The sequence below is a fragment of the Bartonella sp. ML70XJBT genome (genome assembly GCF_028618425.1).
In the GTDB taxonomy this organism is placed as follows: domain Bacteria; phylum Pseudomonadota; class Alphaproteobacteria; order Rhizobiales; family Rhizobiaceae; genus Bartonella.
On the sequence record NZ_JAQISX010000003.1, the window covers coordinates 115343 to 173013 of the forward strand.

At 36.1% G+C, this 57671-nt stretch carries 45 protein-coding genes and 3 tRNA genes (1 of these 48 cut by a window edge); 33 read left to right on the plus strand and 15 right to left on the minus strand.

What is annotated here, in order from left to right; all coding sequences use genetic code 11:
* Positions 1–618: 618 nt before the first annotated feature.
* The 5 genes from PVV65_RS02325 to lpxK all read left to right on the plus strand — a co-directional run bounded on the left by PVV65_RS02325 (position 619) and on the right by lpxK (position 6606).
* The gene (locus PVV65_RS02325; protein WP_273789059.1) at positions 619–1950 is read left to right on the plus strand and encodes a TldD/PmbA family protein; all 1332 of its coding nucleotides are present in this window, start codon (positions 619–621) and stop codon (positions 1948–1950) included.
* The gene (locus tag PVV65_RS02330; RefSeq protein WP_273789060.1) at positions 1937–2740 is read left to right on the plus strand and encodes a 3'(2'),5'-bisphosphate nucleotidase CysQ; all 804 of its coding nucleotides are present in this window, start codon (positions 1937–1939) and stop codon (positions 2738–2740) included. The genes PVV65_RS02325 and PVV65_RS02330 overlap by 14 nt, the downstream gene beginning before the upstream one ends.
* A 46-nt stretch (positions 2741–2786) precedes the next feature.
* Positions 2787–3032, plus strand: coding sequence for a DUF4170 domain-containing protein (locus PVV65_RS02335; protein WP_273789061.1), 246 nt, complete (start codon positions 2787–2789; stop codon positions 3030–3032).
* A gap of 1221 nt (positions 3033–4253) precedes the next feature.
* Entirely contained in the window at positions 4254–5576 is a 1323-nt protein-coding gene (waaA, locus tag PVV65_RS02340; protein WP_273789062.1) for a lipid IV(A) 3-deoxy-D-manno-octulosonic acid transferase, read from the plus strand.
* Positions 5566–6606: a tetraacyldisaccharide 4'-kinase gene (gene lpxK, locus PVV65_RS02345; protein WP_273789063.1), complete on the plus strand. Its 1041-nt coding sequence runs from the start codon at positions 5566–5568 to the stop codon at positions 6604–6606. The genes waaA and lpxK overlap by 11 nt, the downstream gene beginning before the upstream one ends.
* A 19-nt stretch (positions 6607–6625) precedes the next feature.
* On the opposite strand, the gene PVV65_RS02350 is transcribed toward lpxK, so the two are convergent.
* Together PVV65_RS02350 and mutL are read right to left on the minus strand one after the other, a co-directional pair.
* Entirely contained in the window at positions 6626–6862 is a 237-nt protein-coding gene (locus PVV65_RS02350; protein WP_273754681.1) for a DUF2093 domain-containing protein, read from the minus strand.
* 107 nt (positions 6863–6969) lie between these two features.
* Positions 6970–8820 carry a DNA mismatch repair endonuclease MutL gene (gene mutL / locus PVV65_RS02355; protein WP_273789064.1) on the minus strand — a complete coding sequence of 617 codons (1851 nt, stop codon included), beginning with the start codon at positions 8818–8820 and terminating at the stop codon, positions 6970–6972.
* Positions 8821–9093: 273 nt separating this feature from the next.
* Between mutL and PVV65_RS02360 the strand changes: the two genes are divergently transcribed.
* Together PVV65_RS02360 and lldD are read left to right on the plus strand one after the other, a co-directional pair.
* A complete protein-coding gene (locus PVV65_RS02360; RefSeq protein WP_273789065.1) occupies positions 9094–10182 on the plus strand; it encodes a 2'-deoxycytidine 5'-triphosphate deaminase in 1089 nt (362 codons plus the stop codon).
* A gap of 1083 nt (positions 10183–11265) precedes the next feature.
* Entirely contained in the window at positions 11266–12417 is a 1152-nt protein-coding gene (lldD, locus tag PVV65_RS02365; protein ID WP_273789066.1) for an FMN-dependent L-lactate dehydrogenase LldD, read from the plus strand.
* Positions 12418–13039: 622 nt separating this feature from the next.
* On the opposite strand, the gene PVV65_RS02370 is transcribed toward lldD, so the two are convergent.
* Positions 13040–13183, minus strand: coding sequence for a hypothetical protein (locus tag PVV65_RS02370; RefSeq protein ID WP_273789067.1), 144 nt, complete (start codon positions 13181–13183; stop codon positions 13040–13042).
* Between the two features lie 76 nt (positions 13184–13259).
* A complete protein-coding gene (locus PVV65_RS09995; protein ID WP_404978389.1) occupies positions 13260–13487 on the minus strand; it encodes a transketolase C-terminal domain-containing protein in 228 nt (75 codons plus the stop codon).
* Between the two features lie 705 nt (positions 13488–14192).
* On the opposite strand from PVV65_RS09995, the gene PVV65_RS02375 reads away from it, so the two are divergent.
* Positions 14193–14468, plus strand: a complete 276-nt coding sequence (locus PVV65_RS02375) for a hypothetical protein (RefSeq protein WP_273789068.1) — start codon at positions 14193–14195, stop codon at positions 14466–14468.
* A gap of 1580 nt (positions 14469–16048) precedes the next feature.
* Here the strand turns inward: PVV65_RS02375 and PVV65_RS02385 are convergent.
* From PVV65_RS02385 to PVV65_RS02400, 3 genes are all read right to left on the minus strand, one after another.
* Positions 16049–16276, minus strand: a complete 228-nt coding sequence (locus PVV65_RS02385) for a hypothetical protein (RefSeq protein ID WP_273719079.1) — start codon at positions 16274–16276, stop codon at positions 16049–16051.
* Positions 16273–16935 carry a lysozyme gene (locus PVV65_RS02390; RefSeq protein WP_273789070.1) on the minus strand — a complete coding sequence of 221 codons (663 nt, stop codon included), beginning with the start codon at positions 16933–16935 and terminating at the stop codon, positions 16273–16275. The genes PVV65_RS02385 and PVV65_RS02390 overlap by 4 nt, the downstream gene beginning before the upstream one ends.
* 1355 nt (positions 16936–18290) lie before the next feature.
* Positions 18291–18363: transfer RNA gene (locus tag PVV65_RS02400), tRNA-Thr, on the minus strand.
* 437 nt (positions 18364–18800) lie between these two features.
* Here PVV65_RS02400 and PVV65_RS02405 point away from each other — a divergent pair.
* Positions 18801–19004: a SlyX family protein gene (locus PVV65_RS02405; protein WP_273754692.1), complete on the plus strand. Its 204-nt coding sequence runs from the start codon at positions 18801–18803 to the stop codon at positions 19002–19004.
* Between the two features lie 766 nt (positions 19005–19770).
* Here PVV65_RS02405 and PVV65_RS02410 read toward each other — a convergent pair.
* A complete protein-coding gene (locus PVV65_RS02410) occupies positions 19771–20109 on the minus strand; it encodes a hypothetical protein (protein WP_273789071.1) in 339 nt (112 codons plus the stop codon).
* 182 nt (positions 20110–20291) lie between these two features.
* Here PVV65_RS02410 and PVV65_RS02415 point away from each other — a divergent pair, with 182 nt between their 5' ends.
* The 5 genes from PVV65_RS02415 (at position 20292) to PVV65_RS02435 (ending at position 24443) form a co-directional block, all read left to right on the plus strand.
* Complete coding sequence (locus tag PVV65_RS02415) at positions 20292–21719, plus strand: amino acid permease (RefSeq protein ID WP_273789072.1); 1428 nt, start codon at positions 20292–20294, stop codon at positions 21717–21719.
* 41 nt (positions 21720–21760) lie between these two features.
* Positions 21761–22441 carry an energy-coupling factor ABC transporter ATP-binding protein gene (locus PVV65_RS02420; protein ID WP_273789073.1) on the plus strand — a complete coding sequence of 227 codons (681 nt, stop codon included), beginning with the start codon at positions 21761–21763 and terminating at the stop codon, positions 22439–22441.
* On the plus strand, positions 22438–23076 hold the full coding sequence (locus tag PVV65_RS02425) for an energy-coupling factor transporter transmembrane protein EcfT (RefSeq protein WP_273789074.1): 639 nt from the start codon (positions 22438–22440) through the stop codon (positions 23074–23076). The genes PVV65_RS02420 and PVV65_RS02425 overlap by 4 nt, the downstream gene beginning before the upstream one ends.
* Positions 23077–23090: 14 nt before the next feature.
* Positions 23091–23645, plus strand: a complete 555-nt coding sequence (locus PVV65_RS02430) for a biotin transporter BioY (protein WP_273789075.1) — start codon at positions 23091–23093, stop codon at positions 23643–23645.
* A gap of 243 nt (positions 23646–23888) precedes the next feature.
* A complete protein-coding gene (locus tag PVV65_RS02435) occupies positions 23889–24443 on the plus strand; it encodes a biotin transporter BioY (protein WP_273789076.1) in 555 nt (184 codons plus the stop codon).
* A gap of 1946 nt (positions 24444–26389) precedes the next feature.
* Here the strand turns inward: PVV65_RS02435 and PVV65_RS02440 are convergent.
* A tRNA-Phe gene (locus PVV65_RS02440) sits at positions 26390–26465 on the minus strand.
* Between the two features lie 403 nt (positions 26466–26868).
* Here PVV65_RS02440 and PVV65_RS02445 point away from each other — a divergent pair.
* The 3 genes from PVV65_RS02445 to PVV65_RS02455 all read left to right on the plus strand — a co-directional run bounded on the left by PVV65_RS02445 (position 26869) and on the right by PVV65_RS02455 (position 31360).
* Positions 26869–28032 (plus strand): phosphoserine transaminase, encoded by a 1164-nt coding sequence (locus PVV65_RS02445; RefSeq protein ID WP_273789077.1) that lies wholly within the window; start codon positions 26869–26871, stop codon positions 28030–28032.
* Between the two features lie 379 nt (positions 28033–28411).
* Entirely contained in the window at positions 28412–29701 is a 1290-nt protein-coding gene (locus PVV65_RS02450) for an adenylosuccinate synthase (protein ID WP_273789078.1), read from the plus strand.
* A 237-nt stretch (positions 29702–29938) separates the two neighbouring features.
* Entirely contained in the window at positions 29939–31360 is a 1422-nt protein-coding gene (locus PVV65_RS02455; protein WP_273789079.1) for a hypothetical protein, read from the plus strand.
* 191 nt (positions 31361–31551) lie between these two features.
* Here PVV65_RS02455 and rpoH read toward each other — a convergent pair whose 3' ends face one another.
* The 3 genes from rpoH to PVV65_RS02470 form a co-directional block, all read right to left on the minus strand.
* Positions 31552–32436, minus strand: a complete 885-nt coding sequence (gene rpoH, locus PVV65_RS02460) for an RNA polymerase sigma factor RpoH (protein ID WP_273754873.1) — start codon at positions 32434–32436, stop codon at positions 31552–31554.
* A 148-nt stretch (positions 32437–32584) separates the two neighbouring features.
* A complete protein-coding gene (locus tag PVV65_RS02465) occupies positions 32585–33589 on the minus strand; it encodes an RluA family pseudouridine synthase (protein WP_273789080.1) in 1005 nt (334 codons plus the stop codon).
* 30 nt (positions 33590–33619) lie between these two features.
* Positions 33620–35050: an aldehyde dehydrogenase family protein gene (locus tag PVV65_RS02470; protein ID WP_273789081.1), complete on the minus strand. Its 1431-nt coding sequence runs from the start codon at positions 35048–35050 to the stop codon at positions 33620–33622.
* A gap of 465 nt (positions 35051–35515) precedes the next feature.
* On the opposite strand from PVV65_RS02470, the gene PVV65_RS02475 reads away from it, so the two are divergent.
* Complete coding sequence (locus tag PVV65_RS02475) at positions 35516–38101, plus strand: DNA translocase FtsK (protein ID WP_273789082.1); 2586 nt, start codon at positions 35516–35518, stop codon at positions 38099–38101.
* Positions 38102–39010: 909 nt separating this feature from the next.
* Positions 39011–40711, plus strand: coding sequence for a PAS domain-containing sensor histidine kinase (locus PVV65_RS02480; RefSeq protein WP_273789083.1), 1701 nt, complete (start codon positions 39011–39013; stop codon positions 40709–40711).
* A 34-nt stretch (positions 40712–40745) separates the two neighbouring features.
* Here the strand turns inward: PVV65_RS02480 and mscL are convergent, their stop codons facing one another.
* Entirely contained in the window at positions 40746–41156 is a 411-nt protein-coding gene (mscL, locus tag PVV65_RS02485) for a large conductance mechanosensitive channel protein MscL (protein ID WP_273789084.1), read from the minus strand.
* A gap of 1591 nt (positions 41157–42747) precedes the next feature.
* Between mscL and PVV65_RS02490 the strand changes: the two genes are divergently transcribed.
* The 11 genes from PVV65_RS02490 to PVV65_RS02540 all read left to right on the plus strand — a co-directional run bounded on the left by PVV65_RS02490 (position 42748) and on the right by PVV65_RS02540 (position 51720).
* Positions 42748–43830 carry a quinone-dependent dihydroorotate dehydrogenase gene (locus PVV65_RS02490; protein ID WP_273789085.1) on the plus strand — a complete coding sequence of 361 codons (1083 nt, stop codon included), beginning with the start codon at positions 42748–42750 and terminating at the stop codon, positions 43828–43830.
* A gap of 152 nt (positions 43831–43982) precedes the next feature.
* Positions 43983–44059 (plus strand) — tRNA-His (locus PVV65_RS02495).
* A 544-nt stretch (positions 44060–44603) separates the two neighbouring features.
* A complete protein-coding gene (locus PVV65_RS02500; protein ID WP_273789086.1) occupies positions 44604–44906 on the plus strand; it encodes a hypothetical protein in 303 nt (100 codons plus the stop codon).
* Between the two features lie 110 nt (positions 44907–45016).
* The gene (locus PVV65_RS02505) at positions 45017–45904 is read left to right on the plus strand and encodes a hypothetical protein (RefSeq protein ID WP_273789087.1); all 888 of its coding nucleotides are present in this window, start codon (positions 45017–45019) and stop codon (positions 45902–45904) included.
* Between the two features lie 289 nt (positions 45905–46193).
* On the plus strand, positions 46194–47027 hold the full coding sequence (locus PVV65_RS02510; RefSeq protein WP_273789088.1) for a hypothetical protein: 834 nt from the start codon (positions 46194–46196) through the stop codon (positions 47025–47027).
* Complete coding sequence (locus PVV65_RS02515) at positions 47020–47907, plus strand: hypothetical protein (protein WP_273789089.1); 888 nt, start codon at positions 47020–47022, stop codon at positions 47905–47907. The genes PVV65_RS02510 and PVV65_RS02515 overlap by 8 nt, the downstream gene beginning before the upstream one ends.
* Before the next feature lie 2 nt (positions 47908–47909).
* Positions 47910–48824, plus strand: coding sequence for a hypothetical protein (locus PVV65_RS02520; protein ID WP_273789090.1), 915 nt, complete (start codon positions 47910–47912; stop codon positions 48822–48824).
* 455 nt (positions 48825–49279) lie between these two features.
* Positions 49280–49678, plus strand: coding sequence for a hypothetical protein (locus tag PVV65_RS02525; RefSeq protein ID WP_273789091.1), 399 nt, complete (start codon positions 49280–49282; stop codon positions 49676–49678).
* Between the two features lie 17 nt (positions 49679–49695).
* The gene (locus PVV65_RS02530; RefSeq protein WP_273789092.1) at positions 49696–50199 is read left to right on the plus strand and encodes a DUF6622 family protein; all 504 of its coding nucleotides are present in this window, start codon (positions 49696–49698) and stop codon (positions 50197–50199) included.
* A 330-nt stretch (positions 50200–50529) separates the two neighbouring features.
* A complete protein-coding gene (locus PVV65_RS02535) occupies positions 50530–50667 on the plus strand; it encodes a hypothetical protein (protein WP_273789093.1) in 138 nt (45 codons plus the stop codon).
* An 801-nt stretch (positions 50668–51468) separates the two neighbouring features.
* Positions 51469–51720, plus strand: a complete 252-nt coding sequence (locus tag PVV65_RS02540) for a hypothetical protein (protein WP_273789094.1) — start codon at positions 51469–51471, stop codon at positions 51718–51720.
* 329 nt (positions 51721–52049) lie between these two features.
* Here the strand turns inward: PVV65_RS02540 and PVV65_RS02545 are convergent, their stop codons facing one another.
* Positions 52050–53270, minus strand: a complete 1221-nt coding sequence (locus PVV65_RS02545; RefSeq protein ID WP_273789095.1) for an MFS transporter — start codon at positions 53268–53270, stop codon at positions 52050–52052.
* The gene (locus PVV65_RS02550) at positions 53248–54702 is read right to left on the minus strand and encodes a coproporphyrinogen-III oxidase family protein (RefSeq protein WP_273789096.1); all 1455 of its coding nucleotides are present in this window, start codon (positions 54700–54702) and stop codon (positions 53248–53250) included. The genes PVV65_RS02545 and PVV65_RS02550 overlap by 23 nt, the downstream gene beginning before the upstream one ends.
* Before the next feature lie 822 nt (positions 54703–55524).
* On the opposite strand from PVV65_RS02550, the gene PVV65_RS02555 reads away from it, so the two are divergent.
* The 3 genes from PVV65_RS02555 to PVV65_RS02565 form a co-directional block, all read left to right on the plus strand.
* Positions 55525–55971, plus strand: coding sequence for a hypothetical protein (locus PVV65_RS02555; protein WP_273789097.1), 447 nt, complete (start codon positions 55525–55527; stop codon positions 55969–55971).
* Positions 55972–56904: 933 nt separating this feature from the next.
* Positions 56905–57129, plus strand: coding sequence for a hypothetical protein (locus PVV65_RS02560; RefSeq protein WP_273789098.1), 225 nt, complete (start codon positions 56905–56907; stop codon positions 57127–57129).
* Between the two features lie 14 nt (positions 57130–57143).
* Positions 57144–57671, plus strand: partial view of an MFS transporter gene (locus tag PVV65_RS02565; RefSeq protein WP_273754840.1) — the 5' portion only. It continues 609 nt past the right edge of the window; 528 of the gene's 1137 nt are visible here — the first part of the coding sequence; the start codon lies at positions 57144–57146; its stop codon lies off the right edge, out of view.

The following is a 57671-nucleotide window of genomic DNA, read 5'->3' on the forward strand; positions in this document are numbered from 1 at the left end:
AAAGACGTTTTTTATGACATTACTTATCATAGATAAAGAAGTTTTTGACGGCTCATTTTGTTGAAATAATTTAATGAAAAGACCGTATTTTTTAGGCTGTTGATATTTTATTTCATTGACAAGATTACTATTTTTTTATGAGAGAGCTTATAAAAGTAAGAGAATATCCAAAAAGATAAGTCATTTTCTTGATTTTTGCTTGAGAATTAAAGAAAGTTATAGGAATGAGGAAAGTTATTTGACACTCTAGAGGACAAAAGGTGTGTGATTTAGGTTGTTTTATGCTTTTTGAATTTTTGAAGATTTTGGCTTAAATAAAAGAGTTATTGCTAAGTCTTCTATTGATTTACGAAGTTTTCTATTGATCTGATTGTGAGTTGCAGATTGGGCATTTAAAATGATAAGGGCCCATAAGAAATCTTGAAACTAAAGAGATTTTACGACATATTACCTCTTTTCATAAAGAAGCTAAAAGGAAATGATTTAATGCATTAAAAAAAGAATGCATAAGACGAGCATAATTTTATGAATGAACAAACAAAAACTCTATTCTGATGTGTATGAATTTGTCAGAGTGCTTATCAATGTAAATAATAAAATATTTTAGGGAGTCTATGAATGACTGACAAGAACCAGATTGAGAAAGCGGTTTCATTGGTTGAAGCGGCAAGGCGTTCTGGGGCGGATGCTGCTGATGCTGTTATTATTCATGCACATTCCACCAGTGTATCTGTTCGTTTTGGGAAAGTCGAATCGACAGAAGCAGCCGAGAGCAATGATTTTACTCTAAGGATTTTTGTTGGAAAAAAAGTAGCAAGTGTTTCTGCTAATTTAGCCTCTTATCCGCAAGAACTCGCAGAACGTGCTGTTGCAATGGCTAAAGCTTCTCCCGATAGTTTATTTGAAGGTTTGGCAGATAAAGAATGTTTAGTTAAGAATCCTAAAGATCTTGATCTTTTTGATGATTTTGTACCCAATAGTCATTTTTTAACAGAAGATGCTTTAAAAACAGAAGCGGCAGCTCTTGATGTGAAAGGCGTAAGCAATTCTGGTGGCGCTACAACAGCGTATGGCCGTAGTGGGTTTACTCTTGTAACCAGCGATGGTTTTTGTGGCACCTATCGCTCCAGTTACTTCTCGCGTTCTTGCAGTGCTCTTGCGGGGGAAGGGATACAGATGGAGCGGGATTATGATTACACAACAGCCTTACATTTTTCTGATTTAGAGGACGCAGAAATTGTGGGAAAAAATGCAGGGCTTGGTGCTGTTCAGCGTGTGGGGGCCGTTCGTGCAGCAACAAGAGGCGTTGATGTTATTTTTAATCCACGTACAGCTCGCGGAATTGCAGGGCATATCGCATCTATGGTCAATGGAGCTTCTGTGGCTCGTAAAACGAGTCTTTTACAGAACTTCTTAGGCAAGCCAGTGATGAAGTCTAATGTTAATGTAACCGATCAACCTTTGCGATTACGCGGAAATGCTTCTCATCCTTTTGATGGAGAAGGAGTAGAGGGGCAAACACTCAATATTATTGAAAATGGTATTTTAAAAAACTGGCTTCTTTCATCATCCACAGCACGTGAATTGGGACTTCAAACAAATGGACACGGTGTGCGTTCGGGGTCATTAGTGCAGCCGACAAGTACAAATTTTGCTATTGAACCGGGTTTAGTATCACCTTACGATATGATAAAAGACTTAGGAAATGGATTTTATGTGACAGAATTATTCGGCCATGGCATTGATTTTGTTACCGGTCAGTATAGTCGGGGTGCTTCTGGTTTTTGGATTGAAAATGGTGAAATTGCTTATCCGGTGAGTGAAGTAACGCTGGGTTCTGATTTGCTCCATATGTTAGCACATTTAACACCTGCCAATGATATTGATCGGCGTTATGCGACAGCGGCTCCAACATTGTTAATTGAAGGGATGACACTTGCAGGAAAATAACACGCATCATTCTTCTGATTTAAATCTTTTGCGTGAGGTTTGTCGAGAGGCAGGAGATTTAGCAATGCGGTATTTTGGATGCACGTTGGATGTTTGGATGAAAGAGGGTAATTCACCGGTCAGTGAGGCAGATTTTGCTGTTGATCATTTTTTGAAAGAGAAGCTTCTTGGGGCACGTCCAAATTATGGATGGATTTCAGAAGAAACAAAAGATAATAGAAAACAACAAAGTTATGAGCGTTCCTTTGTGGTTGATCCTATTGATGGAACACGAGGTTTTCTTTCTGGAAGCCCTTATTGGTGTATTTCAGTTGCTATTATCGAGAATGGTCGTCCTATTGTGGGCGTTCTACAATGTCCGGCTCAAGGAGATGTTTATGCAGCTGTCACGGGGGGAGGAGCAACATTAAATGAGATAAAACTTCCTCGTTTAGCCTTTCAGGCTCATCGAAAATATAAAATTTCTCTTGATAAATCGCTCGCACAAAAATTACCCGATGATTTTCGCAACCGAGTCAGTCTTTACCGGTATCTTCCCTCTCTTGCTTATCGTATTGTTCTTGTTGCTCAAGATGAGATCGATATCGTATTAGTTCGTCCGAATTGTCATGAATGGGATATTGCCGCGGCTGATCTTATTTTGCAGGAGTGTGGGGGGCGTTTTTTATCGCTTGATGCCCCTTTATTATTTTATGGAGTTGAACCTTATCAATATGGACTTTTAATTGCTGGTAAAAATAATTGCTGTCAGGATATGATAGATGTTGTTCATCAAGCAAAGTTAGTTTAATCACATAAAAGCACGCTAAAATTATCTGAATGATATGGAGGCACATATGACTAAAACCAATGAAAAAAAACAATATTTACACCTTGTATTTGGTGGTGAATTAAAAAATCTTAAGAGTAATCAATTTAAGAATCCTGATGATTTAGATGTGGTTGGTATTTTTTCAAGTTATCAATCCGCTCAAGAAGCATGGCAGGCAAAAGCGCAAAGAAGTGTAGATAATGCATTACAACGTTATTACATCGTGGATTTGCATCAGCTTTTTGATACTGAAACAGGCGATGCAGAATAAAGTTTGAATATTTGGTCATTATATCCGCTATCTTATACTCATTTATCATGCTCTCTCAGAGGTATGTCATTTAAGAAAAATAGAATACCATAGAAGAAAATGCTATTATTGTTGTAACTTATATGATTTCCTAAGGAAATATTTCTCAAGGCGTCAAATCTATTTCATAATGGTATTCGCGCAAGGGATAAGTCCATATATATCACTATCTTTTACGCTTAAAATATGAACAAAAATGCAAGTTTTCACCTTTGTACATTTTGTTAAAATATTAGAATAGACTTTCGCACTTGAGATAGGGCATAAGAGAGAGGCATAGTTATTCCTTTTTTCAGTATTTTTTATCTATATTTCCTCTACCTGTGGTGCGTAAGCAAAAGGTTTTGATTGCTTCAACATAAGGTGGCTGTAAATAATTGAGGGCAAGTTACGCAATGGTAAATCATTATACATCAATATACTACCTAATTATACGAACATCGTGTGATTAAGTTTCTGGATTCAATGTTAGAGTGCGTAAAAGAATTCAAAAAAGAGGCGGTACGTTTAAGTGCCTTTGGTAAAATATAGCATTTACAGATGACAAGATGGTTTGCACAGGTTTTTATTGTGAAAGCAATAAGGTATATTCCTTTATTTATAAGATAGATTTAGATGACAATTGCAAAGGCACAAAGGCGCGTGTTACTCATTTGTTATCGTTTTTTACATAAGCAGTATTGTCTCGGAATTTTTTTTGTTCTCAAGTTGAGAAATTTTTTCTCTATTTTTTCTTGATTGTGCAAAGATAAATATAGAATTTACAAAACAGTGTAAGTGTAACATGATTGTGATTGGAATAGAAAGTGTACAGCATATCATGTTTATGAAAAATATTAACGTGTGAAATGCCTTTAAATCTGAGAAAAAATATAGCTATGAATGTGGATATTCCATATGAAAGAATGAAGAAAGCTGGGAAAAAGACATTGTATAGTCAATGATCTGTTCATTCTATTGTATTTTGTGTATATGTTATCCTTATAGGAAAATTTTTGAAAAAGGGGATAAAATTATGTTCCTTTTCTCTTGGTATCGTTAATTTTTTTTATGGGAGAAATGTTTTTTTATCCAAGATACGGTTAGTCTTAAAAAACATGGATGTAAACCAATAGTGTTGATGAATTTTTTAATAAAATAAGCCTATAGATATCTCAAAACAGCAGGATGAGGTGATGGTAAATGGTAGAATTAAAAGCACATGTGGCTCTTTTAACCTATCGGATGATTGGCTTTTGCTTATATCCTGTTATCCCTTTTTATTTGTTTTTTCGTGCTATTCGTGGAAAAGAAGAGTGGTATCGCAAGAAAGAGCGTTTAGGTAAAAGCTCTCTTCTACGTCCTCAGGGTTCATTAGTTTGGTTGCATGCAGCAAGTGTGGGAGAAACATTTGCGCTTTTCCCACTTATTAATCATATTTTATCATTAAAAATCAATATACTATTGACAACGGGGAGTGTGACATCTTCCTTTCTTGTGAAAAAACATTTTGGGAATCGGTTGATTCATCAATATGCGCCTTTGGACTTAGATTTTGTCGTGCGACGTTTTATTCGTCATTGGAAGCCTGATCTCGTTTTGGTTTGTGAATCAGAAATTTGGCCTCTGCGTATTAAAGAACTAGCCAAAATGCGTATTCCGCAGATTCTGGTTAATGCCCATATGTCTGAACGTTCTTTTAAAGCGTGGCAAAAGCGCGCCGTTTTTGCCAAACATATTTTTGAGGATATTGATTTGGCGATTAGTCAGAACGAAAGAGATGTCGTTTATTACCATACACTTGGCGTAAAATCTGTTACGTTTTCTGGTAATCTCAAGGCTGATGTTTTTTTGGTTGAAGATCAAGCATTGCTTGCACGTTACCGTAATGCTATCGGTAACCGTCCAGTTTGGGCCGCTATTTCAACACATGAAGGGGAAGAAGAGATAGCTTTTGAGGTTCATAAGATTGTTAAAAATTATTTGCCAGATTTATTGACAATTATTGTACCTCGTCATCCTGAACGTGTAGAAGATCTTATCAAAAAATGTAACAATCAGAGTTTATGTTTTATTCGGAGAAGCAGAAATGCTATTCCAGATATGAATACCGACATTTTATGGGGAGATACGATTGGAGAAATGGGGCTTTTTCTTCGTTTATCGAAAGTTTCTTTTGTTGGTAAGTCGTTATGTGAAAAGGGGGGACATAATCCATTGGAATTGGCTTTACTGGATTCCGCTATTTTAACGGGACCTCATGTTTCAAATTTTCAAGAGATGTTCGAACGATTTTTAACGTGTGATGCAGCATATATGGTTCAAGATACAAAACAGCTTGCGATTCAGGTGTATAAGCTTTTAATAAATGAAACATTGCGACAAGAAATGGTTGATAAGGCTCATGAAGTGGCAACAGGTATGGCAGGTGCACTTGAGCGTACATTAAAGATTTTAGATCCATTTTTACAACCCCTTGTCATACAAACAGGTTTACGTCAGCGTCAGGGTGGATATGCATATTAACGCCCCTCATTTTTGGTGGAAAAATAAAAGCTTTTTGCGTTTTTTATTAGCTCCAATTTCATGGGGATATGGTTATTTTGCACATCGTTTTATGGCAAGACAGCCTCCCGCAATTGATCTTCCGGTTTTATGTATTGGAAATTTTACATGCGGTGGTACGGGTAAAACGCCAGTTGTTATTGCTTTTGCCAAAGTGGCTAAAGAACTTGGTTTTGTTCCTGGTGTTGTATCACGTGGTTATGGTGGAGATGTTAAAGGAGTGCATCTTGTAAATGAGAAAGATGACACTGCCCGCGATGTTGGAGATGAAGCCCTTTTACTGGCACAGCATGCTTTTGTCGCTGTATCGGTTAATCGTTATGCTGCAGCACAACGGCTGAAAAAAGAGGGATGTAATCTTATTTTAATGGATGACGGTTTTCAAAGCCGCCGTCTTTATATGGATTATGCGTTACTTGTTGTTGATGCGATGCGTGGTTTGGGTAATGGAGCTGTCTTTCCAGCAGGACCTTTACGTGTTCCATTAAAAACGCAATTTTCTTTTATGGATAGCGTTTTATTAATTGGTCATCCAGATGGGAGTGATAATGTTGCTTTTCTTGTTGCCCAGACTGGAAAGCCTTTGCATCGAGCTCATCTTAAGGCAAGTGCTTCTGATGAGGTTTCAGGAAAATCATTTTTAGCATTTGCAGGAATTGGCAATCCAGATAAATTTTTTCAATCCATTAAAGAATTGTCTGGTCATGTGGCACAAACTTATACCTATCCAGATCACTATTTTTTCACTCATAAAAATTTAACAAGCCTTGTACAAAAAGCTCAAATGCACAATTTATGGCTAGCAACAACGGCTAAAGATTATATCCGTATACAGACAATTCATACGCAAAAAGATTTGAAAAATCTTATTGTTTTTGATGTAGAAGTCGATTTTTTTCAAAAAGATTTCTGTCGTATGCTCATTGAGAAGGTTATAACTCGCTTTAGAAAACGTTCCTGTGAATTTTCTTATCAGAAAGGCAAAGGCTAAATTTATAGCTTTTAAGGGGCTATTCTTTTTGTATTTTTAACAATTGCTTGAGATGTGGGTTGCATTCAAGTTCACGGCGATAGGAAATTTCACAACTAGCATATGCCTCTTGACGGTGATGATTCCAATATTTTAAGTCATCTATAGGGATTTTTTGCCCACTAACGGCACAAATGGTATAGGTTCCATATTCCACAATGTCATATCCATTATTAGAATAACGGACTTTTGCTTCGCGTTCACCATTGGAAAACATTTTAGTTCCTTTTTATTTGACAGTATTATTCAAAAAAGTGCCATAAGATATATTATAAAGTCGAGAGTTAATTTAAAAATATTTTTCTTGTCAAAATGGTTAAGCGTTTATTTTCTGCCAAAAAGCCGTTCTATATCTGCTAATTTAAGTTCAATATAAGTAGGGCGTCCATGATTACATGTACTTGTATTGGGTGTTGCCTCCATTTGTCGTAACAATGTGTTCATTTCTTCGGGACGTAAAAGGCGCCCTGACCGTATTGAGCCGTGACAAGCCATCGTTGCTGCAACATAATCAAGCATTGCTTTTAAATTGTTTGTTGTATCATACTCAGCGGCTTCATCTGCGAGATCTTTAATAAGGGCTTGCACGTTGATCTCTCCTAACATAGAAGGTGTTTCGCGTACAAGAATTGCACCAGGTCCAAATGGTTCTATTCCTAATCCAAATTTTTGCAAAGCATCTTTGTGCGTTAAGAGGCATGTTGCATCCTCTTCAGAGAGTTCTACAATTTCAGGAATCAGTAATAATTGTGAAGGAAGTGGTTTGGTATAAAGGGCATTTTTAAGTGCTTCATAAACCAATCGTTCGTGTGCAGCATGTTGATCGACAATGATCAAACTATCTTGAGTTTGAGCGATAATATAGTTTTTATGGATTTGTGCTCTGGCTGCACCTAGAGGATAAGATAACTCTTCTGATGAAGGTATAGTGCTTGGGTAGGTAGCAGCACTTGGTGTATTTAAGGACTCCATAATAGGCGTGGCATCTTCTTTTAAACCAAAAGAGCTGGTATTCTCCAATGGTTTGTGAACCATTGAGGCGGCGGCAAAATGATGAGACTGCGGACTATAAGAAGAGGATTGGTGAGCGTTTTTTAAATTGCTCAGTGATTGTTGTATCAACGGCTTTTGTGTTTGAAAAGCTGTAAGCATTGCTTCAGAACGAGTTGAAGTCGGGCGAATACCAGATTGCTGCAATGCTTCACGAATGGCTCCAACAATTAAACCACGAATTAATCCTGGGTCACGGAATCTCACATCAGCTTTGGCTGGATGAACATTAACATCGACCTCAGTAGGAGGAAGATCAATAAAAAGAATAGCGACAGGATAACGATCCCGTGTCATGACATCAGCGTAAGCACCTCTAATTGCTCCCCATAAAAATTTATCACGCACCGGACGTCCATTAACATAAGCAAATTGATGAAGGCTATTATTTCGGTTGAAAGATGGCAAACAAGCAAACCCCGTTAGGCGCACGGATTCGCGTTCAGCATTCAGTGCAATACTGTTAGGGGCAAATTCTTTTCCCATAATTTGGGTAATACGTTGTAATTGTCCTTGAGTATTATTTTCTGTCGCGAACAGTTCCATAGATGTTCTGTCTGTTCCTGAAAGAGAAAAACGGATATGTGGGAATGCGATAGCAATTCGCTTAATCATATCACTAATAGCATTTGTTTCAGCTCGATCAGTTTTCATAAATTTTAACCGTGCAGGTGTGACAAAGAAAAGGTCTCGAACTTCAACAATTGTTCCCAGATTTGCAGCAGCTGGTTTGGGTCCTATAATTTTTCCTGCAGTCACGGAAATTTCAGCAGCATTCTCGGCCTCTTTTGTCCGTGAAATGAGTTTGAGCTTAGCAACAGAACCAATAGAAGGGAGGGCTTCTCCTCTAAACCCAAGGAAACAGATATTGTGTACGTCATCGGTAATCTTTGAGGTACAATGGCGAGAAACGGCTAAAGTTAACTGATCAGCAGAAATCCCACAACCATTATCACTTACCTTTATAAAATTTTTTCCACCATTTGCTGTAATAATTTCAATGCGTGTTGCACCGGCATCAATAGCATTTTCAACAAGTTCTTTGACAACATTTGCCGGTCGTTCAATAACTTCACCAGCGGCGATTTGGTTAATAATATTTTCGCTAAGATGGCGTATAATCATATAAATTCTAACAGGACTCTTAAGGAGGTTATAGAAATTTATGATAACATCATTTGTGTAACATTCAAGAATGAGAAAATATAAGATGTATTATTTCTACATGCTTCTTATTTTTTCGATAGCGTATTATACTAAATGTTTTTCATTGTTCGAAATATCAACAAATTACTTGGAAAAAATAGAAAAAATAATTTTTTATCATCCTAAAATAACTTGCACCAATTTATCATCTAAGTCAAAAAAGAAACAGTGTAAAAAGGGAAGGGAACATATATGGTGCGTCTAAGCGGTATTTTAGCAGATAGAGATATACAAGCTTTGATTGATAATAACTTTCTGAAAGCGTACAGTCCGTTTGATAGATCTCAAATACAACCAGCAAGCCTTGATCTTCGTTTAGGGGAGAAAGCTTATCGTATACGTGCTTCCTTTATGCCGGGCCTTGAGGCAAAGGTTTTGGATAAGCTTGAACGGTTAAAGTTGCATGAGTTTGATTTACGAGATGGCGCTGTTTTGGAAACTGGGTGTGTTTATATTGTTCCGCTTTTGGAAAGTTTGGCTTTACCAGAATTTTTATCTGCTATTGCTAATCCCAAAAGCTCTACGGGACGATTAGATATTTTTACACGGGTCATCACGGATAATGCTCAAGAGTTTGATAAAATTTGTGCTGGTTATCATGGTCCGCTTTATCTGGAAATTAGCCCACGAACATTTCCGATTTTGGTGCGTACAGGCTCGCATTTATCACAGCTTCGATTTAGAAAAGGACAAAGTTATTTAAATGAAACTGAGCTGTATGCTTTGCAAAGGCAAGAAACGCTGATATCGGATGATCTTCCTAATATTAGTGCTGGAGGTATTGGACTTTCTATTAATTTAAAAGGAGACAAAAACGGGCTTATAGGCTATCGTGGTAAACATCATACAAGTGTTATTGATATTGATAAACGTGCTGCTGCCCACATTTTAGATTTTTGGGAGCCTCTTTTTGATCGTGGTCAAAGGGAGCTGGTTCTTGATCCTGATGAGTTTTATATTTTAGTTTCACGAGAGTTTGTTCATGTGCCTCCGCTTTATGCCGCAGAAATGACCCCTTTTGATCCCTTAGTGGGTGAGTTTAGGGTGCATTATGCAGGCTTTTTTGATCCAGGGTTTGGGCATATGGAAGCGGGCGGTAAAGGAGCAAGAGCGGTTTTAGAAGTGCGGAGCCATGAAGTTCCTTTTATCTTAGAGCATGGTCAAATTATTGGTCGTTTGGTCTATGAGCATATGCTTAATCGACCATCAGCTCTTTATGGGCATGATGTTGGGTCACATTATCAAGCACAGGGTTTAAAGTTGTCTAAGCATTTTAAATGAGTTTAAAGTAGAGAATTTTGATAAAATATATGCAGGAAATGTATTTTAAGTAAGAAAATATCGTTTTTCATAAAACCGGTACTAAGCATTCTATTTTCAGTTTTAAAAGTTATAATAATTGCTCTTTCGTTTTAGAGGATATCAGAAGCACTTTTACTTCTTTTTTAACGTTTTTTATCCATGAGAGCTTCGTTTATGATGAACAAAAGAATAAGTTTTAATTCTTACTCAATATGTCATGCATATATATTATGATAATAAATCGACCAGTTAATAAAATTCGATATAATAATAATGTATTCTGCTTTTAAAACAGATATGAAAAAATTAGATGCTTCTATTAATTTAATTTTTCTAAAGCTTACATATTTTATTCCGTATAAAACTGATCATTAAGAGCTAATAAATAATTTTTACTACAATTCAGTAATGTTTTTTAATGAAGAATGTTCTAAATTTAGGAATTCATTTATAGTTATTGTCAGGGAGTTATTAGAGAGGAGGATCTTTTATTCCTATGAAGCTTAAATTCTTTATATTCTATATGAATGAGACACTGTTAAAATTTTATGAACAAGTAACAGGTCTGATTTTTAAATATTGATATGAGGAATTTTTTTGATGTACGTTACAGCTTTCTTTTAAAGTATTCATAAATATTTTTTTAGCTTTTTGGGGGAGAAAATTATAGCTTATACTTAATGAGTATAGATTTCATCTTCTTATAAAAGACACTATAAACAATCTTTGGAGGGAGAAACAAATTCAAATCATACCAAATCAACGGGAGAAGCAATCATTTTCGAAGAGATACTTATTTACAGGAAATATAGCACTTCAATTGCACATGAACAATGCATGAATGAGTATATTATTGATCCTATTCCATACTGTGAGGTTTAAAATTTGGGATAGAGAAAGAAAGACGTTGTTTTTATCAATGAGTTTTTTTAGAAAGTTGCAATCTTTTTCACCTCTATCTATTCAATAGAGCGTTTTAGGAAGATATCAAATAGGAGATACTGGGGCTCTTATATTTTTTAGGATGTCTTTTCTTTTCATTTAGGAACAATGGTGCCGTCAATGATTATTTCTTCAACATTTGATTATCGCAAAGCTGCAAAGCGTCGTCTTCCTCCCTTTCTTTTTCACTATATTGATGGTGGAGCTTATGCTGAAGAAACGATGCGACATAATTGTACAGATCTTCAAGCACTTGCACTACGTCAAAGGATTCTAAGGCAAGTTGGTACTGTTGATCTTTCAGTCAGACTTTTTGATCAGACACTCAATTTACCGGTTGTTCTTGCTCCTGTTGGGCTAACGGGCATGTATGCACGCCGTGGTGAGGTACAAGCTGCGCGTGCAGCCGTTGCAAAAGGGATTCCTTTTACTCTATCTTCTGTTTCAGTTTGCCCTATTGCAGAGGTGCAGGAAGCCGTTGGAGATGCATTTTGGTTTCAACTTTATGTTCTCAAAGACCGTGGATTCATGCGTGATGCATTAGAGCGCGCTTGGGCATCTGGTGTTCGCACATTGGTTTTTACAGTTGATATGCCAGTTCCAGGGGCACGTTACCGTGATGCACATTCAGGGATGTCTGGTCCTTATGCTGGATTACGTCGTTTTTTACAAGCTTTTACACATCCACATTGGGCTTGGAACGTTGGTATTATGGGGCGCCCCCATGATCTTGGAAATATTTCCACTTATCTCAAAAAGAAAATTGCATTAGATGATTATGTTGGTTGGATTGGTGCAAATTTTGATTCATCAATTAGCTGGCATGATCTACAATGGATTCGCGACTTTTGGAAAGGAAAAATGATTTTAAAAGGTATTCTTGATCCAGAAGATGCGCGGGAAGCAGTACAATCTGGTGCTGATGGAATTGTTGTTTCCAATCATGGTGGACGCCAACTCGATGGTGTCTTATCAACGGCACGAGTATTGCCCGCAATTGCGGATGCTGTAAAGAGTGATTTAGTTATTTTAGTGGATTCTGGTGTGCGCTCTGGTCTTGATGTTGTACGCATGATCGCACAAGGTGCAGATGCTGTTATGATTGGTCGTGCTTTTGTTTATGCACTTGCAGCAGCAGGTGAGAAAGGTGTCACTCATCTGCTTGATCTTTTTTCCAATGAAATGCGGGTAGCTATGACATTAACAGGTGCTCAGACAATCAAAGAGATTACGCACAAAAGTTTAGTGAATACAGATGTTTTTAAGCAATGAAAGTTATGTTTTTATACTGCTTTTAGAAAAAGAAAATTTTTTATAAAAGAGCATCATTATATATTTAAAGATATATTGATAGTTAACGTTAAAGAAAAAGGTCAAAAATCTCTTCTATAAAATGACAAGAAATACCCAATGACTATAATAATAGTAAAAAAGTACAAATAACACTTCATAAAACTGTTATTCACTTTGTTAAAACACATTCTAAGGATAAAAAGGAACAAGCGCTGCGAGCAAAGGGATAACAACTGTTGATATAGAGAAAATAGATATAAATAATGCTGTGAGCATTTTTCCTCTCCTATTTATAAAAAACATAATACACTATATTTATTTAATATAAAATTAAGAACATATAGTTTATAACTAACTTTAATTAAAAATCAAAGTGTATTATTTAACAATATATAAATTATCGTAAAAAATAAAGATATATTCTATAATATCTATATTATTTATGCTGATATTAATGAATAATATATTATATAGACATGGTGTTGTTTTTATAAAATATATTTTTAAATAATAAAAATGTAATATAGTCTCTTAAAAAAAACCATTCACTAGCAAGCAAGAAAATGCAATTTAATGTGCTTATCAGTCTCTTTTTTGTATCTTATGTCATTGCTAACATAGTTTTCATTATACCTTCTTGACTTATTTTATAACTTGCCAAAACAATCCCCCATTGGCTTTCATTATAGATTGGTTCATCCGGTATTCCTAACGATACAAATTTGCATGCAATGCTATATTTCATAAGTAATCTCGTAATTGCTTCTCCAAGTTCCCTATGAATGCTATGCTCTTCATAAACAATGATAGGTTTGTGAGGTTTACAGAGTTCTAATATAAATGCAATCATCTAAAGATTGGATTGTTGTTACACTTACAACTGTTGGTATAATTTCATATTTTTTGATTTCTGCGATAGCATCAAAACAAATCTGAACAGCTCTACCATTTGCAAATAAGAGAATATCTTTTCCTTTTTTGATAACAGAATCTTTGCTAATATCGATTTTTGTAGCATTACTTAAAGCATTATTATGAATATTTTTAATAGTGTGCTTGCTGACCTATATAAATGGGAGCGGGATTACTAAGAGTAGAAAGAATTGCGATTTTCATTTGATCGAATGATGACGACGTAAGTAATTGGATAATAGTTAATTTATCATTAAATAAAAAAGAAAAGTTTTTCTCTCTTTTAAATAGAGAGTGGGTTATCACCTAGTAACAGAGGTAGTTTGTAAGCAACTTTTTCGATGTAAGACAATTTAACATCGCGGCTATTTTATTATCATTTTAAGTCGTGAAAAGATGGTTACGATAGATAAAAAAATATAAAAAATGATTGGATATATTTTACAATAAAAAACTACACTTCTGTTAGTTGCATACCAGCTGCTGATATTGGTGACAAAAAACTGATATTGGTGACAAAAAAATTGACAAAAACAATCATCAAAATTTATTTGAGGATGTTTTTCATAGCATATACATAAAACCTCGGAGTATTTTCTTTAGACAGAAATTTATTCTATTCGCTGAAATCGGTAAAAATCTCTCAAGTAATGCCGTAAACTTTTGGGAGGATATTACAATGTTATGATTGTCCTTTTATGAAAACGGTTAGCGTTTCAAATGAGCTGCTGTGAATTGTTTCAACGCTTAATAAAGTAAGATCCAGAAGTTTTTACGGATTTAGAAGGGTACAAAAGGTTTTATCGTTACAAGCGTATGAGTGAGAAGATAACCAATCTCATATGATGAGAATTGAAATCCGTTGTCGCGCTCGGTTTAATTTTTTCCAATTTGAAGGTATACTAAAACTTATTGACGCCCCTTTAGCAAGTGTTCACATTGAACATTTAAGTTGGTCTGTTTCTATTGTACGTTTTAGACGTCAGAATACCTTGTTTTATGGCTCACCTTATTGTGGTATTGAAGGTTATTATGGAAAGGATTTGTGTCAGCTGAAGAATTATCAGATTATGGCATGGCTTTTTCATAAAGAAAAGGAACGTACCTTTTGTCTTTAAATAATATGCTAGAAGTTTTAAAAACTTTTAGTTAACTTCATAAAAGAGATTATACCACCTATATAGATTGCTCTTAAAATAATACAATTACTATTAACGAATGGGGCATTACCAATTTTGATTTCTATAACAAAGAAACAATATGCATTAAAGTTTTTTAATTTCGAGGGTCTGTTGTGAATTCTTTCAGAATCTTTTGAAAAAAGTAAACTGATAGAAGGTTTTGTATCAAAATAGAGAAATTTTTCTAGCAAGCTACGAATAACTTTAAAAAATATATATTAAATATAAAAAATGCTACAGTGTATTAACGGAGAGAGCTTTAGAAATGAGAATCAAAGTGAATAAAGAGGTACAAGTATACATTTCTACTTATCTTTTATAATTCACTAAAAATAAGAATTAAAGCAAAATTTTATATCAAAAATTAAAGGAATTCTAAAGGACATCCCCAAAAAGGTGAACGGGCAATGCGTGAAAAGGTAGATAAGAAAGTAAATTAGAAGAGTGTTTTGTAGATTGATCAGCAGCATTCGTAAAGGTTTTCCCTCAAGATAGATATTATGATGGAGCAGGGAGGATGAATGTTTGAAAAAATAATATGTGTCCTTGGTTATTCCATTATACACAGAACGATAAGCGCTATGAAATGGAGTTTGATTTTATCACAAGACTTTCTTTAAAAGAGGACAAGAACTTGCAAGACATTAAAATAATATTTTCAAAGAAGGTAATGATCTTATTGTTTTTCAAGAACAAACTGCCTTAAAGCAGCAAAATAGTGCTTTTCAAGAAATTATGCCTAGCGGTTTTTAAAAGTAAAAAGCTGAATTTAAAAATGAAGGCAAAATGGGCATTTGTTTTCTCCATTGAGTTGCATGTTATTTTGCAGATAGGGAGCAGCTTACCTATAGAAAAATCCTATTACCCGCAATGTTCTTGCAACACTTTAGTATAAAAAAGCAAATATAATACAAAAATATCTACTCTATTTTTAAGAGTATTATGTTAAAAAAGTTGAAACAATGTCATTTACAAATCACATTAAAAGGCGATATCTCCGTAAAGTTCTACGAATTGTTTTTTTAGGCATAGACAGATTTTTAGAGATAACTCTTGCTGAAGACAACTCTTTATATCATCAGATCTTTGAAGGGCAATTACAGGGCAATTCACAGCATATTTTCTTCTCTTGTTTTGATAAGATATCAAAGATATCCCTAGAATACATCGATATACTCAATCATTTTACGCAAATATAATCCGTAGAATCCTTTGGTTTTAAGTCAAACACTCTCTTGTCATTCCAATAAAATCAAATAGACCACACAAAATATTTTAGCCCTTTAAGAGCTTTCTGCTTTTAATTTGAATGGACTCATCTCTTTCAAATTTTCTTATTAATTAATGTTTTAGAGAAATTGTATTTTTATCACTTCACTTTTCGTGTATGTTTCCACCCACATAGACGCTCACCTTGTTCGTTATGTTTCAGGATATCTCTTGCCAAATTTGGACTAATGGCATTGATGTCTTGTTGATTCAAATAAATTGGCAACCACCCAATACAAGAAGTTCGTTCATTCGTCACGCAACCAGTTAGAAAGCTTATTGCGCACATCAGCATCACTTTTCTTGTTAATTTCATTTTCTACCTCAAGCCGTGTCTTTGCTATATTAAAAGCTTCTTTTGTTTGTTTTTGCTTCTCAACTCTTTTTCCTAGGAAAAAGGCTTTCACTAAAGCTATAAAAAAAGCTGCTATGATTGCTGATGTTGTCGTCAGATATTTTTTTATCCATAAGATCATAAGCGGTGTTCCTGAAAACGTTTAGCAATATATATCATAGCTGTACAAGCAGCTAAAACCATAATGCCTGCTAAAGCCCACTGGACAGGACCATTTCCTGCAAAAAGCCCCCCAAGCCCTGAAAAAGATCCTATAATTGGTGCAAGAGCTTCTATTTTGCAAATCCCCGTTACACCTTCTGATTCTACGACATGATAATTAGGGGCAACACGGGCTCCTTTTGCCCATAAACCTGTTTCGGCTGCTCGACGATTGACAAGACCTTGGATACGTTTGCCACCTACTCTTGTCCATTTTTGCAATTCAGTTGGTACCGCTTCATATTCACTGTTATTGAGCTTTTTTAAAAGTGTAGATTTGTAAAAAGCGGTTATTCCTACATTATAGGAAAATGATACTAAAGCTGCGAATTGCTCATCATTTAAAAAAACGGTAACAGCCTTTTCAACAGCGGCCTCAAACTCTCTCAAATCCTGACAAAGGATTTTTTCAGCTTCTTCTTCCGTAATTTGCATGTCTTTATGAACACTTGGAGCGCCAGCTGCAGTTGTATGCCCATAACCAATTGTCCATATTCCACCAGAATCCTCATAGGCTTTTAAACGTAAACCCTCCAATTGTTTAATCAGTGCAAGCCCTTCTGTTGATATTTTGCGCATTATTTTTAATCCTATAAAAAGCCTATATAAAGCAAGGCGTGAATTCAAAACTTACATCTATTCAATTTTAAAGCACAAAAAAGTGAAAGGGTTTAGTTGAGACAAAACCACCTTAATGAACTTTATTAAAAACCATATAATTTTTATTATAGAAAAATCGTCTTAATTAATTTCACTTTGTATTAATTAGTTTCCTCTTAAGCCTAAATACAATAATTTTTGACAAACAAATTTATAAATTACAATCAGATATTTCACCTATAAATACAATTGATCTAGAACAATTTAGAGAAAAATTATTTAAAAACTCCAATATCTTTAACCAAAAATCTCTTTTCAAGAAAAAGTAAGAAATATAATAATTAATGAAATAATAGGTATTAATCCTTAAATTATTTTATAATCCATAATCTACTCCATGGAAACTTTTATAAAAACAAAAAGAGACATTACAATTAAATGCTATCTACCTATAAACTATCTTAGAATCAATATATCGGATACATAACGTATTATATATATTTAATCAAAAAAGCTATAGTTAATTTAAGTTTTCTTTCTTTTTTCTCTAACTGCTTAATTTACTTCAAAAATACCTTCATAAAGGATTTTGAATAACCTGTTACGTGAATTTTTTTATAAATAAAATATATCCATATGAAAACATAATGGATATTTTATCTCTCTTATAGTCTGTTCCTAAATGAAAGAATATATTAGAGGAGCATATTCAATCTATAGATCAATGATATTTAATAATTTTTTTAAGAATATTGTACTGTAACAGACTTGAACGGTAGTTTTGGTTATGTATTTTTTCATATGTGTAACGCTTTCAACTTCTTCATATGAAGCGTTTTGGTCAATGATATTATCTTGTCTAATGTTGTATTGGCTACGTTTCCAACAACATTTTAAACCAATTAATCAAGCTGTTGAAATCTTTTTAGGTGCAATAACACAAGGGTTAAAAAAGATTTTTGTAAAAGGTTGAAGTTAGAAAGGGAATTGTTTCCTCGCAGTATTTCACCCATTTACATAACATAAAAAATACAAAGGTAATGAGATGCTTTGTGATAATGGTGATAGATATGTTTCACCCCATGAATTTGCACAGCTTTTTAGTGTCTCCACAAACAATACGTACTTGGAGGCTTCAAAGTGTTACTTCCAGAGTCATATAAATGAGGTCGAGCAGTGAAATGGAGAAAAAAGAGCAGCTAGTCTTTACTCAAAAAAATATGGAGAAAATAACAACAAACTAAGTAAAATTATATAAGCCACAAGAGGTGGTCTTAAAACAGATAATTAAAGAGAAAATCTATATATTTCAATGCGCTAAAAGCAAAAAGCGGTGCCGCATGCCGGATTCGAACCAGCGACCCCATCATTACGAATGATGTGCTCTACCAACTGAGCTAATGCGGCGTAGGCTTGTAAGTCAATGAGATAAAACTAATTTGAGAGTAATAGCTAAAAGTATGTATAAAAGCAAGTATGTATTTTTTTCAATAATTTATAAGATATGATAATAACTGAAGGAGGAGAACTGTACAAAAGTCATGGAGGCAATATTCTTATGATTATAATGCTATAAAATGCTTTCCGATTTATGATAGTGTTCAAATTATGAAGCTGGAGACCTAGATTTTTAGGAAAGAAAATGATTTTAGGTTATCTTAGCAGAGACTAAAGAAGAGATTTGTTGAATAAGTGTTCAGGAAACTAAAATTTATCATAAACCTTATATAATGTGAAAATAAGAAGAGCAAAATTAATTAAAGCTACTTTTAAATTTTACAGAAAAAAAAGAGGTAGAGTTAATGAAATTAATCACGTTTTTTACTTAAGACGGAGTTGGAATCATGTCGGATGAAAATCGGCTGATAGAATTAGAAATGAAGTTAGCTTATCAAGAAAAATTCATTGAGGAACTTTCTTGCGTAGTTACTGATCAATGGAAAAGTTTAGATGAGATCTCTAAAAAAGTTGATGTTTTGGCGAGACGATTTTCAGATTTAGAAGAGCAAAGCCTTACTGAAGCTATTGTTTTACCATTTTCTCAATAAAGCAACATACTGATTTATTAGTAATAATTTATCGTTATTCAATTTAAATTAAAATCTTGAATACTGTAAGATTTTCTTATTTCAAATCTTCCTTAAAATAAGTCAAACCCGTGTATTTTGTACGTTATAAGCGGGATGAGTTTGTGTGGATAAAAAACTATTACTAAAGGGCTAAAAATACCTCTTATGAATCACTCCAAGTACCAAGCGCTGTAGCAACATTTTAGGGTTTGCAAGGTATGTGAGAGTGTCGGCTTGTTACTCTATCGGCGTAAAGATTGAGGTGCTGAATGGGTTTACCATTATATCATTCATGGTCGATGTCATGAAATAGGCTTAGGCATATTGAGATATGTTGTTTTAAAACAAGCGTGTGAGTGCGTAACCCAATGGTGTTTTATTTTACGTGAGGGTTATGCTCCCACTTTTTATATATGATTTCTAGTACTAAACTTAAGAAAGGTTTTTAAGTATAAAATGTAGCCACAGAAAAATCTAGAGGCTTCAATGTATTTCAATTTTTCTATGCAGAGTTTTCTTATAGGTGAGGATTAAATTTATTTGCTAATTTCTTTGAATTTATGCAAATAAAATGATGAGGTCGCTATCGATTAAAAATCATGATTGAACATATATATTTACTATAATAAAGCGTTTTAACCCCGTTTTTATGATCAAATGGCTTTTAGTTGTGTTGATAGAGTGTGGGACTCTAGGCTGCATCGGTTGTGTATAGTACAGTGAGCTCGAGAAACCTTTTTCAAATTTAAATGTATTCTCCATTATATGTATATGATATTTTTTGAAAAGGTTTTTGTTTTTCGTAAGTTAAGATACAAAATATTATTGCTAAAGCAGCAAAGATAATCCATGCTGGTAAATAAGTGAGAGTAATACAAATGTAGGATAAAAAGTCAGGCATTGTCTTACAGAGAGATTGCTTAAGGCTATAGATATCTGTTTGCAGAAGATTTACTAGAATTTTATTAAGGGGGGTTACCGTCCAGTGTGATGTGATGACAGAGTGTGCATTATCAATAACAAACGTTATAATTGTTAGTGTAACAAAAATGAAAGCCATTAATTTGAATAAAGAGCGAAGCATATTTCTTCCTGTCGTTTTAATGGAACATTTGCATAATGCACAGAAAGATAAGGAGTTGCATTATGACAAAAAAAATAGATTTATGTTCTGTTTTATAATTTCTGTTGAAAAAAAATATGTCGAAGGTATTATTGACTCTCCGTGTAAAGATTACAATCAATATTGAGGGGGAGTGAAGGATAATGCTTAAGGATGAGAATAGTGAATTAAAGCGTAATCTTCAAAATCGCCACATTCAAATGATTGCTTTGGGTGGCGTTATAGGAACGGGGCTTTTTTATGGATCAACAGAGGCAATTCAATTAGCGGGTCCTTCGGCTATTCTAGCTTATCTTTTTGGGGGGATTATTATTTATTTCATTATGCGAATGCTTGGTGAAATGTCTGTAGAAGAACCAACATCGGGTGCTTTTAGTTTTTTTGCTTATAAATATTGGGGAAGTTTAGCAGGCTTTATAACAGGTTGGAATTATTGGTTTCTTTATATTCTCGTCAGTATGACTGAACTTACAGTGATTGGATTTTATCTAGATCATTGGATTTTGATTGATCATTGGAAGTCATCCTTCATTGTACTTTTATTTGTTACATTAGTTAATTTATCTAATGTTCGTTTTTATGGCGAATTTGAATTTGGTTGTGCTTTAATCAAAGTTGCTGCTGTTATTGGTATGATTATTTTTGGGATTTTTCTCATTGTCACTGGAATAGGGGAAAATCAAGCGAATATCCATTATCTTTGGGATAACGGCGGTTTTTTTCCGTATGGAGTCATAGGGGTTGTTTTGGCGACTTCTGTAGTAATGTTTTCTTTTGGAGGAACCGAGCTTATTGGTGTTGCCGCTGGAGAAGCATCTAATCCACAAAAAACAATTCCGGCGGCTATTCGTCAAGTTATGTGGAGAATTATAATTTTTTATATTGGTTCTATCAGCGTTATTATGATAATCAGCCCGTGGAATATGATTGGAAAAAATGGTAGTCCTTTTGTTACAATTTTTGAAACTGTAGGAATTCCCGCTGCGGGTCATATTTTGAATTTTGTGGTTATTATGGCGGCTATTTCTGTTTACAATAGTGGCATTTATTCGAATGGTCGTATGCTTTATAGTTTAGCGATACAAAAAAATGCTCCACATATTTTCAGTAAATTGAATGCTGCTCGTGTTCCTTATGTTGCTATTCTTTTTTCATCGTTGTGTACGGCAATAATCGTCGTTATTAATGCTTTCGTTCCTGACAATAGTTTTATGCGAATTATGGCTCTTGCAACTGCTGCTGCACTTATTACTTGGGCTATTATTGTTATTGTTCATTTGAAGTTCCGAAAGTTCCATAAGAACAAAAAGGGAAACTTTATTTATGCATTTGGTTTATATCCTTACGCGAACTATCTTTGCTTATGCTTTCTTGCTTTATTATTTTGTATAATGTTTATAAGTGGGTTTGGGAAAAATGGATTAATGGCTCGACTTTTGGAGATGGTAGGAATAAGAATATCTTTTCTTGCAACATATATTCCTGCACAGATGCCTGATATGAGTTTGGCAGTTATTATTATTCCTCTATGGTGCTTATTTTTACTTTTAGGCTATAAACTTAAGCGTTAACGGTAAAAGAGGTAATATAAAGGGATTGATTGGAATAAATCTTGGAAATTATAAAATTTGATAAGGTGACACAAGTCTTTGGTGATTTGTGTGTTTTAAGGGGTATTTCTGTAGAGCTTACCGAAAGACGAATAGCTGTTATTGGTGCGAATGGTTCTGGAAAAAGTACATTTGTTCGTCTTATCAATGGGTTACAATTACCGTCTCATGGTTCTGTAAGCGTTGATGGGCTTGATACAAAGCGTGATGCAAAGGCGGTAAAGCGTAAAGTAGGATTTGTTTTTCAAAATCCTGATAATCAAATTGTTTTACCATTAGTGGAAGAAGATTTATCTTTTGGTCTCAAAAATCTAAAACTGAGTAAAGATGAAATTAAAAAGCGTATAGATGAAATTTTACAGCGTTATGATCTTCAAGCTTTTAGAGATCACCCAGTTCATTTATTAAGCGGTGGACAAAAACAACTTGTTGCCATTTCCAGTGTAGTAGCAATGAAACCAGACTACATTGTTTTTGATGAGCCAACGACATTACTTGATTTACGAAATAAGCTCCGTGTTGCACAGGTTATAGAAGAGTTATCACAAACAGCAATTGTTGTATCACATGACTTGGAATTTCTCAAAAAATTTGATAGAGTGCTTGTTTTTGAGAGAGGGGAGATAGCAATTGATGATGTACCTTTTGTTGCTATCAAGGAGTATATAAGAAGAATGTTATGATCGGTTTATATATTCCAAGGGATACCTTTATTCATAGGCTTAGTCCGTGGGTTAAATTATTATTTCTTATGGTGTGTGGAACTACTATAATAATGGTTTCATCCACACCGCTTCTTGGGCTATTTTTATTACTTTTAGTCTTATTCTATAGAATCGCCAAGATCCCTTTTCGTACTGTGATAAAGCAGTTTAAATCGATAGGATTACTTTTAGTTCTTCTCTTTGCATTTCAGACTCTTTTTAGTAGTCTACTTACAGGGGTCGAGGTCATATTACGCCTTATTATTCTTTTTTCTTTATCATCACTTATTTCATTTACAACAAAAGTTTCAGATATGGTGGCTTCAATTGAAGCAGGGCTTCAGCCATTTCGGTATTTTGGTATAAATCCATCAAAAGTAAGTATGGTTATCTCTATGGCTATCCGCTTTATTCCTCTTTTGAGGGAAAAGTTTAATGAAGTGCGTGAAGCACAGCAAGCACGTGGACTGAATACGAATATTGTCGCTCTTGCAATACCTTTAATTATACGAACCATAAGAATGGCTTCAGAAGTAGCGGAAGCATTGGAAGCGCGTTCTTATGATACTGATACTATTGATAAAGTATCTAATAATAATCAAAGCTTTTCATAATGAAAGGATAATAAATGAATACAAAAGACTTAGCCTATGTTGCTTTATTTGCTGCTATTTACGCTGTTTTGGGTCTTTTCCCACCTATCCATCTTCCTTTTTTGCTGGGGGTACCTATTACAGCTCAGTCGATGGGACCAATGTTAGCAGGATCTATACTTGGAGCAAAAAGGGGGGCTTTAGCGTCACTTCTTTTTCTTGTCCTTGTTGCGATTGGATTACCTCTATTACCTGGTGGTCGTGGTGGAATCAGTGTCTTTGCAGGAATTGCTAGTGGTTATCTGATAGGTTTTCCATTTGCTGCTTTTTTTATTGGTTTAATGGTTGAACTTTTTTGGCAACGGTTAAATCTTATAACATTATTTGTGATAAATGCTGTAGGTGGTATAGGAGTTGTCTACGCTTTTGGTGTTCCATGGACAGCATATATGACGAAAATCTCTCTACTAAAGGCTTTAATAGCGTCATCGGGTTTTTTGATAGGCGATAGTTTCAAAGTACTGATTGCATCCTTTGTTGCACTTGCAATTAAAAAATCTGTTCCTCTCATTTATAAAAAGGAAGAGTAGTTTTTATTTTGGATATATTTAAAATATAGGAAATATTATTGATATATGTAATATTTTATTTTTGCATCAAAAAGGCATTAATTTTTTGATTTTTTATTATATCATATAATTTATATTATTAATTATATTTGAATTATCTTGAGACATTTATCGTTCTGTAAAAGTGTATTCTTAACTCAGAATGTTATTGTAGATCAATGATAACAATAACTAAAGATTATTTCATAATGAAGGAATGGTTTAGTGAATACAAAAGATCTAACCTATATTGCTCTATTTGCTGCTATTTACGCAGTTTTAAGTCTTTTTCCATCTATTCATCTGCCTTTTTTGCTGGGGGTACCTATTACAGCGCAGTCTATGGCTCCGATGTTATCAGGATCTATACTGGGAGCAAAAAGAGGAGCTCTAGCATCGCTTCTTTTCCTTGTTCTTATTGCAATTGGATTGCCTCTATTGCCAGGAGGGCGTGGTGGAATCAGTGTGTTTTCAGGTGTCACCAGTGGTTATTTAATCAGTTTTCCATTTGCAGCATTTTTTATTGGCTTTATGGTTGAGTTATTTTGGAAACGGTTAAACTTTATAATATTATTTTTGATAAATATGGTGGGTGGTATTGGAATTGTCTATTCTTTTGGAATACCTTGGGTGGCTTATATGACACAGGCTTCTTTGCTAACAGTTTTAATAAGTTCATTAGGTTTGTTAATTGGTGCTTTTATAAAAGTGCTGATTGCATCTTTTGTCGCGCTTACCATTAAAAAAACCATCCCTCTCATTCATTCCAAGACAGGATAGTTATAATTTTAACTACAGTTTTGCATTACCTTGCATGGGAAAGCTAGAATAAAAATAGTAATAAGATAAATTTCTTTTCATTTTAATGAAAAAGAATATCCAGTAAATAATAATTTATTATAACTAATAATGATCAATATGAAACAGTTCCTCATATAAAAGAATATTTTCATGTTTTATTTTTAGTTTTATACATACATTTTAATAGATTATTAAACAAAAGTTATACATATTTTTAGTATAATTAATTAAAAAAATACATCTAATAGTATTTTAATGTATATTATAAATATCTGATTTTTTTAGTTATAAAAATAGAATATATTATATAATTTTTAATTTTTATTAAATATAATATAGACACAAAAATAGAATTATGTTAATTCCATTATGAATATTTATTAATGGAGGTAAATTATAAAAATGATTATAAAATATTTATTTGCCATATGTGCTATATTATTAATTTTTTTATCTGTTGTAAAAGCATCTGAATATACAATTTTAGCAGAACGAACATCTATTACTGTTAATACTCCTATTTATAAATCAAACTTATTTCTTAGTAAACAAAGCAGTCATTTATTAAATAAAGTTATTTTACTAACTCATCCTAGTGATCATAGTGTATTTTGGAAAAATATAAATTATGTTTTTCAAACAGCAAAACGTATATATATAAATTTAGGAATATATTTATATTCTTCAATATTTTCCATATTCAAATGGTAGATTATTTAATTTTTTAGAGAGGAAATAATTATTATCATAATATAATAAATAACATGATGTTTAAGTGTTAATTAATAAACTTTTATAATAAGTTTTAAAAAATATTGATATTTTTGTAAAACAATGAGAATAATTATTTTTGAATTTTGCACCAATTGATTTTAAAATTTTACCTTGTTGAAAGAGGGTTTATAAATTTTTTAGAGAAAAGGATGTGGGATAGGTACAAAATGATCAAGCGTTTGATCACTTCCTTTTAATCTGGCTTTCCGACTTTCAAAAGGACCCACATCAATATCTTTTTAATTGAAAATTACGCATTACTTTATGCTTTTATGCCTCATGTTTTTTAATAGGATTATGTCCTTCACTTGCAAAGAGAACAGCTCAAACATGATTTACTTATTATTGTTAATTTACGAGTTTTTTTTCAAAAGGCATTTCTCAAGACACGTTACACCTATTTTGTGACGATGCTTGTGAATGCTATAATGCTAAAGCATCCACGAATCATATATTCGGACACCAGCATCTCTCAGTTATGAAGGAGAAAGTTGATACCATCATACATTTTTGTCAGTTTCAATGTTGCTATAGCTCTTGGCACTTAGATGGTTCGTAAAATGTTTTCTATTCACATGCTAGCTCCCCTTGCGATGTGCAAGAAAGAGATTTTAATTGATTGAATATAAATAAATTTAAAATGAGAGATCTATGATATTCAGGTTTTTCATTTAACAGACAAAACGATAAATTATTATGGAAAATTAATATATTGTATGTTTAAAAGGACTAATATAAATTTAAAAAATTTTTGTAAAAACGCATTATCGCTTTCTTTGATGCTTTTAATAATTTTTTATTGAAGGCTTTGTATTTCTTAGTTCTTAGAAAAAGTCATTATCCCGTTGGATAACTTTGATATAGATAATTCCATTAATATAGCACATATCATCGAAAATTTTCAGGACCAAATTAACGTTGAAGTATAAATAATTATAATGAAATTAGAAAGATTTTTTAAGAATTCATTTTGTTAAAAATAAAAGAATTTTGAGTGTTCGAATCAATAAACATACCTCAAGAAGAAGTCTTGACAACACAATAATTAAGAGACACGCTGGGAAATCATATTCTCTCACTTTTATTCTAGTATTCCTCAGCCTTTAAAAATACTAGTAAAAACAATAAATTATACTTAATAAAACAAAAAGTGGTGCCCAGACGCGGATTCGAACCACGGACACGCGGATTTTCAGTCCGCTGCTCTACCTACTGAGCTATCTGGGCATGCTTCATAAAAAATATAGAGCGTGTGCGGTTATAACATTAAAATTTTCTCTGTCCAGTCATCAAAAGAAAAATAATTGATTTTTTAATAAATTTATCTCCCTATTCTATAAAGTTATTAATGAATCTTTATCATAAAATAAACTTGATAGGTATGTTGTGATAGAGTAGTGTATTGTTATCAGAATGCTATCTTATCGTGGTGATGATACGAAAAAAATTAAAAGAATCAATTTAGAGGCATGATTAAGAAAGATTTTTTTTACAAAGTTTCCGTGAATTTTAAGCCTACGAAATAATAGAAAACATTTTTGATTTTTTTCTAAAAAGACGCTTGATTAGTCTTTATAACAATTTGTTTTTCTTTATAAAGGAAGAAAAACATATAAAAAGGGGAAAAATAATGATAATGTTACAGAAACCAAGCAGTCGTCCCAATAATACTAATTTTTCTTCAGGTCCTTGTAGCAAACGACCTGGTTGGACTTTTGATGTTCTTAAAAATGCATTAGTTGGGCGTTCGCATAGATCAAGAGAAGCAGAATTAAAACTGGCTGAAGTTGTTAATTTAACCCGTGAGATTCTTGAGGTTCCTTCTGATTATCGTATAGGAATTATGCCTGGTTCAGATACCGGTGCTGTTGAAGCGTCTCTATGGTCTTTATTAGGTGAGCGTGGCATTGATATGGCGGCGTGGGAAAGTTTTGGATTTGGGTGGAATAAAGATGTTGTTGAGCAATTAAAGCTTTCTGATGTGCGTCGTTTTGAAGCCCCATATGGTGAAATACCAGACTTAACACAACTTGATTTTGATCGTGATGTTGTTTTTACATGGAATGGGACAACTTCAGGTGTACGTATTCCGAATGCGGATTTCATTCCGAATGAGCGAGCAGGATTGACCATTTGTGATGCAACATCTGCAGCTTTTGCACAATATCTTGATTTTTCAAAATTAGATGTTGTTACTTTTTCATGGCAAAAAGTTTTGGGAGGTGAAGCAGCACATGGTATGGTCATTTTAAGTCCTCGTGCTGTTGAGAGGCTTGAGAACCATGTTCCAGTTTGGCCTATGCCTCAACTTTTCTGTATGACAAAAAATGGAAAATTAAACGAAGATATTTTTAAAGGAAAGATAATCAATACGCCTTCTATGCTTTGTGTTGAGGATTTTCTTGATGGGTTGAAGTGGGCAAAGTCTCTAGGAGGGGCTGCGGCATTAAGAGCACGGGTTGAGAAAAATTCTTCTGTATTCGATGCCTTTGTTCGTAAAACACCATGGTTAGAATATTTAGCAAAAGATCCTGAGGTGCGTTCTAATACATCTATTTGTTTAGATATTGTGGATCCAGTAATTACGGCTTTAGATACTGAAAAGCGAGTATCTTTTATAAAAGCGGTTGTGAATCGTCTTGCTGAGGAAGGTGTTGCTTATGATATCGGTTCTTATCGTGATGCTCCTCCTGGGATTCGAATTTGGGCGGGTATAACAATTGAGGCTTCCGACCTTGAAATTTTAACACAATGGCTTGAATGGGCGTTCCAACTTGAAAAGGCACAGCTTTAAATAAGACAGGTGATTTTCACAACGCATTTTGAAACAGAAAAAGGATACGAGAGGTCATGATGATCTTTCGTATTCTTGTATCAGAACGACCTCTGAATCATTTACATAAATTGTAAAAGATTAAGAGGGAAAATGAATGCTTTGTCAGGCGAGAAAGCATAAATTGAAATTTCTAATTTTTTGCTTTTTCTAACAAAAATGACAGATTTAGAATGTTTTTGTATTTGCTTATCTTTATTATCATAAATGTGAAAATTTAATTCCTTGAAGATTGGGGAAAAATCTGAAATGAGGAGTCGCACTTACTCTAAGGTTTCGTTATAAGGAAGTATTTGTTTTTGGATACTGGTTTTTTTGACCAAACACGACGGAGAAAGTTATGGCCAATGTAGTTGTTGTGGGTACACAATGGGGAGATGAAGGCAAAGGTAAAATTGTAGATTGGTTGTCTGAGCGCGCAGATATCGTAGTGAGATATCAGGGGGGGCATAATGCAGGCCACACATTGGTTATTGATGGAGTGAGTTATAAATTATCACTTTTACCGTCTGGTTTAGTTCGTGGGAAGTTATCAATCATTGGTAATGGTGTCGTTGTTGATCCTCATCATTTTGTTGCAGAATTAAAAAAACTATGTGATCAGGGGATAAAAATTACACCAGAAATTTTACGGATTGCTGAAAATGCTCCCTTAATTCTTTCTTTGCATCGTGATCTTGATGCAATTCGAGAAAACGGTTTATCAGGTTTAAAGATTGGGACAACAAAGCGTGGGATTGGACCGGCTTATGAAGATAAGGTGGGACGTCGTGCTATCCGAGTGATGGATTTAGCAGAAAAAGACACGCTTATGGCTAAGATTGAGCGACTTTTGAGGCATCATAATGCTTTGCGTCGTGGTATGGGTATTGCAGAGATTGATTCTCAGGCACTTTATGATGAATTAATGCAAGTTGCAGATGAAATTCTGCCCTTTATGGATTGTACGTGGCATCTTTTAGATGCGGGCTATCGGGAGGGAAAGCACATTCTTTTTGAAGGGGCACAAGGTGCTTTACTCGATAATGATTTTGGAACTTATCCTTATGTAACATCATCGAATACAGTTGCTGGACAAGCATGTACAGGATCTGGGATGGGGCCAAGAGCAATACATTATGTTTTGGGTATTGCAAAAGCTTATACTACACGTGTTGGAGAGGGGCCGTTTCCGACAGAGCAGATAAATGATATTGGTGAATTTCTTAGGAAACATGGGCATGAATTTGGTGTTGTAACGGGTCGAAAGCGTCGATGTGGTTGGTTTGATGCAGTTTTAGTGCGTCAGATGGTAACAATTTGTGGTGTTCAAGGTATAGCATTGACAAAACTTGATGTTCTGGATGGTTTGGATGAAATAAAAATTTGTATTGGTTATGAGCTTGATGGTAGAAAAATTGATTATTTACCTTCTTCCATGGGAGCTCAAGCCCGTGTAAGGCCTATCTATGAAACATTAGATGGTTGGAAGGAAAAAACAGCTCATGTATTAAGGTGGGAAGATTTACCAGTGCAGGCTGTTAAATATATACACTATATCGAAGAGCTGATTAATACAAAAGTAGCTTTATTATCCACGAGTCCAGAACGTGAAGATACTATTCTTATTACAGATCCCTTTGCAAATTGATGATTGTTTTTAGGTTTTTGTATAGATTCTTTGTTCATCTCTGTGGATTTTAACAAAGAGCTTGTTTAAGAGCGCGTGAGAGAATGGTGTAAAATAACATTGTTTATTTTTCATATTCATTTTACACTGTTACGATAGTTGCACCAATATAAATGACAATTAATTTATGAGGCTAAAAAATTTTTTGGCTTTAGGGCTGGGGTTTCTTTTCTCAGTTTAAGAGAGATTATAGAGGAAATGGTAGATTTCGTTGGAATCTTAAAAAAGGCAATTAATGCGCGAAATAATGTTACACCACAAGTACGTAAGCGGGTTTATAAACGGGCTATCGAAACATTAGAACATCAATTTTTAACAGCAAAAATGCCGCAAGCAATAGCAGATGAACAAAGAAAGCTTCTTCAAAGTGCTATTACAACTGTTGAAGAAGAATATTTAGCCGTTGAAAAGAAGTTGCTTGCTTCAGTTATTGGGTGGAATACCACAAATATAAATGAAGATAAAAAATATACAAAAAAGGTCATATTACCAAAGAATAATGAATTTTCAGAGATAAATACAAAAAGCAAGCAGGATTTTGTCACAGATTCAAAGGATAATAAAGTCGTTGATGATCCTTGTGTATCGGATATGCCAGAGGCGGAGCCTGTTAATATGAAAGCTTGTGTGCCATCTGAGCATGTTAAACGCTATGCGTTAAAGGTTCCTCCTTCACAAGAAGATAATCCGCATATTGTTTCGCATATTTTTTCTCAAGCTTTACGTCGTGCTAATAAATCATTGGTGCAAAGGCGTATTGTGATAAGTGCTGTTTCTGTTGTGAGTTTTGTTGTTTTAACAGTTGGCGTTTTTTTTATTGGGGAGCGTGTATTTGTATCAAATGATCATCAATTGTTAGGAGAAAATCTTCAAGCTTCTCACGGGGTACCGAAGAAACTTTTGGTTAAGAGAAAGTTAACACAACGCTTATTAGAAGATGGGAGTGAAGTTGATGTTGGTTTAAAACAAGCGACAGATTCTTCCGATGAAGAAGGAATCTCAACAGTTGTTGCCAGCAATTTGCAATCGCTTGAAAAATCAGGTGAAGCTGTTTTTTATCAAGCACGTACAAATTATGATGAAGAAAAGGTAGCAACGGGAAGCGTTCGCTGGACGCTTATAAGGGAATCTCGTGTAAAGGGGGCTTCAGAAGAAATGGCTATACAAGGTGATATAACAATTCCCGATGAAGGGCTATCATTACGGTTAATTTTACGTCGTAATACCGATCGGTCATTTCCTGCTGCATATATTATGGACCTTATTTTTATTCTTTCTGATAAATTTTCAGGAAAAGCTATAAGCAATGTTCAAGCATTAACTTTTAAAGCAAGTGAACAATCCATTGGACAGGCTTTAACAAGAACTATTTCTGCAAAGATTAACGATGATTTTTTTCTTGTTGCATTGAGTAGAAATCATCCATTTCTCGATCGAAATTTACAATTGATGCGAAAATTAAATTGGATGCGGTTGGTGTTAACGGATAAAAACGGACGCATAAATGAATTAACCTTTTCAAAAGGCCCCACAGGTGAGTTCATTTTTAATGAAGTTATTGGAAAATGGCTTTCACAACAAGATAAACTAACAGTTCTCGGCCAAAAGAATAAAACATAGATGCAAATGAGATAAAAGATTGTTTCTTACTATCCATTTTTATTCGTACTTAAACGTACTCACTAAAGCGCACGCATCAATAACCTAAAGAGTTTGAGAGATTCATTTAAAAGCACAAAGCCAATAGATACCTTTTTCATTCCCAATTTAAGAATGTGCAAGCCATTGGCTTTATACCTAATTTTAAAGTCTTATACTGGACTTTGAGATAAAGCAGAATCTCTGATAGAGTTTTGCACTTTTTCAAATGCACGCATTTCAATCTGTCGTACTCGTTCTCGACTAATGTTAAATTCACCGGAAAGTTCTTCTAGAGTTAATGGTATATCGTTTAAACGACGTGCTTTGAATATGCGTTTTTCACGTTCATTGAGATTTTCTATAGCACTGCTAAGCATGGAACGACGATTTTCCAATTCACTTTTTTCAATTAAAATTTGTTCTTGATTGTTAGACTCATCCACCAACCAATCTTGCAACTCGCTGTTTTCTCCTTCTTTTGTACGAAGGGACGCATTGAGTGAAGTATCACCACCAAGTCGGCGATTCATCGATACAACTTCATCTTCTGTGACATTCAACTGGGTTGCAATTTCTTTTACTTGCTCTGTATTAAGATCGCCACCATCAAGTGCTTGAAGTTTATTTTTTAACTTACGAAGGTTGAAAAACAAACGCTTTTGATTGGCTGTTGTCCCCATTTTCACCAAACTCCAAGATCGCAATACATACTCCTGGATTGATGCTTTAATCCACCAGATTGCATAGGTCGCCAGACGAAAACCACGCTCTGGTTCAAAACGCTTAACAGCCTGCATGAGTCCAATATTGCCTTCTGAAATGACTTCTCCAATGGGCAGTCCATAACCGCGATATCCCATCGCAATCTTAGCGACGAGACGCAAATGACTGGTAACCAACCTATGTGCAGCTTTTAAATCATTATGCTCACGATAACGTTGAGCGAGCATATATTCCTCTTTTGGCTCAAGCATTGGAAAACGACGTACTTCCTCTAAGTAACGGTTTAATCCGCCATCACCTGTGATTACTGATAATAAATTCATATGGGCCATATAGCACCCTCCTTTTATCTGAATTCCCTAATAAGGCAAATTCCATGTTTAAGATAGCCAACTATCCTTCTAACTTCACTCTAGCATATTTTTCAATTTTGTTCAAAAAAAGATATTTTATTGTGAAATCTTGAGATGGAGAAAAGTTTCAATTCATTTTTTTAAAGTGCTTAATAAGTTTAGCCATATCTTGAGGTATTGGTGCAGAAAACGACATAACTTTACCGGTAGAAGGATGTTCAAAAGTAAGATTTGCGGCATGGAGTGCTTGTCGGTTGAATTGATCGATTGCATTTTTAAGAGTGGGATTAAGAGTGTTTGATTTTGTTTTAAAAGCATTCCCATAAACTGTATCACCTACGAGTGGATGTCCGATATGCGCCATATGAACACGAATTTGATGGGTACGTCCGGTTTCCAGACGACATTCCAGAAGACTAGCAAAAGGAGTCGAGTCTGCGTGACTAGCATATTTTTCAAGCAGTGAAAAATGTGTAACAGCATGACGAGCATGAGGATTTTGGTTATGGACGACAGTTTGTTTTGTTCGGTTATGGGGCGAACGGCCAAGTGACGCATCAATTGTACAGATGTTGCGGTAAGGTATCCCCCAAATCAAGGCATGATAGCGTCGATCTAATGCACAGGTCCGTCCATGATCAGAAAATTGAACACTGAGACTTTTGTGAGCCAGATCATTTTTTGCAACAACCATAACACCGCTTGTATTTTTATCAAGGCGATGGACAATGCCAGGACGTTTAATACCACCGATACCAGATAAACTATTTCCACAGTGGTGAATAAGGGCATTAACCAACGTACCAGTCCAATTACCATTGCCAGGATGAACAACAAGACCGGCTGGTTTATTAATAACAATGACATGATCATCTTCAAAGAGAATGTCCAATACAATGGCTTCACCGCTAGGTTCTGCATCACGCAGAACAGGCATTGTCAATTCGATGATTTGGTTAGGTTTTAATTTTGTTTTTGGTTCCTTTATGAATTGACCATCAATTTTAAGACAGCCTTCACGGATGAGGGTTTGCAAACGTGAACGTGAGAGCATATTATGATATTGTTTTGCAAGCCACTGATCAAGACGTTGCCCAAGAGCACCTTCATCCGTTATTTTCTGTATGACCATACGATTCCTATTAAGTCTTTAATAAGATTTTTACCAGTATGAAATTGCTTTGCTATCGAGAAATTCTTTAATTCCCCAATGTCCCCCTTCACGGGCGCGCCCAGAGAATTTCACACCTCCAAAATAGCTTCCATCAGGTAATCCATGTCCATTAACTTCCACCATACCGGATCGTACTTGTGCCGCAATACGACGACATTTGTTGCGATCTTGTGATTGAATATAGTTTGTAAGACCATATTCAGTGTCATTTGCTAAAGCGATGGCTTCTTCTTCTGTACTAAAGGTAAGAATCGAGAGAACTGGACCAAAGATCTCTTCTTTGAAAATACGCATATGAGGTTTTACATCAGCAAAGACTGTTGGACGGACATAATAACCGTGTTCCATCCCTCCAGGTAAACCAGTTCCACCTGCAACAAGAGTTGCCCCTTCATCAATTCCCGATTGGATAAGATCTTGAATTTTATCATATTGTTTTTTGGAAACGACAGGTCCAATATGATTACCTGCTTGCCAGTTTGGTCCTACTTTTGTCGTTTCTGCAATATCTTTGGCTATTGTTATGGCTTTGTCATAGATGTTTTGTTCCACAAGCATGCGAGTCGGTGCATTACAACTTTGTCCACTATTATAAAAGCAATGTCTTACACCACGCTCAATAGCATCTGAGTCGGCATCAGCAAAGATGATATTTGCACCTTTTCCTCCAAGTTCCAGACAGACTCTTTTTAAAGTAGCACTGGCATTTTTAGAAATATCTTTTCCTGCTCTGGTTGAACCAGTAAAGCTGATCATTTCTAGATCTGGATGTGCTGAAAGGTAAGAACCGACAGTTGCACCATCACCATTGATTAAATTAAAAACACCGGCAGGAAGTGCGGCTTCATCTAAAAAATCAGCAAAAAGCATAGCAGAAAGAGGCGCAATTTCAGAGGGTTTTAACACCATGGTACAGCCCGCCAACAGAGCAGGGATAACTTTAAGAGTTACTTGATTCATGGGCCAATTCCATGGCGTAATTAATCCTACGACGCCTATAGGATCGTAGTGAAGGATTGCGTGTTCATTTCCCTTTATTAAAGTTTCTTGGAACGAAAACTCTTTATAAGCTTCGATAAAATCGCGAATATGGGAACCGCCGGCTGCAGTTTGCGCATTAAACGCCATATCAATCGGTGCTCCCATTTCCATTGAAATGGTTTTAGCCATGTCTTTGGAACGTTTTTCGTAAATCTCTAAAATTTTTTCAACGAATCCAAGACGTTCGCTTGGTGAAGTTGTTTTCCATTTTGGAAACGCTTCTTTTGCTGCATTAATTGCTTTATCGGCATCTTTTGTGCTTCCAAGGCTAATGATAGCACAAGCTTCTTCTGTTGATGGATTAATGACGTCAAAATCGTGGGGCGTACTTGGATTATCCCATAGACCATTGATATAAAATTTCCGTTTATTTAACATAATTTACTCCCTTTTTTCTATTTGTGTTTATGTAATTATGATTATCTTAGTCTAAGCCTTTTTAAACGAAGATAACAAGGATAATCTTATGAAAACGCGAGAAATGAGATTGTGTTATGATCATCAAATATGGAGCGTTAAATAGAGAAATGCTTCTATAACTGTTTGTATTATTGGGCTTCATCGTTTTTATAAAAGGGAAAGGGAAGAGAGGTGTAGACAATTTTCTTGACGCTTTTTATCATGAAGTTTTCTTCAAAATAAATGGAGTATGTGCGATTAAGACACCATAAACCTTAGCAATTTCTGTCATAAACTTTAAAAAAATATTATGCATTTTGGCCTTATTTTTTTTCATTAAAAAGGAACCATCAGCAAAAGGTTATTAACCTTCATATGATAGCTTCTATAAATTCTTTTTGAAAAGGTCATTTTTTTTCATTGCTATAAATTTGTTGGGTGCCCATGCATAATTCGAAAACAAAATCTATTTCTACATCTTCTTGGTCTGGTGATGGTACGAAAGGTGCATCAAGAGAAGATTTATCTATTAAAATTACAGAGATATTTCCTTATCCGGAAGTGTGGAAAAAGGCGTTTACCCTCGGAAAAAATGTCCGTTTTACACGAACCCCAGAAGTTGAGATTTTACGTCGTCGTATAGAAGCAGATCCAGTTTTTGCAAAACAGTTTAAAACTTTTACGAATCAAAATCGAAAAAAAACTACAGAGATTATGCATTCTAACAAGAAAACAACAAATATTACATCGACAAAAAAAGTCATTAATCCCCAATCGATAGAGAATAAAACCTCAGTTTGTCATTCAACAGTTTTAAAGCAGTTGTCACAGCAAGCTATTAGCATACAATCAGCCAATATTTTCCTTGAAGAAGATAAACCAGAGTATGAATTATACGTGAAAAATGAGCTACAAAAAATAAAGCCTTCTCTACACCTTTCTGATGATGCATTTTTTGAGTGTGGGCCTTTGATATTTGAACCTGTGGATACTCAAACTTCAAAAGAGGATGATACACCGGTTGATATAACAAATGAAATGACACCTGATACACTTGATATCCCTTCTACCTTTGATGACTCAATAACGGCTCTTTACCGTGTTCTTGAATACCGCTTTCCGCAACTCTATGATTCAATTACATCAGAATCTCCAACGGAAAGGATGAAAGGCGTTGAGCAAATTTCTGATTTAATGAATACGAGTAATGATCCTATAAAGGAACCTAAAGAGTATCATTCTAAGCTTTCTGTTGAAGATTCCACTCATATGTTAAATGATACTGAGGTATTAAGTAACACTGGGGATACTATAGAGACGGAGGGACCCCATAATACTGTTGCCCATAATGCTATCGATTGCCAAACAAAGGATGTCATAAAGAATTCAAAAGAGTTGTCTGTTATGCAAGCAAGCGACAAAACGAAAACATTGCAATCTACCCGCGCGCCCTTAGGCAATCATAATTCTTCTTTTATGAAAAATATTCAATCTATTGACTGTGATGTTTATGAGTTTCCTCCGATTAGTTTACTACAGAAACCTGTTTTCCATGAAGGGACGGTGATTTCTCAGGAAACATTAGAACGTGGTGCTGGACTTTTGGAAAGTGTTTTGGAAGATTTTGGCATTAAGGGTGAAGTTATCCATGTTCATCCGGGGCCAGTTGTAACAATGTATGAATTTGAGCCTGCTGCGGGTGTAAAGTCATCGCGTGTTATTAATCTTTCTGATGATATTGCACGTTCTATGTCTGCTATTTCCACACGCGTTGCTGTCATTCCTGGACGGAATGTTATTGGGATTGAGTTGCCTAATGCGGTTCGTGAAACTGTTTATTTACGGGAATTAATCCAAACGCGTTCTTTTCGTGAAAGTGAATTTAAGCTTGCTCTTGCTTTGGGGAAAGGGATTAATGGTGAGCCTGTTATTGCAGAATTAGCAAAAATGCCTCATTTATTGGTTGCAGGAACAACTGGATCAGGAAAATCTGTTGCAATTAATACAATGATTTTGTCGATTCTTTATCGGATGACGCCCCAGCAGTGTCGTTTGATCATGGTTGATCCTAAAATGTTAGAGCTTTCTGTTTATGATGGCATTCCACATCTTTTAACACCTGTTGTAACAGATCCTAAAAAAGCGGTCACCGCTTTAAAATGGGCGGTTCGAGAAATGGAAGAGCGTTATCGCAAAATGGCGAAATTAGGTGTGCGTAATATTGATGGTTTTAATGCACGCGTTGCACTTGCGGCTCAAAAAGGCGAAACGATCATGTGTACTGTACAGTCGGGTTTTGATAAAGAAACAGGGGAAATGCTTTATCATGAAGAAGCCATGGATCTTACACAGCTTCCTTATATTGTCGTGATTGTTGATGAGATGGCTGATCTTATGATGGTGGCAGGAAAAGAAATTGAGAATGCCATTCAGCGTTTAGCACAAATGGCGCGTGCGGCGGGTATCCATCTGATTATGGCAACGCAGCGTCCTTCTGTTGACGTTATCACGGGGACAATTAAAGCAAACTTTCCTACCCGCATTTCTTTTCAGGTTACATCAAAAATTGATAGTCGTACGATTTTAGGCGAACAAGGGGCTGAAACGCTTTTAGGTCAAGGAGATATGCTTCATATGGCAGGTGGGGGGCGCATTGTACGCGTTCATGGACCTTTTGTCTGTGATGAAGAAGTTGAATCGATTGTTGCTCATCTTAAAATGCAAGGAAAACCTGATTATTTAGCAACGGTCACAGATAATGAAGATGAAAGCAATAAGGATATTTCTACTGATTCAACGGCTGAAACTCTTGAGGAAGAAAATTTTGATGAAGAGAGTGAGAGACTCTATAACCAAGCTGTAAAGATTGTTATGCGTGATAAAAAATGTTCAACATCTTATATTCAGCGCCGTCTTTCAATCGGTTATAATAAAGCAGCTTCTCTTGTTGAGCGTATGGAAGAAAAAGGCATTGTGGGGGCCGCCAATCACGTTGGAAAGCGTGAAATTTTACTCAATGAAGGAAAATAAACGAACATATTTAAAAATATGCGACTTTTAAATGTTAGATAGTCATTATTTAAAGAGCGAATGCGTGTTTTATTTTTTTCTATAGTGGTTTTGATGAAAAAAGAGTCTTTGAAGTATTCTGGAAAACATCATAAGAAGAGTCCCTAAAGATCTGGGATGCTTTAAAACATTACGCTGAGTTTATGATTATTTGATGTTTTGGCGCAAGATAAGGTGTTGTGACAGGAAATTTTATTTAAAAAATTTGTTAGTTTCAGGTAGTGGATAATACAATATATTGAATTATAAAAATAAATTATCTTTATTCCTATTAAGTAAAAGTTTCAAGTATCGTAAACTTTTCTCGTCTCAAGTCTGTTTATATTGAAACAATCAAAATCGTTTTTTGTACATCATAGTAGAAGCGGTGGAGGATAAAAAATATTTAAAAGGAACAAAAATACCTTTTATGAATATTTTCAAACACAAGAGCTATGGCTATATTATGCACTGGACGAGTATAATAATAGTGCGAGCGATCTCTTTTAGAAAGATAAAAAGGTAAATCATAATGCTGCGATATCCTTTATGAGGTCTTTACATTACAACATTTGCTGATTCCGTCATAAAATAATCTTTGAACAAGTTATTTCTTTAAGACAGGCTTATGAATGCACGAAATAAGTACATTCTTTTGGGAGTTACTATTTTATGTGAGGGAATTTTTCTTTGTAACAAGCTTTATTCAATAATAGGGGAATAAGTAACAGTGTTGGAAGATTTTTTTACTCTTGTTTTGTTGGTGAAACAGTCAAAATTTTGCTACAGATAATTGATAATGGGATACCAAGTTTTTAACGAGAGCAGCTATTTTTAAATAAATTAGCATTATTCATTTGAGAGTTAATCCAACACTTTCTAGTTTTAGTTATGTCATTAAAAGCAGATGAGTTAAGTAAAAGAGGATTAGAATGTAAGCAAGAAGCTTTTTGTTTTACACCAGAGCTTTTGCCTAGGCCTTTTACGTGGAAAATCGATCACAATGGTTTATTTTGTGAAGTTTCAAAAGAGTTAGCTGAAGTTGTTGGTCCTCTCTCTTCCTCTATTCTAGGATTTAGTTTTCATGAGCTTGCTCATCAATTTAATGATGATCGATATCAGGTTCTCAGTCGTTTTATTGAAGCAGCTATGCCGTGGAGTAAAGAGATTGTTCAATGGCCCGTTGATGGTTGCTCAAAATGGCTTGATGTTGAATTGTCGGCTTTGCCAATTTTTGATGTTAAAAAGCAACTTAAGGGATTTCGTGGTTTTGGTATTTTAAAAATACAAGAAAAAGTTCAAGAAAAAAGAAGTGGAAAGCTAGCGACGGAAATGCCGCACCTTACGGAGATAGAGCGCTCAGCTTTTCGTGAGATTGCAGAGCAATTACGTGATGAATTGAATCCATCAGTAAAAGGAGAAAATTTTGTTGAAGAAACGGCCATTCAGTTACCACATCCACAAACATTGCCAGTAAATGCTATCGAACGAGTGCCCATAAAAGAACCCGCTGCAGTTTTATCATTGTTGGATACAGCAACAGATGGTGTTTTATGGTTAGATGAACAGGGCTTTATTCAATCAGCAAGTAAGGCTGCTTTAGCGTTAATGGGTTATGAAATAAATGAACTACGAGGACAATCACTCTCTTCACTCTTTACTTTGCCAAGCCGATTTTTGGTTGAAAAATATTTTAAATTAATTCGTATGAAGAAAAAAAACCAGGTTTTAAAATGCAGTGAAACAGCTGATTTAATGACGAAAAGTCATAAAAATAGAACTGTTTTTATAACGATTGTATTTTTGGCACAGCAAGGCAATTATGCTGTTATGTTACGTGACATAACAAAAAAAGTTCTATCAGAAGAAAAAAAAGCAGAAGAGAATAAAATCGTTGGAGTTGTTCATGAAATACGGACACCTTTGAATGCTCTTATTGGTTTTGCAGAAATTATGAGAGAGGGGCGTTTTGGTTCGATAGAAAATGAGCGTTATCATGGATATTTACGTGATATTATCTCCTCTGGAAAACATATATTATCACTCATTAACCAATTACTAGAATGTTCAAAGATCAATTACTCTGGTTCCAATAGCCAGAGTAATTTTTCCCTTATTTCTGAAACATTTGATGTAATATCCTGTTTACGTGCGACGATAGCTTTTCTTGAAACTCAAGCCAATCATAATGGCATTATCATGCGCATTGTTGCTCCACCACATGTTCCATTTATTCCTGTATCACAACAAATGTTTCGCCAGATTATATGGAATCTTCTTTCCAATGCTATTCGTTTTACTCCCCTGGGTGGTCAGATTGTTATTCATGTTTCTTATAGAAAAGAACGCGTAAAAATTTCAGTGAGTGATAATGGTATAGGAATGAGCGAAGAAGAGATTGTACAAGCCCTACAACCTTATGGTCAAGTAGAGCGCAAAGATGGTCGATCTGGTGACAGTGCTTTTATGGGTACAGGCTTAGGACTTCCCATGTGTAAGGCAATGGTGGAAGAAAGTGGGGGAGAATTTTTATTGTTTTCAAAACCCAATCATGGAACGACTGTGGAAATGTTTTTTCCTCACGTTCCATGATATAAATGTTCCATGATATAAATCTTGTATAAATTTACTTTTTCTTAGCTAGAAGGTCTCTAATTTCTGTTAAAAGTTGTTCTTCTGAAGAGTTTTTTTGGGTTTTTTCTCCTTCTTCTTTTCTACGGATTTTATTCATAGCTTTAACGAAGAAAAAAAGAACCCAAGCAATAATGAGAAAATTGATCAATAAAGTTATAAAGTGCCCATAGCTAATAGTTGCTCCCGCTGCTTTGGCGGCACTCAAAGTCGCTTGTTTTTCGCCAGCAAGTTGAATAAACATATTAGAAAAATCAATTCCACCTGTAACAAGCCCAATGATTGGCATAAAAATATCATTGACCACTGAATTGACCAAGCTACCAAAAGCGCCCCCGATAATCACACCAATAGCAAGATCAATCATATTACCTTTTAGGGCAAATTCTTTGAATTCTTTAAGCATTGCGGTTTCCCCTTTATGTAAGTGATATACGGTAATTTACTTACCGCTTTTGATGAAAAAGGAAAGGGCAGATTTTATCTTTAGGATTATACTACAACATTCATATTATTTTCCAATAACTTTATGAAGCTTAATAAAGAGCTCGATGGATTCTATTTGAATATACATATCTCTCATAGAGGAGCTTTTTTGATAAAAACTGTATCTTCTTTCAGGAAGATTCGTGAATGTCAGTATTATATATTGGTGTAAAAAGAGAATTGAGAATAAAAAAATTATATTTCAGCTCTGATGAGAAAATGGATTGATGAAGCGGACATAAAACTTATAGTTTACCTCCTCTTAACTCAGCAAGTGCTAGAGAAATGAGGAGCGTAAGCTTATCTAAAAGCTATTTGTATTTTATTGCATAGGTTGACAATGATCATAATTTTAACAGAAGATAACACATTGATTTATAATGATAAATCATCCATTTTAACTTAAATCATAACGTAGAATATCGTAAGATTTTCTCATTACAGCTCTCTCTCATTGAATCAAATAAAATCACATGCTTGAATGTCATAAACAGGGCTGGTGTGTTGGTAAAAAGCACGAAAGAAATAAATAAAAATGCCTCTTATCAATCATCTCAAGTGCTAAGAGTTGTAGAAACATTTAGAATGAGAAAAATATGTGATAGTGCTGGCTTGTTGTACCATAAATGTAAAGATAGTTGTGCTCTATAAGTTTTATATATTTTATTGGGGCTTTATCGTTATATCCATTCACGGATGCTGTCGTGAAATGGGTTGAAGAGCATTAAGAAATATTTCTTTAAAGAAAGAATGAGAAACCCAATGGCGTTCTGCTTTATATGAAGGGTTTGCCTCCCATTGGAGTCACATTTTATCAGTTTATAGATATGAAAGATATAGGTTTTACAAGATCATTTTCGTTTGCAAAGCGCTAGTACGATAAGTGTGTGTTTAATGATCAACTGTCATTACTTAGACTGTATGTTAGATCAAGCATCTATAGATGAAAAACTGTATTTTGTGCACCAGTAATGGTAACAACGCGGATTCTTCAAAGTTTTATTAATATATTACAAACGGTTGAATACCACGCTGCTAAATGGCGTAACAATGGTATGAATATAAGAATGATTTTACGAACTGTGGACTCTCAATGCTAGGAGAAAAACAGCTTTATGGAGCAACTTTTATTTCTGTTGAAAATGATATTATACAAAGGAGTTTAGGGAATAGAGATCATTTTCTTTATAAAGGGATTATGAGCTTGCTTGTAAGAGATAAGCCATGGTTTGCTGAAGAGCCACTGATGTTTCAATTTATACGTCATACGGGTATTTTGCATTTTATAAGATTTAGGATTTACAAACATATTTAATTACTAACAATTGTGAAAAAAAGAAAAATTTTTCTATTCAGGTTCCGTAAAAATTCGTGTGCAAGCCGATGATGTGATAAGTTTTCTTATGAAAGGGTGGGATATTATTTGAATAATATGCTCTCTTAGCGATCTTTTATGTTAAAAGGTGTATATGAGGTGCGATGGATCATTTTTATGTTGTGGAGAAGGATTGATGAGTTTTTTTCGTTGTATTGGCCGTTCTGCTTTATTTATGTTAGATCCAGAGTATGCGCACCGTTTAGCGATTGTCGGACTGAAGAGTGGATTAAATGGTTGTCAAAAGGTTGTTGATAAGCGATTGTGTGTAAATATTGCAGGGCTTGAGTTTGAAAATTTTATCGGTCTTGCGGCGGGATTTGATAAAAATGCAGAGGTTGTGGATGAAATTTTTCGTTTAGGATTTGCTTTTACTGAAATTGGAACAGTGACACCAAAGCCTCAGATTGGCAATCCTAAACCACGGCTTTTTCGTTTAAAAGAAGATGAAGCAATTATTAATAGAATGGGTTTTAATAATGACGGGCATCAAGTTGTTTACGATAGACTGCAGATATGTCAAAAAACTGGTATTGTAGGGATCAATATTGGAGCCAATAAGAATACGATCAACAAAATTGACGATTATACTGCTGGCATTGCTCATTTTTATGATGTTGCGAATTATTTTACGGTTAATATTTCTTCTCCTAATACACCGGGTTTACGTGATTTACAGGCTCGTGATAGTTTGCATCTTTTGTTGAATGCCATTTCACAAGCGCGAAAGGAGCAAGAGAAAAAGCATGGATTTTCGATTCCACTTTTTTTAAAAATTGCACCAGATTTATCAGAAAAAGAATTGGATGATATTGCTGAAGAAATAAAGCATTCTGATTTTGATGGTCTTGTTGTTTCCAATACGACTCTTTCACGCCAAGGACTTAAAAATAACCTTTTAAGTACTGAAGAGGGGGGACTTTCTGGTCGTCCACTCTTTGAGCTTTCTACTATTGTGCTTGCAAAAATGCGTCAAAAGTTAGGGAAGGACATTGCAATTATTGGTGTTGGTGGTGTAAAGAATGCTGAAACCGCTTTGGAAAAAGTAAAAGCAGGCGCAGATTTGGTACAATTGTATACTGGGATGGTTTATGAGGGACCAAGTCTTGTTGTAAATATTCTCAAAGAAATTTTGCAGTTTATGCAGCAAGATGGTATTGATAACATACAAAGCTATCGTGATCAGAGTGTTGAAGATTGGGTAAAATTTGCCTTGTAAAAATTTCCTTTGTAAAAAACATTTTTTCTTCACAAAAAATTGCGAGATTTTTTTTAAAGGGCTTGCAAACTTTGTTTATCTTCCTTATGTCACATAAGCAGAGAATAAATGTTTACAAAATCGTGAGCAGTTATGATAGACTTGCTTTTTATGCGGTTGTAGCTCAGTTGGTTAGAGCGCTGGTTTGTGGCACCAGAGGTCGTAGGTTCAAATCCCACCAACCGTACCATTTATCTTGTTACAACTTTTCTAATTCTTATTGTTGGCGTTTTGTGAGGCGGTTAAAAGCCGTGCTTGGCGGGCTTTTTTTGCGTGTGAGCCGTCACGGAGCAGAGACCTTGCGCGGATGATTTTTCTCAAATTTTGCTAAAAACGGAATGATACGATCAATAATCGCTTGAAATATAAATGGGTTAACTAAATCTATGATTCTGATTGCAATTGTAACAATAAATATCTCTATCAGTGTATTTATATACTTTTAGTATATTTTGTAAACCAAGAGAATCTTATTTGCCTTTCATTATTATTGTTCATAATATAAACTATTAAGTTTAAATACATAAAATAAGTAAGCATAAATTTACTAAAATATGCCATATTTTTGACATATTATCCTTGACTTTGTAACTCTATATTATAAATATGAACTTGCATGAAAGTGCATTCATATCTCCAGAGATGTTTCGGTGGCTGATTATAGGAAACCGTTCGGGCGCGGGGTATAAGTAACCTTGGGAGGATTTATTTATACACTAAATTGGAGAAAATAAATGGGAAGTTCAAGTGGTTCGCACGATTATTGCAGTGCCGATAATTTTAGTAACAAATATAACTCTGGTTCTGCATTTGGTAGCCAGTATGGTGGTAAGGTTGGCTTTCTGGGTGGTTTTGCCCTAGGAGGATGGTTTACGCATAATTCTGGTTATGCCATGAGCGCAGCAAGCTTTGGGGGAGGTCTAGGCAGTTATTTCGGAGACACCATAGGCGGTTATGTTGGTTATGGTGTGGCTGCTGCCCAGTGTGGCATACAGTCTTTTGGTCGATCTATTGCTCATTCAGGTGTGGGATGTTGATGCACTTTTGATGTAGTTCTTTGGGTTATCTTAAAGCTTAGAATGGTGGTGCTGTAAAAGGTGCCACCTTTATGTTTGGAATATTGCACAGGAGGAGCTATGGACGCGTTTTGTTTAGTGCTCGTTTATTTTTGTCTGTGGTTTGGGGCGTGTATCTATTCTTCAAAACTATTGCTATTAATGGAAAAAGCATGTTATACAGGAGCATGGTTGCATTCATAGTGGCGGCATTGGTTACCCCTCCCCTCATGTATGCCTTTGAGTATATAGTCGGTGTGCCGATAACATCTCCTCCTGTTCCTATAATCATGTTCTTTCTTTCTTTTTGCATTGAATTTATACCCAATATAGTAAACAATATAAAATGCTTTAGTTTGGCCATTATTGCAAGTTGCCTCATTTTTTTCATGGCAGCTGGTTTTATTGTTATGAGTGATGGCGTTCTGTTAGATTTTTTTGATCTGCAGCTTTCGAGCTATATTTATCTGCTTTTCATTATTCCGTTGATGATAGGGGTGGCTCGCTATGTCCTAATTGCTAAAGCTTTGAAGGAAAAATCTATGTCAGTGCTAGATTTAAGCATTTGCATTGGCTGTGGGTTTGCCATAGGTGTCTTTTTTGTGTCATCACTGCTTTTATCAGACCTTCGAGAAATCTATCAACAGATAGGTTTTGCAAACAGGGAGGCAGTAAAAAAAATGTTTGATTATGCAGTGTTTGGTTTCGCTATTCTAACGGGCCAAGTTTTTTTGACATTTTTGATGGTTCTCTTTGTTACTACAAAGAAATATTATTGGTTGGTCCTTGATGTTCTTGCAGAGCTGTTTTTTAGCCTCTTTGTTTCTTATTATGTAGCGTTTGTTCATACAGATGATAACTATGGAATGGTTATAATGTGGATTTGTTTGATGTATGTTGTTTATATGTGCGCGCGTTACATTAAATCAAAGAATGTGAAGCTTAGCGTGATTAACCCGTTTAAAAAGAAAACTGAGTGAGAAGACAGGAGGCTATAGTTCTTTGGTTATCCTAAAGCCTAGAGCTGCCACTCCAATAGGGGCAGTTTCTGGCGCAATAGTAGGCGGGGTCCGTGGAGCAGCCGCGGGTATTGCTAAAGCTGGTTAGGATTGTGTTCGCTCTAAGTGGTGAAATTGTTGTTTGACCTGGCTTTTTTAACAAGGTAAAGGCCTTGCTAAGGGGTACGCTATCAGCCTCTTAGCAGGGAGTTTCTCTCCTGCAATAATATCTTGATATGCTTGGGAGGGCAATGCGCTTTAAGGAAATTATATGTCTGACTTAATTTTTGGAATGTTGCTTAGTTTTGGGATAAGTTCCAGCCCTGGTGTCCTTAAAAACAATGGCTTGTTGGGCGAGCGCGTCATTTTTGGGGGGCTAGCTGGCCTTTCCTGCGCTATCATCTTCGCTTATCCACATAGTGAAAGTAGGCTTCCAGACTTATCTTTGCTTTTGGTATGTTATCTTGGCATGCTTTTAATTCTGCACGAGCACTACTTATATAAATATTTAGTTCTTGGGTTCTGTGGTGCAGTTGCTACCTTGTGTATTGGGGCAGATTTTATATATTTGAGTTCTTTGTTGCCATTGCCTGCTTTGTTTGTTGCTAATAATAGCCAGCAGCAGGGGGTGCATTACATGAGTTTGGTTGCTGCAAGCTATCCCTTTTTTATCCTTTTGATATCAGTTTTAACTGCGGAGATTTTGCGTTTGTGTTTGCTTCGCGTATATAAGCCAGAATTAGCTGCGCGTGAGGTCCTTTATTTCGGGCTGGGCTGGGGTGTTCTAGACTTATGCTATAAGACCCTCCCAGCTCTTTTTCTTTACTTGAATTACCGTGTTGATAGGGCGCCACAAATGGTGGGCTATGTCGCATTTGAATCTTGTTCACAAGCGATCAGCGATCTTATTGCCGCGGGCATGATTGTATTGATGCATGTTGTAAATACGCGCTTTATATATCTTGGTTTCCAAGATAAGCGCAAGGCCTATTTCTATCTGCCTTTTGTAATTCATTTTGCGGTTGGTCTTTTGTCTATGTTTGGCATTTCTTCAGGCTATGCAATATTAATAAATTCTATTTCTGAGGCTTACAATAATGCTTGACAAATTGACATTATCTGTTATCGGCGCCGTTTTTTGTCTGGTGCTGATTATTTTTCCTTTGATGAAGAAAAAAACATTGGTTGAACATTTGGTTTTCTTGCTCGTTGTTTTGTGTCTTGTTTTTCTTTATGTTTATGGCGCTGCGAGTTATTTTCCTTATTATGTTTTGGCGCTTTCGCTTATATTGGGGTACCGCTGGTTACTCTCTTTGGTTAAAGCGTTTAAAGGTACGAAGGCAATTATTGGGTCAAGCGCTGGTTGTTATGTGCTTTTGGTTTTTTTTCTATACGGGTTTATGCGTATGATAGGCAGTTTGATTTTAGATTTTTCTGCTTATAGTACGCCTAATATTGTTTTTGCTGTTAGTCTATTCCCTATAGGCATGGCGATTATGCAGTTTTTTTTGCTCTCTCATTGGGTGGCAGAAGATAATGGCAATGGTGTAGAGGCAGCACTGGGCGTGGGAATGGGGATTTGGGGGGCTGCTATAGGGCTTGCACTGCTTACATCTCTACCAGAAGCTGTGAAAATCCTAAAAGGGGCCTTTAGTCTTGATAGGGACGCCTTACTTTCTTTACTTGAGACGGTAATATATTATGCGTTTATTATAGGCCTGAGTCTTTTATCAACTTTCTTAATGCTTGTGGTTTGCCTTGACAAGAAATGGCGTTTTTTTGTTCTTATCCTGCTTTTACAATGCTTGGCGGCTTGGGCGCGCTTTTCATGGCGGGCAGCTGAGCCAGAACTTCTTGCAATTGGGCATTATACAATCGCTACTATTCTTATGTTTGCTCTTATGCGGCAAATTTATGATTTTGTGCAAGACAGATTATCCATGAAGAAAAATAGCAGTTACGCTGTAGTAAATGAGGGGGCATAATAATGTTGGTTTTATTTATTGCTTCGCTTCTCGCAGGCTTGATTTATGGCGCTGTCATTTATAAATTTTTTCGCTCTACATTTAGTTGGATAAATGTGCTGTTGAGCGGCATAGTTTTTGGGATGATTGTTCTGTTAGTATGGCGTTACTCGGAAACAGAACATAAACTTGATGCCTTACGTTTACTGCAAGTGCTTGGCGTTGTTTTTCTTCTATGTGTGTTTCATCATTTTCTGAAGTTCAAATTGGTTGTCGCTGGTGCTGTGGGATGGTTTGTTGCTACCTGCATTGCTGGCGGGCTTGTTGCTTTTTTGGAGCAATCTGTAGTAAAAACGCTTTATATGATGAGTATTGTTGAAACCAAGAGTCGTGCAGAGCAGGGGCTGGCGCTTGTTTTTTTATTTTTAACATTTACGGTTTTTTTTGTTGTAGCAGAAGAAGCCATGCGTCGTTGGTTAGTTACTAAGTTTTATCGGTGCTCGCCTAGTTTGTTGTGGCGTTTGCCGCTGAATATTGGCATAGGCTGGGGTTTATGCGAATTAGTTTATAAGGCGCTAGGGCCTTTCCTTGTTTATAATGGCTGGATTATTCGATCTAGCTTATTAGCCAGTGAATATGTAATTTTTTATTCCTGGACGCAAGCGATTATTTTTTTGTGTGCTTTAATGAGCGTCATACTCATGCATATTTTCAATACATGCTTGGCGTATCGTAGTGTTGTTACGCGCTCTAAATTTTATGCGTGTGCGCCTTTTTTTGTCCATGCTATTGTTAACTGTTTCGGTGCAACAGTGCTGGTTACAGACAAGGTTTGGTTTAATGTTGGAGGCAGCTTGTTTATTCTACTTTGTGTGATGTTGTTCGTATATTTTGAAAGCAAAAATCCTTTAATACAAAACATAAAATTGCGCGCTTAAGGTGTTGTAGAGTGATGAATAACTTTGCGTACTCTAAGTATGGCTAGAAAGCCTGATACGCGCTTTCTGTTCTGCAAAAAAAATAGAGAAGGCTAGCACCGACGTAACGCGTCCAGTACCAAGAGCGACGTCATTTCTGCACTAATTGGGGAGAGGGTGTACCACTGGCCCCGCGCATATGGGAGCCTGCAAATATGCTATCATAAAACTTTCTAGTGTCCTCCTTTCTATTATCCTCTATGAGACTGAAGCCGGAAATCTGAGGCGGTGGTAACACATTATTGCAAGGAGGATGCACTATGTTAACATAATAATCTCTTTTATTCCGTGGAGTATTTACCTGAGTTATCAATAGAAACATTTTAACTCTGGTCGAACGCTTTCTCATCTTGACTGTGATTTTATTGTCCATTATTGCTGTGAATATTAAAATTGTCCAACAGGGGGAGCCCGTGATGATTACGAACATTCTGACAATTATTGTCCTGTTTGTTAATTATTTCGCTGGATGGTCTACACTTTTACTGAACTACCCCACAGTTTTTTGCGATTTGTCACTTGCTCTGGTTTCATTGATGAGCTTGCTGGTAAAGAAACCCTTTACCATTTTTTATGCGCCTGCTGGTGTTTCTGAAGAAAAACGCAAACATATCCTCTTTTATCTTATCAATAAATATATTACATGGATTTGGGTTATCATCTTTTTTGCTAATGGTCTTCTCGTGGCTTTTTTTGCATGGCCCCCCAAGCTTTTGTGGGGCACTATGGGCTTAATTTGTGCTGGTATGCTTTTTTCTAAATATCTTCCTAACATCATGCAATATTTTTATCGCGTCAAACATCATGGAGCATAAACATTATGGAGCATAATATGTCATTATTGAACATTCTGACCGGAACCCCTTTATGGGTCTGGGGGTTGCTTATTTTTCTCATTGCGTGGGGAATAATCGCATTGAAAGATAGGGAAATGGGGGTTTACCGCCTTTTTCTCTTGCCGGTGGTTTTTCTTTTTTTGGGCGGAAGTGATGTGATTAACAAGCTGGCGTTCCCGCTCTGGGGAGCAATCTCAATGTTAGCGGGGCTGATGATCGGCATTGGCGTTGGCTGGTTGCTCTGGCGTGCCACTCCGCGTTTAAAGATCAAAGAGGGAACGGATTTAATTATTCGGCCTGGTACGCCGTTGACGCTGATATTTATTCTTATCGCTTTTGTCATCAAATTCACATTGATTGTTTTTCTCAATGTTAAACCTGATTTGAAACATGCATTTGATTTTAACCTTCTTTTTGGTCTTTTAAATGGGTTCACTGATGGTGTGTTTTGGGGAGGCACATTAAATTTATATAGAGCATTTCGAAAGAAGCCAAATTAATCCCTATATCATTAGCTGTGGGGCTTCTCATTAGAACTATTTCAATAGAAGCTTATACCTAACAACAACGCTGCAGACAAATGCAGCGTTGCCTCATAGTTTCAGATTCTTGTCCCAGCGCGGAATACGTGACGGAAGTAATATATCTGACTATCCCCCCTTGGGGGCAGAGCAAGCCTAAAGGTTTAGAATGCTATGAGTTTAAGCTTGCTGGACTTTGAGCAGATGGTTTATCGCTCATGGTAAATCATTTTGTTTTACGATTCAAAAAGAGGAGAGTGATAGTCTCATGGGCGTAGGTGAGCCAAAAAAAAACTCTTAAGCTTGGCAATGCGTCAACAGTTTGTAGAACGATGTTGTGGAACCCCTAGCGGTTGCTATGATGGCATGATGCTTTTGTCAAGCATTATGATAGGAGTGGAACCGGTGTTTAAGGGTGTAACTGTGGTCACTGTACGACGTAAGTAGCATTACGTCTGAGTATTTAGGAGCGCCAGACTCCGTACAGGTTGCGCGTACAATATGTGAAGCACGCTTGTGGAATCAGTGTGTCATTGTTGCGTTGTGAACGCAACCCTTTCGCGAGTACTTCATTGGTGAGGCTGTTTTTTGAAGCTGGTTGTAATGATCTGTGTGTTTTTAAAGAGAACGTTAGCGCCGATGGATCGCGTGCAGTACCATTTACCTTTGTGCAACTATTCTCATTTCTTTTTTTCCTTTAAGAACTCCGCACTTCTTGGCCTTTTTTACGTGTGAGTAGTAACAGAACAAAAAGCCTTTCTTTCGTGTTTTTCCTTTTTTTGTTCAAAAAAGCCAAAGCGTCTTAATGAGCATAGATCTTGTCTAAAAAGGTATTTTTTAGATTTATTTATTTTCAATGGAATAGAGAATTTCTGCTTTTGAGTGTGCAAGTGTACCTTATGATGAGACATAAGATGCGAACCCGTAAGGTTGGGTGTGCAGTAGGCTTATAGTCACAACAAGCTTAGGCATATAGTTGGCAGATACCGTCATTATTGAGTTTTTTTCTAGATTGTGTTTGGCTATGCTGCATGTGAGCAATTTTAAAATTACCCATGGTGACATCGTCAAATTGGCGATTCAGTGCTTCAATTTGTCATAAATATGAAAGGCACCAGAATATAGCCATATTTGGGATGGTTTTGTGCCAATTGATAAGCTTATTGATAATGTTTGTAAGTGCCATAATAAAGCACAAAGAGAAATAGAAAATTGCCGTCTTTAATTACGCGAAACAGTACGCCAACTATGGCCGCGAAATTATTGCTCTTGCAAAGCAAGGCAAAAAAAGCAAAATGTCAAAATGTGGTAATGCGAATTGATCTAGCTGATTTGCGTAAGCGAAAAGAGATAAAACAAGCACAAGAAACTTTAAACAATAAAGAGAACAGCTTATACGACACTTTGCATGAAAGTAAATTTGCAGAGGATACAGAAATAAATGAGATAAAAGGAATTGCGACATACAAAAGAAATATTCATAGACATATTTTATACTAAGCGTAACGGAGAAGCACAACGATGAGTATAATAGTGGATGATGGATTAACTGGGGTATAAGTGGGCATTGCTAGGGCGGAGTTTTTAGTTAAGAATTGCGCTCCGTATGCTATAAGCTCTCTGCAGCCTTCATTAGGGGCGTTGAGATCATCGCCCAATCAACGTAAAGGGGCTATTTTGCCTTTAGTGCTTGTTTCACTGCTTCCATAGTGCTCCTTAGCTCTATCAGCCATTATGGTGATAATTTCCTCGTCCAAAGAACAGATCAATTGATTGCGTCATAGGGTATGTGTGCCTTTTCCGACCGTGTCTTTGTTAAAAAGCAGCTGTTATCTCGTGACAGGGTTGGGTGTGTCTATATGATCAGCTTGCCAAAGAAATGGAAGCGTTATCGCGATAGCTACCAATAGGAGTCCAGCGATAAAGGCGGCAGCAAACTGCAATGATATAAAAGAACCAAGGACGCCGACCAAAAAGCTTCCGACCGGCATTCCAGCATAGCCTATCACCCGAAAAGCAGAATTAGCTCGCCCGAGAAGTTGCTTTGGTGTGAGACGCTGCCTGAAGGCGGTAACACCAATAAACCATAAGCTTGCTCCAACGCCAGCGATAAAGGTAACGCCCCATACGACGAGAACACTTTTTGAAAAGGCAGGAATCAGCAGCAAGGCAACCGTTCCTAAGCTGTCAGTGAGAACAGCTAGGCGTACCGGTGCATAGCGTATACGCGGCGCAAAGAGGGCACCTGCCATTGTACCAAGCGCGTAGGCTGCAAACATCACGCCATATTGGCTGCTATGTAGGCCCAAATACCGACCGTCGGTAATGAAGAAGATGAACGAGGTTAGGAATGCTCCAAATACTACCGATAGAAAGAATGTGAGTAATGTAAGGGAGCTGATATGCCGATTTGAAAAAATGAAACGAAAGCCGGCAATGATATAACGGAAAGAGATGTTTTCTTTATCAAGTGCTGGCGATGTCGGAACAGCACGGCGAGCGGTAAAAATCAACGTGATAAAAAGCACGATTAACAGGCCGAAAAATAGCAATGTGCTATGCGCTAAAATACTACTTGTTATGATTGGGGCAAGAAAATAGGAGACACCGAAATCTAAAAACAAGACAATTGAGTAGAAGGTCATCAATCGTTCTCCTTCCATGATAAGTGGTGGAATTGTCATGATGTAAGCTTCGGCAGAAACGACGATGAATCCAGCAATGGTTGCATAGAAGAAAATTTGTTCGGCTGGAGCAATCTGTATCATAAGCAGTACGAACAGGATAATATGCAGTAGCATGAAGATGAGGAGAGCCGAGGTGGCAAGTTTTATTTTGTCGCAGCGATCAAGTAAAACGCCTGCAAGGATGCCGAAAATTGGCCACGCTAATGAGAAGAGGCCTTGCGCCCAACTTACTCCGACTACGCCATATCCAGATTGTCTTGCTAATAGCGGGATGGCAGTGCGCAAAGCACCGCTGAGTAAGGCGAGTAGACTAACGGTTAGGCAAAAATAGCGTATGTTCCTATTGGCAAAAAGCGTGAACATTCTTTTCTCCTTGAGATGCCACACAGGTTTCCGCTGGTCCATCAAGTACGGCGGTTGTATTCAGCATGTTTGCGACATAGCCGTCCAAGATATTCCTATCTGCTTGAGGTAGAAGAAAATACATGAGGTTGGAATACCATTGCCAACCAAGCTGAGTCAGCTGGAGATCGTTATCACTTTCTGCGATGAGACCTGCGTCTATGAGCTGTTGTAGGTTATTGTATACAAAAGAGGGGAGTGCGGTCCAGTCAATTCTTTCTTTGTTGGCATAGCCGTTATAAGGTAGCCGCATACACAAAGCCTTGGAGGCTTGTTGCTCCGCTGATACCCAATTGTAGTATAGTTTGGATTTGCCTTTAAGTTGTATGTCGGTAATGTATCCGCTTCGACTGGGATTGGCTCGTGTGACGAGTGAGCCGAGAATCGACATTGCTGACGCCCCGAAGCCAACCACATAATCGTCATGATAACCATGCAAATATTTGTGATAGCGGAAATAATTAGCTGAACTCGTTTTAGCGAGCGTTAGAGGAGTGTTATTGGCAATTTTGATATAGGAATGCCCATTACACGGCGCATAGCCGCAGCTGCGCATAACGATGTCGCTAAATAAGCGAAGCATCTGTCTATGTTGTAGGCTGGATGGCTTTAGCCCTTTTTGTGCGTAAGACTTATGCAGTTGCGACGTGATAGCCAGATTGTTGATTGCATAGAGGTTGATGGTTTCAGGGTGAAGCTCGCTGGCTTGCTTCAAATCGTATAATAGTTCTTCGGCTCGCTGGCTGTGCATACCATATAGTATGTCGAAACCGACATGTCCAATTATCTCTTGTGACCAAGCCACGGTATTTTTGATTTGTTCACGTGTTGAGGTGAGGTTAAACAATGATCGGAAACGCTCAATGAAACTCTGTACACCGAAGCTGATCCGGTTAACGCCGATCTCACGGGCAGCATAAAGTTTATCACGTGTGACGCTTTTCGGTTCGCTTTCCAGTGTAAACTCGGCTAAGGAAGAGAGCTCAAATTCGTCATGCAATACTTTTCCGATGTGTCGGATATTATCTGCGGACAAGAGCGAGGATGTGCCGCCCCCTATATAGATGCTACGGATGGGACCTCTAAGCGAGCGAATGAAACTTCCTTTGGTTCTGATCTCTGTAGTAAGCGCGGACATATAAGCTTCGATTTGCTTAACGTGCTTGTAGGCTCCTTTCTGAAAGGGACAGAAGGAACAGATGGTTGTGCAAAAGGGAATATGCAAATAAAGAGAAATGGTATGCGCTTGTGGAATCTGCTTACTTTGCGCTGGTTTATTAAAATCTAGATAATCGTAAAATTTATTTGAAAGAGTGCGAAATAGCGGATATGTGAAGTTGTAAATCGGCTTGAGTTGATTGAACTTCACAAAAGGATGATTCACGAATTGCATAGCTTACCCCCCCCCTCAATTTCTTAACTCGCAATATATTATTGATGGATGACGGGTAATCCAATTGCCCGAGTGTCTTACCAAAGAATATCACGTAAAATAATGAATCCTCCTTTTGTAGAAGTTATATGTATTACACATATAACTTAATTATATGAACGGGCTAGCTTGTTTAAGAGGCAATGTAAAGATAAAAAAATGTCTCTTTATAAAAGAACGTTCCCTTGCAATCTTATGATCTGATATTGTAAGTGGTATCCTGTTTTACGTGGTCGGGCTATGAATGCCTAGAGCGAGAAAAAGCAGGGTCTTTTAATGGATGTACGGGGCATTATTGTTATGTTGATGAGACTTGGGATTTGCGTCTGATCATGAAATATCATTAGCGCAAAAAGATGGTTTTAAAAGTAGAGATATCTTTTTAATATTCCTGTAAAACTTCGAGAAGAGATAGAATTATCTATTAGAAAACATATAAATGTCCAGTGTGATAATATTATCGTATTACATGACATTATCGCTCTTGCCTGCCATTTTGACATATTGCCTAAAATCTCATTGAGATTGTGTCATGTACTGGCAAACGAGGATAGATCGCGTTTTGGTATGACTGCGGTGGAGTTAAATGCCGCATTATCTTAGCTAGTCCAATAGGAAGAGGCTTAATGGGGTGCATTTGCATGTGGGCTCTAATTCAAATTCGACTGAGTTAAGAGTATCCACTTTAACTAAGGCTGGAAAGGATATTTACGCATTGAAGGATCAGATAAGTTTTATCAGTCTAGGCGGGGATATCTGACTTCCACAGCGTTCTGCAATGCCGTGAGGGTCAATGACGAATACCCTCGTAAAGTTTATGAGGCGTTGTCACAATTGCGTTGTGATTTACATAAGCTTACGGTAATTATTGAACCTAGGCGTGTTATATCTGAAGATTATGGTTATTTATTTTCAAATATGAGCTCTATAAAAGAGCGGAAGGGTACGGACTTAATAACAATCTTGGCTCTGGGGACGTGTGCTCGATCTGCACAGTATCACGAGAATAGAGTGCCGCAAATTTTGTCTTTTCGAGATATGAGCGGTGAATTGAGTTTAACGGATGCCGTTGGTTCAAATTGTTATGAGCATAGTATTCTTGTAAGAAATATGTCTATCCCATTAGATTTATCCTTAAATGACAAATTTATGCTGCCGGCATGTGGGAGCTATGATATAATGAATGCGTCAGATTGGATTCGAACGCGGTCTCAAATTATCATTTTTTGAAGAAAATGACGATTCGTATGGCGCTTATCGCTTTGCTTATTAGGTATTGTGCTTTGTTGGAGCATGTCTAGTCATAAAGTGCTTTCTGGTTGATGGTGAATCTTTAGTTGCGAGTGGATAGCTTGGTAGGTGGTTATTCCAAAGCGTGGTCATTTTAGGGAGACTGCGATAGTTGCTGTCGAATAAAGGAGATTTTCTGCAGTTGTATAAAACCTAGTGCGGTGCAAAATGTTCGTGCTTATTTGCAAAACATATTTAATTTGATTCGTCGATCTTTTGTACGAGTAGAAAGTGAGCACCGATGTATCATGTGCAGTACTATTTTCATTTTTACAACTGTTCTCATTCTCATTTCTCTTGTTTTTTGCTTAAGAAACCTGTGCTTCTCGGACCTTTTTGCGTATGAATGATAATAGAGCAAAGACCTTTCTTTCGTGATTTTTTTGCTCAAAAGAGCCGAACTATCTCAATGAGAAGAATTCTTATCTAAAAAGATCTTTTCTCGATTTATTATTTATTTTCAATTGGATAAAATTGTCCAGTTTTACGTTAGTAAACACATTCTATGGGTAGCATGTATATATTGTCCAATGGCATTTCTGTAAACATTGATTCTAATTTGTCATTAAATGACGATGCCTTAGTAACTCATAAAGATCGTCAGCTAAAATCACAAGCTTTATGGAAAAATTTCATATCCACCGCCAAAGATCTCTTTGGGCTATCCGTTGAAGGAGAAGTGTACGTTCTCTCCAGTTAAAAGACGGCGTTTGATATTCAGATCATTTCGAACTGCATCTTGATTTTGAAGTGATTGCGTTGTACAAAATCTCCAAACAGGATGACGAGTTCCTCGTTTATTTTTTATGTTTTTCAACAGTTCTTTATTGCCAAGAATTTGTTTTTTTTGGGGGGGGGGCAGCGTATCAAGTCTTGTACCAAGAAATTTTCCAAAAAATTTTATTAAAAATAATGCAAATGGATGTGCAAGATGAACAAATACTTGCTGAGGATATTTTATCAACGATTGTAACTGCTTGTGGGCATCATATTGTACAAAAAATGCTCAATGACATAAATAGTCATTCAGGTCGTTACAGGGCGCCTATTTTTTCAGTGAAGGGACAAAAAAGGGTTGTTGATTACCATAATTCTTAGGTCAGAAGGTTGCCATGTTTAAAATTCTTTTTATCTCGCTGGCTATGTTTGCATTAGGTTTGGATGCTTATGTTGTTGCCGGTCTTCTTCCCAAAATTGCCGTCAGCTTTGATTTGAGTGAAGCCGCGGTAGGGCAAGCTGTGACAATTTTTACATTCTGTTACGCGCTTTCTGCCCCTTTTTTTACTCTGCTTTTTGCAATGAAAGAGGCAAGAAAAACTCTGCTTTATGCACTGTTCGTTTTCCTTGTTGCTAATGGTGTAAGCGCGTGTTCTGTCAACTATCCGATGCTGCTTGTCTCTCGTGCTATTGCTGGCTTTGGGGCTGGTTTGTTTTCTCCTATAGCTATGGTCGCTGCTACGCATCTCGTATGTGCTGAGAAGAAAGGGCGCGCATTAGGCATGACACTTGGTGGTATGAGTTGTGGGACAGTGTTAGGCGTGCCGCTTGGTTTGCTGATTAGCGATTATTTTAGCTGGCGTTCCAGCTTTGGGTTGGTGGTTTTATTTTCAATGATAGCTTTTGCTGGGCTTTGGCGGGGG

What these genes read in the sequence shown, in the direction of transcription:
- PVV65_RS02520 (WP_273789090.1), top strand. Translation starts at nt 47,910, where the DNA reads ATGTTGGTTTTATTTATTGCTTCGCTTCTCGCAGGCTTGATTTATGGC.
- lldD (WP_273789066.1), top strand. Translation starts at nt 11,266, where the DNA reads ATGATTATTTCTTCAACATTTGATTATCGCAAAGCTGCAAAGCGTCGT.
- PVV65_RS02540 (WP_273789094.1), top strand. Translation starts at nt 51,469, where the DNA reads ATGGCCGCGAAATTATTGCTCTTGCAAAGCAAGGCAAAAAAAGCAAAA.
- PVV65_RS02415 (WP_273789072.1), top strand. Translation starts at nt 20,292, where the DNA reads ATGCTTAAGGATGAGAATAGTGAATTAAAGCGTAATCTTCAAAATCGC.
- waaA (WP_273789062.1), top strand. Translation starts at nt 4,254, where the DNA reads ATGGTAGAATTAAAAGCACATGTGGCTCTTTTAACCTATCGGATGATT.
- PVV65_RS02535 (WP_273789093.1), top strand. Translation starts at nt 50,530, where the DNA reads ATGCGTCAACAGTTTGTAGAACGATGTTGTGGAACCCCTAGCGGTTGC.
- PVV65_RS02545 (WP_273789095.1), bottom strand. Translation starts at nt 53,270, where the DNA reads ATGTTCACGCTTTTTGCCAATAGGAACATACGCTATTTTTGCCTAACC.
- rpoH (WP_273754873.1), bottom strand. Translation starts at nt 32,436, where the DNA reads ATGGCCCATATGAATTTATTATCAGTAATCACAGGTGATGGCGGATTA.
- PVV65_RS02465 (WP_273789080.1), bottom strand. Translation starts at nt 33,589, where the DNA reads ATGGTCATACAGAAAATAACGGATGAAGGTGCTCTTGGGCAACGTCTT.
- mutL (WP_273789064.1), bottom strand. Translation starts at nt 8,820, where the DNA reads ATGATTATACGCCATCTTAGCGAAAATATTATTAACCAAATCGCCGCT.
- PVV65_RS02360 (WP_273789065.1), top strand. Translation starts at nt 9,094, where the DNA reads ATGGTGCGTCTAAGCGGTATTTTAGCAGATAGAGATATACAAGCTTTG.
- PVV65_RS02480 (WP_273789083.1), top strand. Translation starts at nt 39,011, where the DNA reads ATGTCATTAAAAGCAGATGAGTTAAGTAAAAGAGGATTAGAATGTAAG.
- PVV65_RS02550 (WP_273789096.1), bottom strand. Translation starts at nt 54,702, where the DNA reads ATGCAATTCGTGAATCATCCTTTTGTGAAGTTCAATCAACTCAAGCCG.
- PVV65_RS02350 (WP_273754681.1), bottom strand. Translation starts at nt 6,862, where the DNA reads ATGTTTTCCAATGGTGAACGCGAAGCAAAAGTCCGTTATTCTAATAAT.
- PVV65_RS02370 (WP_273789067.1), bottom strand. Translation starts at nt 13,183, where the DNA reads ATGAAATATAGCATTGCATGCAAATTTGTATCGTTAGGAATACCGGAT.
- PVV65_RS02510 (WP_273789088.1), top strand. Translation starts at nt 46,194, where the DNA reads ATGTCTGACTTAATTTTTGGAATGTTGCTTAGTTTTGGGATAAGTTCC.
- PVV65_RS02450 (WP_273789078.1), top strand. Translation starts at nt 28,412, where the DNA reads ATGGCCAATGTAGTTGTTGTGGGTACACAATGGGGAGATGAAGGCAAA.
- PVV65_RS02405 (WP_273754692.1), top strand. Translation starts at nt 18,801, where the DNA reads ATGTCGGATGAAAATCGGCTGATAGAATTAGAAATGAAGTTAGCTTAT.
- PVV65_RS02525 (WP_273789091.1), top strand. Translation starts at nt 49,280, where the DNA reads ATGATTACGAACATTCTGACAATTATTGTCCTGTTTGTTAATTATTTC.
- lpxK (WP_273789063.1), top strand. Translation starts at nt 5,566, where the DNA reads ATGCATATTAACGCCCCTCATTTTTGGTGGAAAAATAAAAGCTTTTTG.
- PVV65_RS02410 (WP_273789071.1), bottom strand. Translation starts at nt 20,109, where the DNA reads ATGCTTCGCTCTTTATTCAAATTAATGGCTTTCATTTTTGTTACACTA.
- PVV65_RS02325 (WP_273789059.1), top strand. Translation starts at nt 619, where the DNA reads ATGACTGACAAGAACCAGATTGAGAAAGCGGTTTCATTGGTTGAAGCG.
- PVV65_RS02470 (WP_273789081.1), bottom strand. Translation starts at nt 35,050, where the DNA reads ATGTTAAATAAACGGAAATTTTATATCAATGGTCTATGGGATAATCCA.
- mscL (WP_273789084.1), bottom strand. Translation starts at nt 41,156, where the DNA reads ATGCTTAAAGAATTCAAAGAATTTGCCCTAAAAGGTAATATGATTGAT.
- PVV65_RS02515 (WP_273789089.1), top strand. Translation starts at nt 47,020, where the DNA reads ATGCTTGACAAATTGACATTATCTGTTATCGGCGCCGTTTTTTGTCTG.
- PVV65_RS02500 (WP_273789086.1), top strand. Translation starts at nt 44,604, where the DNA reads ATGGGAAGTTCAAGTGGTTCGCACGATTATTGCAGTGCCGATAATTTT.
- PVV65_RS02475 (WP_273789082.1), top strand. Translation starts at nt 35,516, where the DNA reads ATGCATAATTCGAAAACAAAATCTATTTCTACATCTTCTTGGTCTGGT.
- PVV65_RS02390 (WP_273789070.1), bottom strand. Translation starts at nt 16,935, where the DNA reads ATGCGCAAAATATCAACAGAAGGGCTTGCACTGATTAAACAATTGGAG.
- PVV65_RS02430 (WP_273789075.1), top strand. Translation starts at nt 23,091, where the DNA reads ATGAATACAAAAGACTTAGCCTATGTTGCTTTATTTGCTGCTATTTAC.
- PVV65_RS02445 (WP_273789077.1), top strand. Translation starts at nt 26,869, where the DNA reads ATGATAATGTTACAGAAACCAAGCAGTCGTCCCAATAATACTAATTTT.
- PVV65_RS02375 (WP_273789068.1), top strand. Translation starts at nt 14,193, where the DNA reads ATGATGAGAATTGAAATCCGTTGTCGCGCTCGGTTTAATTTTTTCCAA.
- PVV65_RS02490 (WP_273789085.1), top strand. Translation starts at nt 42,748, where the DNA reads ATGAGTTTTTTTCGTTGTATTGGCCGTTCTGCTTTATTTATGTTAGAT.
- PVV65_RS02335 (WP_273789061.1), top strand. Translation starts at nt 2,787, where the DNA reads ATGACTAAAACCAATGAAAAAAAACAATATTTACACCTTGTATTTGGT.
- PVV65_RS02425 (WP_273789074.1), top strand. Translation starts at nt 22,438, where the DNA reads ATGATCGGTTTATATATTCCAAGGGATACCTTTATTCATAGGCTTAGT.
- PVV65_RS02455 (WP_273789079.1), top strand. Translation starts at nt 29,939, where the DNA reads ATGGTAGATTTCGTTGGAATCTTAAAAAAGGCAATTAATGCGCGAAAT.
- PVV65_RS02385 (WP_273719079.1), bottom strand. Translation starts at nt 16,276, where the DNA reads ATGATCTTATGGATAAAAAAATATCTGACGACAACATCAGCAATCATA.
- PVV65_RS02530 (WP_273789092.1), top strand. Translation starts at nt 49,696, where the DNA reads ATGTCATTATTGAACATTCTGACCGGAACCCCTTTATGGGTCTGGGGG.